Origin of the sequence: Mordavella massiliensis, assembly GCF_016902415.1 — a bacterium.
Taxonomy (GTDB): Bacteria; Bacillota; Clostridia; order Lachnospirales; family Lachnospiraceae; genus Merdimonas; species Merdimonas faecigallinarum.
The window spans coordinates 1-57,671 of sequence record NZ_JACJLV010000015.1; the positions used below are offsets into that span (position 1 = coordinate 1).

General features: G+C 50.7%; 47 protein-coding genes (1 of these 47 running past the window's edge). 6 read left to right on the forward strand and 41 right to left on the reverse strand.

The features are described 5' to 3' along the window. From H6A13_RS06045 to H6A13_RS06155, 24 genes are all read right to left on the reverse strand, one after another. The coding region (locus H6A13_RS06045) for a DUF1828 domain-containing protein (protein ID WP_204908719.1) at window positions 1-640 on the reverse strand (640 nt) is incomplete at its 3' end. Beyond that, on the reverse strand, window positions 637-897 hold the full coding sequence (locus H6A13_RS13545) for a DUF6978 family protein (protein WP_420827218.1): 261 nt from the start codon (window positions 895-897) through the stop codon (window positions 637-639). The genes H6A13_RS13545 and H6A13_RS06045, both read right to left, overlap by 4 nt. A 284-nt stretch (window positions 898-1,181) precedes the next feature. Then, complete coding sequence (locus H6A13_RS06050; RefSeq protein ID WP_204908720.1) at window positions 1,182-2,273, reverse strand: InlB B-repeat-containing protein; 1,092 nt, start codon at window positions 2,271-2,273, stop codon at window positions 1,182-1,184. A 164-nt stretch (window positions 2,274-2,437) separates the two neighbouring features. Then, on the reverse strand, window positions 2,438-5,449 hold the full coding sequence (locus tag H6A13_RS06055) for a glucosaminidase domain-containing protein (RefSeq protein WP_204908721.1): 3,012 nt from the start codon (window positions 5,447-5,449) through the stop codon (window positions 2,438-2,440). 214 nt (window positions 5,450-5,663) lie between these two features. Beyond that, the gene (locus H6A13_RS06060; protein ID WP_204908722.1) at window positions 5,664-5,927 is read right to left on the reverse strand and encodes an HPr family phosphocarrier protein; all 264 of its coding nucleotides are present in this window, start codon (window positions 5,925-5,927) and stop codon (window positions 5,664-5,666) included. 16 nt (window positions 5,928-5,943) lie between these two features. Next, on the reverse strand, window positions 5,944-7,239 hold the full coding sequence (locus tag H6A13_RS06065; protein ID WP_204908723.1) for a CdaR family protein: 1,296 nt from the start codon (window positions 7,237-7,239) through the stop codon (window positions 5,944-5,946). Continuing rightward, complete coding sequence (gene cdaA, locus H6A13_RS06070; RefSeq protein ID WP_204908724.1) at window positions 7,217-8,101, reverse strand: diadenylate cyclase CdaA; 885 nt, start codon at window positions 8,099-8,101, stop codon at window positions 7,217-7,219. The genes H6A13_RS06065 and cdaA overlap by 23 nt, the downstream gene beginning before the upstream one ends. 69 nt (window positions 8,102-8,170) lie before the next feature. Continuing rightward, on the reverse strand, window positions 8,171-9,220 hold the full coding sequence (locus H6A13_RS06075; RefSeq protein ID WP_204908725.1) for a hypothetical protein: 1,050 nt from the start codon (window positions 9,218-9,220) through the stop codon (window positions 8,171-8,173). 25 nt (window positions 9,221-9,245) lie between these two features. Next, the gene (locus H6A13_RS06080) at window positions 9,246-9,665 is read right to left on the reverse strand and encodes a hypothetical protein (RefSeq protein ID WP_204908726.1); all 420 of its coding nucleotides are present in this window, start codon (window positions 9,663-9,665) and stop codon (window positions 9,246-9,248) included. 58 nt (window positions 9,666-9,723) lie between these two features. Then, window positions 9,724-10,467 carry a ComF family protein gene (locus tag H6A13_RS06085; protein WP_204908727.1) on the reverse strand — a complete coding sequence of 248 codons (744 nt, stop codon included), beginning with the start codon at window positions 10,465-10,467 and terminating at the stop codon, window positions 9,724-9,726. Window positions 10,468-10,506: 39 nt separating this feature from the next. Further along, a complete protein-coding gene (recD2, locus tag H6A13_RS06090; RefSeq protein WP_204908728.1) occupies window positions 10,507-12,717 on the reverse strand; it encodes an SF1B family DNA helicase RecD2 in 2,211 nt (736 codons plus the stop codon). Next, window positions 12,717-13,706 carry a rod shape-determining protein gene (gene mreB / locus H6A13_RS06095; protein ID WP_204908729.1) on the reverse strand — a complete coding sequence of 330 codons (990 nt, stop codon included), beginning with the start codon at window positions 13,704-13,706 and terminating at the stop codon, window positions 12,717-12,719. The genes recD2 and mreB overlap by 1 nt, the downstream gene beginning before the upstream one ends. A gap of 126 nt (window positions 13,707-13,832) precedes the next feature. Then, window positions 13,833-16,673, reverse strand: a complete 2,841-nt coding sequence (gene uvrA, locus H6A13_RS06100) for an excinuclease ABC subunit UvrA (protein WP_204908730.1) — start codon at window positions 16,671-16,673, stop codon at window positions 13,833-13,835. A gap of 63 nt (window positions 16,674-16,736) precedes the next feature. Then, window positions 16,737-18,716, reverse strand: a complete 1,980-nt coding sequence (uvrB, locus tag H6A13_RS06105) for an excinuclease ABC subunit UvrB (RefSeq protein ID WP_207751852.1) — start codon at window positions 18,714-18,716, stop codon at window positions 16,737-16,739. Then, a complete protein-coding gene (locus H6A13_RS06110) occupies window positions 18,698-19,261 on the reverse strand; it encodes an NADAR family protein (RefSeq protein ID WP_338043020.1) in 564 nt (187 codons plus the stop codon). The genes uvrB and H6A13_RS06110 overlap by 19 nt, the downstream gene beginning before the upstream one ends. Before the next feature lie 174 nt (window positions 19,262-19,435). Next, window positions 19,436-20,431: a virulence RhuM family protein gene (locus H6A13_RS06115; RefSeq protein WP_204908731.1), complete on the reverse strand. Its 996-nt coding sequence runs from the start codon at window positions 20,429-20,431 to the stop codon at window positions 19,436-19,438. A 302-nt stretch (window positions 20,432-20,733) separates the two neighbouring features. Next, window positions 20,734-21,060 (reverse strand): alpha/beta fold hydrolase, encoded by a 327-nt coding sequence (locus H6A13_RS06120; protein WP_204908732.1) that lies wholly within the window; start codon window positions 21,058-21,060, stop codon window positions 20,734-20,736. 87 nt (window positions 21,061-21,147) lie between these two features. Then, window positions 21,148-22,296 carry a sporulation integral membrane protein YtvI gene (gene ytvI / locus H6A13_RS06125; RefSeq protein ID WP_204908733.1) on the reverse strand — a complete coding sequence of 383 codons (1,149 nt, stop codon included), beginning with the start codon at window positions 22,294-22,296 and terminating at the stop codon, window positions 21,148-21,150. 5 nt (window positions 22,297-22,301) lie between these two features. Continuing rightward, a complete protein-coding gene (yihA, locus tag H6A13_RS06130) occupies window positions 22,302-22,904 on the reverse strand; it encodes a ribosome biogenesis GTP-binding protein YihA/YsxC (protein WP_204908734.1) in 603 nt (200 codons plus the stop codon). Then, window positions 22,894-25,248 (reverse strand): endopeptidase La, encoded by a 2,355-nt coding sequence (gene lon / locus H6A13_RS06135; RefSeq protein ID WP_204908735.1) that lies wholly within the window; start codon window positions 25,246-25,248, stop codon window positions 22,894-22,896. The genes yihA and lon overlap by 11 nt, the downstream gene beginning before the upstream one ends. A gap of 109 nt (window positions 25,249-25,357) precedes the next feature. Continuing rightward, the gene (gene clpX / locus H6A13_RS06140; protein ID WP_204908736.1) at window positions 25,358-26,620 is read right to left on the reverse strand and encodes an ATP-dependent Clp protease ATP-binding subunit ClpX; all 1,263 of its coding nucleotides are present in this window, start codon (window positions 26,618-26,620) and stop codon (window positions 25,358-25,360) included. Window positions 26,621-26,648: 28 nt separating this feature from the next. Then, a complete protein-coding gene (clpP, locus tag H6A13_RS06145) occupies window positions 26,649-27,230 on the reverse strand; it encodes an ATP-dependent Clp endopeptidase proteolytic subunit ClpP (RefSeq protein WP_204908737.1) in 582 nt (193 codons plus the stop codon). 16 nt (window positions 27,231-27,246) lie between these two features. Next, window positions 27,247-28,533 (reverse strand): trigger factor, encoded by a 1,287-nt coding sequence (gene tig, locus H6A13_RS06150; RefSeq protein WP_204908738.1) that lies wholly within the window; start codon window positions 28,531-28,533, stop codon window positions 27,247-27,249. 99 nt (window positions 28,534-28,632) lie between these two features. Beyond that, on the reverse strand, window positions 28,633-29,181 hold the full coding sequence (locus tag H6A13_RS06155; RefSeq protein WP_204908739.1) for a DJ-1 family glyoxalase III: 549 nt from the start codon (window positions 29,179-29,181) through the stop codon (window positions 28,633-28,635). Window positions 29,182-29,274: 93 nt separating this feature from the next. On the opposite strand from H6A13_RS06155, the gene H6A13_RS06160 reads away from it, so the two are divergent. Beyond that, window positions 29,275-29,721 carry a CYTH domain-containing protein gene (locus tag H6A13_RS06160; RefSeq protein WP_204908740.1) on the forward strand — a complete coding sequence of 149 codons (447 nt, stop codon included), beginning with the start codon at window positions 29,275-29,277 and terminating at the stop codon, window positions 29,719-29,721. Between the two features lie 110 nt (window positions 29,722-29,831). Further along, entirely contained in the window at window positions 29,832-30,236 is a 405-nt protein-coding gene (locus H6A13_RS06165) for a helix-turn-helix domain-containing protein (protein WP_204908741.1), read from the forward strand. Here the strand turns inward: H6A13_RS06165 and H6A13_RS06170 are convergent. The 10 genes from H6A13_RS06170 to H6A13_RS06215 all read right to left on the reverse strand — a co-directional run bounded on the left by H6A13_RS06170 (window position 30,233) and on the right by H6A13_RS06215 (window position 42,933). Beyond that, window positions 30,233-31,441 (reverse strand): aspartate kinase, encoded by a 1,209-nt coding sequence (locus H6A13_RS06170; RefSeq protein WP_204908742.1) that lies wholly within the window; start codon window positions 31,439-31,441, stop codon window positions 30,233-30,235. The two genes, H6A13_RS06165 and H6A13_RS06170, sit on opposite strands and share 4 nt — an antisense overlap. After that, complete coding sequence (locus H6A13_RS06175) at window positions 31,435-32,661, reverse strand: cofactor-independent phosphoglycerate mutase (RefSeq protein WP_204908743.1); 1,227 nt, start codon at window positions 32,659-32,661, stop codon at window positions 31,435-31,437. The genes H6A13_RS06170 and H6A13_RS06175 overlap by 7 nt, the downstream gene beginning before the upstream one ends. Before the next feature lie 10 nt (window positions 32,662-32,671). After that, a complete protein-coding gene (locus H6A13_RS06180; protein ID WP_204908744.1) occupies window positions 32,672-33,904 on the reverse strand; it encodes a homoserine dehydrogenase in 1,233 nt (410 codons plus the stop codon). A 13-nt stretch (window positions 33,905-33,917) separates the two neighbouring features. Then, a protein-coding gene (gene prfB, locus H6A13_RS06185; RefSeq protein WP_420827219.1) for a peptide chain release factor 2 occupies window positions 33,918-35,025 on the reverse strand; the annotation gives its coding sequence in 2 pieces (ribosomal slippage) (window positions 33,918-34,961 and window positions 34,963-35,025; 1,107 coding nt in all). A gap of 33 nt (window positions 35,026-35,058) precedes the next feature. After that, the gene (gene secA, locus H6A13_RS06190) at window positions 35,059-37,626 is read right to left on the reverse strand and encodes a preprotein translocase subunit SecA (protein WP_204908746.1); all 2,568 of its coding nucleotides are present in this window, start codon (window positions 37,624-37,626) and stop codon (window positions 35,059-35,061) included. A 106-nt stretch (window positions 37,627-37,732) separates the two neighbouring features. After that, complete coding sequence (gene hisA, locus H6A13_RS06195; protein ID WP_204908747.1) at window positions 37,733-38,506, reverse strand: phosphoribosylformimino-5-aminoimidazole carboxamide ribotide isomerase; 774 nt, start codon at window positions 38,504-38,506, stop codon at window positions 37,733-37,735. A gap of 25 nt (window positions 38,507-38,531) precedes the next feature. Beyond that, the gene (locus tag H6A13_RS06200; RefSeq protein WP_204908748.1) at window positions 38,532-40,484 is read right to left on the reverse strand and encodes a fructose-1,6-bisphosphatase; all 1,953 of its coding nucleotides are present in this window, start codon (window positions 40,482-40,484) and stop codon (window positions 38,532-38,534) included. 24 nt (window positions 40,485-40,508) lie between these two features. Next, window positions 40,509-41,267, reverse strand: coding sequence for a 4-hydroxy-tetrahydrodipicolinate reductase (gene dapB, locus H6A13_RS06205; RefSeq protein ID WP_204908763.1), 759 nt, complete (start codon window positions 41,265-41,267; stop codon window positions 40,509-40,511). 21 nt (window positions 41,268-41,288) lie between these two features. Next, a complete protein-coding gene (dapA, locus tag H6A13_RS06210; protein WP_204908749.1) occupies window positions 41,289-42,179 on the reverse strand; it encodes a 4-hydroxy-tetrahydrodipicolinate synthase in 891 nt (296 codons plus the stop codon). Window positions 42,180-42,300: 121 nt separating this feature from the next. Then, window positions 42,301-42,933, reverse strand: coding sequence for a single-stranded DNA-binding protein (locus H6A13_RS06215; RefSeq protein WP_204908750.1), 633 nt, complete (start codon window positions 42,931-42,933; stop codon window positions 42,301-42,303). 161 nt (window positions 42,934-43,094) lie between these two features. On the opposite strand from H6A13_RS06215, the gene typA reads away from it, so the two are divergent. The 3 genes from typA to hpf all read left to right on the forward strand — a co-directional run bounded on the left by typA (window position 43,095) and on the right by hpf (window position 45,984). Further along, window positions 43,095-44,921, forward strand: a complete 1,827-nt coding sequence (gene typA, locus H6A13_RS06220) for a translational GTPase TypA (protein WP_204908751.1) — start codon at window positions 43,095-43,097, stop codon at window positions 44,919-44,921. Next, window positions 44,918-45,328, forward strand: a complete 411-nt coding sequence (locus H6A13_RS06225) for a hypothetical protein (protein WP_243416534.1) — start codon at window positions 44,918-44,920, stop codon at window positions 45,326-45,328. Before typA ends, H6A13_RS06225 begins: the two co-directional genes overlap by 4 nt. Window positions 45,329-45,450: 122 nt before the next feature. Beyond that, window positions 45,451-45,984 (forward strand): ribosome hibernation-promoting factor, HPF/YfiA family, encoded by a 534-nt coding sequence (gene hpf, locus H6A13_RS06230; protein WP_204908752.1) that lies wholly within the window; start codon window positions 45,451-45,453, stop codon window positions 45,982-45,984. A gap of 58 nt (window positions 45,985-46,042) precedes the next feature. Here hpf and H6A13_RS06235 read toward each other — a convergent pair whose 3' ends face one another. Further along, entirely contained in the window at window positions 46,043-46,708 is a 666-nt protein-coding gene (locus H6A13_RS06235) for a YigZ family protein (protein ID WP_204908753.1), read from the reverse strand. A gap of 163 nt (window positions 46,709-46,871) precedes the next feature. Between H6A13_RS06235 and H6A13_RS06240 the strand changes: the two genes are divergently transcribed. Next, window positions 46,872-49,448, forward strand: a complete 2,577-nt coding sequence (locus H6A13_RS06240; RefSeq protein WP_204908754.1) for a transglycosylase domain-containing protein — start codon at window positions 46,872-46,874, stop codon at window positions 49,446-49,448. Between the two features lie 139 nt (window positions 49,449-49,587). Here the strand turns inward: H6A13_RS06240 and H6A13_RS06245 are convergent, their stop codons facing one another. The 6 genes from H6A13_RS06245 to glf all read right to left on the reverse strand — a co-directional run. Then, entirely contained in the window at window positions 49,588-50,520 is a 933-nt protein-coding gene (locus H6A13_RS06245) for an ROK family glucokinase (RefSeq protein WP_338043021.1), read from the reverse strand. A gap of 23 nt (window positions 50,521-50,543) precedes the next feature. Next, window positions 50,544-51,470, reverse strand: a complete 927-nt coding sequence (gene hprK, locus H6A13_RS06250; RefSeq protein ID WP_204908756.1) for an HPr(Ser) kinase/phosphatase — start codon at window positions 51,468-51,470, stop codon at window positions 50,544-50,546. Between the two features lie 42 nt (window positions 51,471-51,512). After that, window positions 51,513-53,357 carry an excinuclease ABC subunit UvrC gene (gene uvrC, locus H6A13_RS06255; protein ID WP_204908757.1) on the reverse strand — a complete coding sequence of 615 codons (1,845 nt, stop codon included), beginning with the start codon at window positions 53,355-53,357 and terminating at the stop codon, window positions 51,513-51,515. A 65-nt stretch (window positions 53,358-53,422) separates the two neighbouring features. Then, a complete protein-coding gene (gene ftsH, locus H6A13_RS06260; protein WP_204908758.1) occupies window positions 53,423-55,324 on the reverse strand; it encodes an ATP-dependent zinc metalloprotease FtsH in 1,902 nt (633 codons plus the stop codon). Window positions 55,325-55,460: 136 nt separating this feature from the next. Further along, window positions 55,461-56,954, reverse strand: coding sequence for a DUF1846 domain-containing protein (locus H6A13_RS06265; RefSeq protein WP_204908759.1), 1,494 nt, complete (start codon window positions 56,952-56,954; stop codon window positions 55,461-55,463). 131 nt (window positions 56,955-57,085) lie between these two features. Next, window positions 57,086-57,671: the 3' portion of a UDP-galactopyranose mutase gene (gene glf, locus H6A13_RS06270; RefSeq protein ID WP_204908760.1), read on the reverse strand. It continues 551 nt past the right edge of the window; the window shows 586 of its 1,137 coding nt (coding positions 552-1,137); the start codon falls outside the window, past its right edge — the gene reads right to left on this strand; its stop codon occupies window positions 57,086-57,088.

Here is a 57,671-nt window from a genome sequence, read left to right on the forward strand (position 1 = left end):
GCCTCATATCTCTGGTGTCATTCCATGCAAATATAATATTCCGCGCCGCATTTAGATCCATATTATTTACAACCTTAATAAATCTTTCAGTTGACTTATGCGATCTGGCAATTGCAAAATCATAATGTGTTGTCAGTTTACTTTTCCCTGTAAGGCAGATATTGTCAATATACCGCACATCATGTAAATCAAAGAATTTTTGTACATCCTCTAAGAACACCGCCTGGATATTGCTTCTTGACAGATAAAACATATCACTGACTTTAATCATACATTGTGCCAGCATGTGTTTTTTTAACGGAAGATCACCATCAGTACAATTCACCGTCAGTTCACCATCATCTGTTTTTGTTACTCCATATGCTGATATAATAGACTCCAGAATCATTTTTCTTCTGGTACTGCCAGAAAAATCAAATCCGCCCAACTGCAGGTCTCCTATCGTTGCTCCATCATCGGTTATGGTATATGTCTCATTTCCGTTATTAATAATGTACATTTCTATATGATCGTTATTCCGATCCAAAAAAGGCAACGTCATGCGAGATGTTGTTTCATTCACTCTAAACTGATCAATATTTTGTTTTAACCACTCTACATATATTTTCCCAAAATCCATATCTGTCTTTGCTTTCATCATATCACACCCTGCACATTATCTATAGATATATTGCAATACTCACAGAACCTTAAAAAAACGGTCATAAAATCAATACCACCCTGGTCCAGCTTTACAGGCATAATTGTTTCCAGGTCATATGCCCATGGAAGATTTCCCGTATCATGATCCGTTTCCCGGTAAATATGTATATGATTTCTGGAAGTCATAGTTCCATCCGGATTACGATGTGGTGGTGAATCTATATCAACCCGGTCAAAGAATTTCGAATTCACCATTTCCCGGCAAATCAATATTGTCCTTTACAAATATTTTTGTCAATGCCATCAGTTTGTCAAAATCTGAGTTTGTCATATCCGCATCATCCTTTGAGCTTTTATCAATCATATCATATTCTGATTGAGTTGAATATTACTTTATCTGTATTTTTATATTGCCAACATAGATTTCATTAAAGTATGAAACTATTCCATTAAAATCGGGGAGCATTTCTGCGAATATAAATGCAGAAATGCTCCCCAAACACATCAGCTAAATCCACCCGTCACTCAGTGATATCTTCTTAAAACCACACCGGCGCTGCTACTACTTCTCCGCTCATGGTATACAGCACGCCGCCCACGCTGTAGTAATTCGGATTCCCCGGCGCAGCCTCGATATACATCAGACTTCCCAGTCCATCGAATGCACCCGGTCCAATGTAAGTGATGTTGGCCGGAATATAGACTTCCGTGATCAGACCGGCTACCGAACTCAGTGCTCCGGCTTCGATCCCGGTACAGGCCGCATCTGACGGCAGCGCAAAGATTCCGTCTATCACGCTTCCGCCGGCACAGGAAATGATATGTCCGGCATCATTACAGGCAAACCCGTCCAGTTCCCGCCAGCCGGCGTATACTTCCAGCACCGCAGCATCCGCACCTGCATAATCTTCCGGGTTCACTCCTGTAAATGGAACAGTACATCCCGCATCCAAATACCAGCCGTCAAACACCTTGCCAGGCCGGAACGGCACACTCCATCCCTCTGCCGAAACCGCATCCATGGATTCTGTCATAGTGGAAAGCGCCGGTTCGCCGCCGTTACCGTTCAAATGGATAGTCAACGTCTCCGGAATCACTGCAGCTCCCGGCGTATCTGTGGTTCCAGGCGTATCCGTAGCGTCCGGTACAACTGTGGTTCCAGGCGTGTCCGTAACGCCCGGTGTCGTAATATCTTCCGTTGGGGTTATCACATCCGGAACAACTGCATCTGGTGTTGTCACCGTTGGCGCTGTTGCCGTCGGCGCTGTTACTGCCGATATTGCCTCTGCAGATGATGTCTTCGCTGGCGCCGGCGTTACAGCCGGCTCCGCCGTCATTGATCCCGCCTCAACCAGCAGGTTTTCTTCCGGAAGATTCAGCGCTTTCGCCAGGTTGACAGCCGTCAGCACATCCTCGATCGCAAGACTGTTTCCCGCGACATCCGGAAGCACATCCGCTCTCTCCCGCACACTCCAGGAATCTTTCGTATCCACTGCCACTACATTCTCAAAACTTTCCGCCGTAAAGGCAAGACTAATGATAAGCAATACCGCCAGCAGGATATAGCAGATCCTTTTCCGTATCTCTTCAATATCAATCTCTGATCTCGATAATCCAAGCACCATTTCCATAACTTCCCACCTCGCTTTTCTTCTATTATAAGCGGAAGTTGCGACAAATAAAAGTGGCATATTGACACATTTTATTCTGTTGGGTACACCCTGATTGCCGATTTGGGACACCGTAAAACGCAATTTGGGACGTAGACCTTTGCAAAAGGTCTACGTCCCAAACGTTACCTCACAGACTTTCTTTTTTCATACACCCAATATCCAACACCGCTCACTGCCAGCAGCATCATTACGATCCAGAGTCCGATAGGGCTCTCGTCGCCTGTCTTTGGCGCTGCTTTTGTATCGGTGGTTTTTGTATCACCGGAAGGCGCCGCAGATGGTGTCTGTGAATCTTTTCCAGAATCTGTTGTCTGGCTGTTCTGGCCGTTATTCTGTATCAGATTTCCTGTCTGATTCTGATTGTTCTGTGTCGTGTTTCCAGATTGATTCTGATTATTCTGTGTTGTGTTTCCTGTCTGGTTTTGTCCGTTCTGGCTTGTATTTCCAGACTGGTTCTGATCATCCGAAGGGGAATTCGGCTGATTCGTATCGGTAACTGCAGAGTTACTATTTCCGCCAGCGCCGGTGCCGCCATTATTTACCGGCGGGTTGGGCTGGCTATTATCCGGTTCTTCTGCCGGTGGATTTGGCTGGCTATTATCCGGTTCTTCTGCCGGCGGGTTGGGCTCACTGTTATCCGGCTCTTCTGCCGGTGGATCGTTCAGCGCCACCACGTACGGTGAAAATCCTGTCGTCTCGATAACCGCCTGTCCGTCTTTTACGTCCGGATCATAGGTCTCCATGAAAGCCTCCCCGTCTTTTTCTGTATAATGAAGGACGATAATTTTCTGTCCCTCATATGCTTTATCTATCGGGAAGGCGAGTTCTACGCTCTGGCCTTCTTCCAGTTCCTGGCTGATAGTAATATCATATACGCCAAGAATGGTATGGCCTTTCACCGGCTCTGTATAAACGGCATACTGTTCGGATTCCTCCGCCACCTGATTTACGGCTACTGTTGTGCCCTGATCCAGTTCGCCTTTAACCGAAATGCCAGTCGTCTCATCCTTTACTGTTTCTATGACAGGTTCTGATACCTCTGGTGTCTCCGGTTCTGTCGGCTCGCCAGGCTCTGTCGGCTCAACAGGTTCTGTCGGCTCAACGGGTTCTGTCGGCTCTTCCACCGGAACTACGGTAACGACTGCCTCGGCTTTCTTTGCCGGATCTGCAGCTGATGTTACGGTAACCGTCAATGTCTGTGCCGTCTCATCTGCTCCGATTTCCAGTTTTCCGTTTTCGTCAATTTTGGTGTCTGCGCTTACGGCTCCGGCAACGCTCCAGGTCACTTCTTTAGAGAAATCTCCGGTACCGGTCACAGCCACGCCAAAGGTCAGGCCTTCTCCCGGCTGCAGTTTTGCTTCGGCCGGATTTACAGCAACGGATTCCACGGTTGCCGGTTCTGTTACGGTGACAGCCTGCTCTGCTGTTTTGGTAACATTTTCTGCTGTGTAGCTGACCGTAACACTGGTCATGCCGGTCTGCATGGTTCCCGCACTGTAGGTGACGTCTTTCGTTACGTCTGTTTCCGACCCATCGCTCCATTTTGCAGCTACGGAAATACCGGCGGGATCAAAATTTTCTCCTGCGGTGTAGGATGTTTTTGCCGGCGCCTGTTTGATCTCGATGGAAGATAATTCTTTCTTTACTTCGACATTGGCGCCCTGGCTCACTACAGATACATAATCTGCAGATATGTAAGCATACATCTGGTCATAATTATAATTGCCCTGTTTTTCGACTACGCTGCTGCGGTCTCCATTTAACACAGCGTCACTCTGGATCCGGTAAAATCCGTTCTCTGCTATGGTGTTCTGGATCAACACTGCGTAATTTGCCCATCCTCCGGTCTTATAAAGCAATGTTCCGGATGCACTGGCAGCATTTCGAACATTTACATTGTTATGACTGGTATTAACCGTGTCTTTGATTCCCAGGGAATATTTGTAAGCATCTCTCATGCCTGCGTTACGGTCCAGGGACCAGAGCAGATTCGCGTTTCTTTCACCCCAGTATGGATCCGAGGCATAGCTTACATTGATACCGCTGCCCTTATTCCCGAGAAAACCGCCTTTGTATCTCCAGTCGTTGGGGAACAGATATCCTCTGGACATCCATCCGTCCGCATACTGGCGGATACATTCCTGCGGACTTGCATAGGTAGAAGCACTGGTACCCGGTGAAGTATCAACCGCATTCAGGCCGAATAGATTGTTCTTTTCCATAGCAATAGAACTCTTTCCCCAGCCGCTTTCGTTTGCTCCGATACATGCCATAATCATGGCGTTGACACCAGAAGTGTTCTGCCCGGAAATCAGGAAGTCACCGACATTATACATCTTCGAAGATGATCCGGCTCTGGGATTAATCATCCCGTTCAGATCTGCCGCACTATAGCTGGTTTCGCTTCGCAGCGGCAAATACTGAAAATAATTATAGTAGGGACTGTCTGGATTCACCGAATGGGAGCGTGTTTCACTCCGGTAATCATCCAGCATCACTGCATAATCTGTATAAAAATAATGCCCGTCATAACTGTAATAAGTGGTTCCACTCGACAGATATGATGGAGCATTTCCGTTGTCAAGAGTCGTCGCATGTCCCGGTGTGGTCATGTCCTGAGTAACATAATGCAGAAGCTTTCCATTTGATACTTTATAACAGCTGTAAGACTTCGCATCAGACAGGTTGATGACCTGTACCTCACTTGCCGCCACCTCGCCTACAACGCCGGAAAGCATGAATCTGACTTTCCCGTCATAGGTTCCCAGGTATGCCGCATCCGCACCATATGCGCCGTTGGTATATCCGGCGACGCCGGTGTGGTATTCTTTGTAACTGGTGGTTGCATTTCCCTTTGTCCGGAAATTTACAACCTGAATACTCGACGTTCTTGAGAATAATCGCATTTTCGGCTGCTGTACCGTACCCTCTGAATCATCCACCTCGTAGATATTACCGTTCTCGTCCATTCCGGTAACTTCTTCGAGACGCTGAGGGTTCTCATCCTGTAATGCTGATCCTGCAGACGCCTGCTCCCCTTGCGTTTCTTCTGCATGGCTCTCGAACACTGCCGCACCTGAAATGGTCAGGCAGAAGAAAAGAGCCGGTATCAGCAATTTTCGTATCTTATTCACTCACTCCTCCTTTTCTTTCCCCTTATTGAATAATAAAGATACCGATACAGCTTAAACATAACATAGATTGACAGAATATGCAATTATTGTATGAAAATTTCCAACAACTTCCTGTAACGGGTACACCCTGATTGCCGATTTGGGACACCGTAAAATGCAATTGGGGACGTAGACCTTTGCAAAAGGTCTACGTCCCCTGTTAGCAACTTAACAATCATTCCCCGAGCCCGTCTCTGACGGCTTCCAGCATGGCCGCCATGGCTTCTTCTTCGTCTTCGCCTTCGCACACCAGGGTGATCTCGTCCCCCATCTTGATGCACGCGCCGAGCACGCTCAGCACGCTTTTGGCGTTGGCGGACACGTCATCGTACTCAAAGGTTACGCGGCATTTGTATCTGCTGGCCACATTGCAGAAGATTCCTGCAGGGCGCAGATGCAGTCCGGTTGGATTTGTGATGGTCACTGTTTGCCGAAGCATGATCGAACCTCCTGTATTATTCTGTCTGTTTCTGAACGGCGTTGTTCCTGCCGTTCTCGTCTTCTGTGCTGTTTGACTTCTGCCGCAGGATGATCTCTACATCGGCTTCGCTTGCCAGTGTACAGTCTTCCGGCAGATCTACGTTCAGCGGCACGGTATAGGTGCCTGTGCTGGTGTAGTTTTTCAGGTCTATGGACACCTTCTTTGCCAGTGTCAGGCTCTGAAGGGTTTCTTCCGGTCCCCGGATCTGCAGTTCCAGATCTACGGTGGTCCCGTAGCTTACTTCCAGGTTGCTGGCCAGGTTGCTGACTACGATGGAGTTGGTGGACACTTCGAATACCTGGGCTCCCGGCTGGTTGACCGGGATCGTCACTACGACGTTGTTGGCGTTTGGATCTACCAGTGTCACGCCGTCCGGAAGGTATTTCGTGATATCTACGGTGCGTTCTGTTCTTTCGGTCAGCCCTGCCAGTTCCAGTTCGCTCTCCGGGATCTGGATCTCGTCCAGTTCTTTCATGGCGTCTTCATCGCCGGACAGCAGCACCTCCTGCGGCTCGCAGCTGATCTCGCCGATGCTGTATCCTTCTGCCGCCGAGATGCCGGATGTATCGATGTCGATCGGCACATTTTTGGTCTGATAGAGTTCTACTTCTACGGATACTCCTTCGTCTCCCAGATTGTTTACCAGAAGTGTCTGGTCGATCACGTTATTATTTACATCGTATAAGATCAGGTTTGCTTCCAGCTCTGCATTTTCTGACAGTCCGGATACGTCTACTTCCGCGCAGACTCTGTTGATGCTGTTGAGCACGCTCTTTGGTCCGCGGATGGTCACGCCCTCCGGATCCGCCCGCAGGTTGCCGATCACATAGCCTTCCCGCACGGTTCCGATGGTGGTCGGAGTGATCGGGAAGTTATTTCTGGCCTCTTCCTCGATCTTCACCTGAAGATTCCGTGGAGTCGAATAAGCTTCCTCGTAGCTGTGTCCTTCTATGGTCACCTTGATCGGCACCTGGGTGCCGAGGGTCAGTTCCCGCATATCTGCCACAGCATGGATATCATCCGCTGTGATCCGGCTCAGCTCCTGCCTTGTGGCGGTAACCGTCACGTTCACCTGCTGGGTTCCGTCCAGGATCTGGTACGTGCGGTTGCTGGCCGTCACGATATCATCGTTTACCACCGTTACCGGGATATCTGTAAATGTGCGGTCTGTGACCGGATTATCGATATTCACCACCAGGAACCACAGGGTAACTGCGGCCAGGAAGGCTAATATCTTAAGGCCGAGATTATTCATCAGTTCTTTTCTCATTCTTGCGCCTTCCTTTCCAAAACTTATGCAGTTTTCCTTCTTCTTTTTTCGGTGCCTGGATCTCCGTCAGCATCTTCCGCAGCTCGTCTTCTTTGATGTCACGGTAAAGTTTCCCGCCAAGGGCCGCAGAAACGGCGCCGGTTTCCTCTGACACCACGATGACCAGCGCGTCGCTGACCTCACTCATGCCAAGAGCCGCCCGGTGTCTGGTTCCCAGATCCTTGCTGATACTCATGTTATCCGAAAGGGGCAGATAGCAGGTAGCGGACACGATCCTGTCTCCGCGCACGATAATGGCTCCGTCATGCAGCGGAGTATTATGCTCAAAAATGTTGATCAGCACCTGGCTGGACACCAGACAGTCCAGCTGGATGCCGGTACTTTCATATTCTGTCAGCCGGATGGCCTGTTCCACCACGATCAGCGCGCCCGTCTTCACTCTGCCCATGGCATAGGAGGCGCGGATCATGCCTTCCCTGGTCTCCTCGCTGAAATTCGCCTTCTCTTTATTTCCCTCAAAGGGCACCACAGATACCAGGAATTTCCGTTCTCCCAGTTTCTCCAGACCTCTCCTAAGTTCCGGCTGGAAAACCACGATGGCCGCCGTTGCCATGACGGTCACCAGATTCTCGGCAATAAACAGAATGGTATGCATATTAAAAATAACCGCAAGAAGGATGAACACTGCAAGAACGAGGATTCCCCGCAGCAGCATCCAGGCTTTGGTATTTTTAATCCAGACGATGATCTGGTAGATCAGAAAAGTCAGAATGAGCACTTCGATAACATCTGTCACCTGTATGCTGGGAAAATAGAAATCCAGCGCATACCGGTCCAGAATTCCCCTGATCATGTGTCCCATCTTTTCACCCCTCTTTCTGCTGATCGTTCCTGTTTATTGAACTTACTGACTGATCTTGATGAATCTTGCTTATTTATCTTTCTTAAATTCCTCTTTCAGGCTCCGGGTCAGAAGCATATTGTCTACGTCCTGATCCTTCATGTGCCGTCTCTTCTTTGCCTGTCTGCGGACCTCTTCCGCATCAATGATCTCGGTCTCCTGCCGTTCGTTGATGCGTTTCACCGTTTTCTCAGGAGCAGCAACGGAGATCTTTGGAACTGCTTTCACATAATAATAGTATTCGTCATCTTCGTACTGAAGATTCTCGCTTCTTGCATAATCTACGGTAAAGAAGAAAAGTTCCAGAACCAGTCCGATCACGACTGCCGCGATACTTCCGGCGATCATCGGGCCGTAGGAAGTATGTACGCCAAAGGCAATGTCGCCCACGGCGATCACGATGATATTGGCTACCGCGCCTGCTACGATCGCGATCTTCCATGCATGGTCCATCGCCTGGCGGCGCAGGGTATATACGACAAAGCAGCAGATGATAAATGCGGCGATCACGATCCACATTTCTTTATTCTGGAACACCTGCTTGAGGCAGCCGGGGATCTGTGTCATCAGATCTGCGCTCCCTTCCAGCGAGGAAACATTTTCCCGCACATATTCCAGCAGGTAAAATACGATCGTTCCGCAGGTCATGGCGATAACGCTGACCGGAGAAAGCACCAGGCCGCAGGCAACCGGGATCACGTAGGGGATCTTCAGGAAAAATGCCAGCGGGGTCAGAAGGACCAGAAGCGCCATCTTCGGCGTGAGCCTGAGATAAAAGATATACAGTACCAGAAATACTAGCGCTGTTACTATCAGAATTCCCAGAGATACGGCAAACATGTGGGCCAGGATCAGCACCGTTGCCGCCAGTACGGTAAACCCAAGCGGCAGGAAGGTACAGATAATCGCCAGTCCCAGCGCAGCTACCGGCGAAGCCAGCGCGTCCATGAATCCCACATTGTGATTGATGAGGGCAAACGCCGCCAGCGCCAGAATGAACTGTCCCGTTTTATTGATGATCCTGGAATGCCGGGCGTACAGCTCCTGTATTTTTTCACGATATACATAGATTGTATCCATTTGTCTATCTCCTTTTTCTCTTCATCTATTCCTGTAAATCCTGTGAATCCTGCGAATCATTTCTGCCGTACATCTTCAGAAGACGGGTCAGGTCATGATTGTACTTCTTCACTCTTTGTCTGGAGTTTTTATGCTTCTTATTGTAAATATGACTGGCGATCATCAGGTAAATGATCACCACAGCCAGCCAGCCTACGACCGCCATGCCGCCCATGAGTACCATAACCGCCATGGACATATGGCCCAGAAGACTGTCAAGACCTGCCAGCACTGCCATGGCCACCACACAGATGTAGCCGATGGTCACCCAGATAAAGGCGCACAGCATGTGAAGGCTGACATAATCCTTGCGGTAGTACGCGCTGATCTTAAAATCTTCCTTCCCTTCTGTCTCCTCATATAAGGCCAGCCGGGTCATCAGTTTCACTTTTCTCTCATCTAACATAATACACCTCAAATGTCTTACTGACTTCTAAACATCATTTTCAGTATAACAAATATCCTTATCCTTGTCCAATACTTATCGTTAAAAAGTAGACTTTTTGAACGCCTGCCGCCCTGAGTGCTTTTGCGGCCGCATCCATGGTATTTCCGGTGGTGTAGATATCGTCGACGAGGAGTACGGTCCGGACCGGCCGGAAGTTTTTTGAAACGGTAAATGCACCTGTGATATTTCTTCTCCGGTCCTGCCTTCCCAGCCGTTTCTGGGCGGTCGTATCCCGGGTTCTTACAAGGGCCTCTTTGTCCGCAGAGATCCCCAGGCGCCGGCTCAGATCCTCTGCCAGGAGGGCAGCCTGATTAAAGCCTCTCTTTCGGAGACGCTTTTTATGAAGGGGGACGGGAACGAGCAGATCCGGCCTCCACCTGGCAATCTGCTGCCCGAATCCTTTGCTCATTTCTTCTGCATAAAAATGGGAAAATCTACGCTGATTGTGATACTTGAACTGATAGACAGACCAGGGCACCGGCTTTTTGTGAAGCCAGAGACTTACTCCCTGATCAAAAGAACGGCGGACCTCCATGCAGTCCCGGCAGTATTCCTGTTCCGGAGAACGGACCGGCCTGCCGCACTGCATACACCGGGGCTCCCGGATGACCAGCCGGTCCACGGCTTTGCGGCATGCCGGGCAGATGCCCTGCCGGCTGGCTTTTCCGCAGAACGGGCAGATTTCCGGCCACAGAAGCTCAGCAAGAAAGGCAGCCGCCTTTCCGGAGATCTCCGCCACGTGATTCCATATTTTTTTCATATTTTACATCTTTCCAAATGAATGGCGCGGATCTTCGGATTACTGGAATTCCCGGATCCGCTCGGCAAGGCTGGTGTTGCGTTTCTGATCCTGGTTGTTCTGGATCATTTCCTGAAAAACAGCCTCGCTTCCTACAAGAGTGACACATTTTTTTGCCCGGGTCACAGCGGTATAAAGAAGGTTCCGGTGATACAACTGTCTGGGACCTTTCAGCAGCGGGATCACCACAGCCGGATATTCGCTTCCCTGGGCCTTATGTACGGTGATGGCGTAGGCCAGTTCCAGTTCGTCGGCCAGACTGTAGGGGTAAGTCACCTGCCGGTGTTCGTCGTATTCTACGGTAATGGTTTCCTGATAGGGGTTGATCTCCCGGATCACTCCCATGTCCCCATTGAAAATCCCCTGCCCTTTGTCAATGGTCAGGCCGTATCTGGTCCGGATCTCCCACTCCAGCTGGTAATTATTTTTGATCTGCATCACCTTATCCCCCTCCCGGAACAGGTGCTCGCCCCATTCTCTCTCCTGTTTTTCCGGAGCGGGCGGGTTCAGGTACTGCTGCAGGATCTTGTTCAGACGCTCCACGCCCAGAAGGCCTTTACGCATGGGGGTGAGCACCTGAATATCATAGGTGTCTGCCTCCACGTATGAAGGCAGTTTTTTCTGGATCAGGGTCAGGATGACGCTGATGATCACGTCTGCCTCCTGCCGTTTCAGGAAAAAGAAATCCCGGCTCTGATTGTCCAGAACCACCGGTTCTCCCCGGTTGATCTTGTGGGCGTTTACCACGATGTCACTTTCGCCTGCCTGCCGGAAGATCTTGGTCAGCATCACCACAGGGAAGCAGCCGGATTCAATGATATCCTTAAGGACGCTTCCGGGTCCCACGCTGGGCAGCTGGTTCTGGTCTCCCACCAGGATCAGCCGGGTGCCGGGCAGCACGGCTTTGAGAAGCGCGTTCATCAGGGGCAGATCCACCATGGACACCTCGTCAATGATGAGGACGTCTGTATCCAGGGGATTTTCTTCATTTCTCTGGAACCCGCCTTCTCCTTCGCCCTCCGGGCCTCCGCTTACTTCCAGAAGCCGGTGGATGGTGGACGCCTCATATCCGGTGGCCTCTGTCATCCGTTTGGCCGCTCTTCCGGTAGGCGCGGCCAGAAGGATCGTCATGCCCTCGCTTTCAAAGAAACGGATCATGGCATTGATGGTGGTGGTCTTTCCGGTTCCCGGTCCTCCGGTCAGCACCAGGATCCCCCGTTTTACCGCTTCAGTCACTGCCTTTTTTTGCATCTCGTCCAGGCACAGTCCGGTGTGATCTTCGATTTTTTCCAGACGCTCCAGAAGCAGGTCTTCAGGAACCGTCTGAGACACATTCAGGTCATGGAGCATTTTTGCAGTCTGCAGCTCCATGTAATAAAAATGGGATGCATAGACCCGGACGCCGTCTTCTGCCTCTTTTACCACGATCTTTCTTTCCATGGCCAGGTCCATCAGGTAATTTTCAATATGGCTGATCTCTACTTCCAGAAGCCTGCCGGCCCGCCATAAAAGGGCGTCCTGCAGTAAATAGATGTGCCCCTCTGCAATGCTCTGCATCAGGGTATAAAAGATACCGCTGCGGATCCGGTAATCCGAATCGGTGTGGATCCCTACTTTGGCCGCGATCTCATCGGCGGTCTTAAAACCGACGCCCGCCACATCATCAGCCAGCCGGTAGGGGTTTTCCTCGATCACCCGGTAGATGTTCCGCCCGTAATGCTGATAGATCTTTGCCGCAAGGGTGGCGGAAATACCATATTTCTGCAGGTACAGCATGGCCTGGCGCATATCCTTTTTTTCCTCCGCCTGTACGGCGATCTCCCGTGCCTTCCGTTCGCTGATCCCTTTGATCTCCGCCAGACGCTCCGGCTCTTCTTCGATGATGCGGAACGTGTCTTCTTTGAACTTTTTAACGATCCGACCGGCCAGGGCCGCCCCCACGCCTTTGATGGCGCCGGAGCCCAGATACCGCTCGATCGAAACCAGATCCTCCGGTTCGCACACCTGAGAGGTCTTCACAGAAAACTGAAGACCATAAAGTTTATGCGTGGTATACTCCCCCTCCATCTCCAGCAGCTCGCCTTCCTCGATGAAGTGGAAATTTCCCACGCAGGTCACTTCTCCATCGTCGTTATTCAGATGAAATACTGTATATCCGTTATCGTCATTGCGGAATACAATGTGTTCTACATATCCTTTGATCTTATCCATCAGTACTCTTTCCGCCCGCCTGAAAATTCTACAAACTGCCCGGTGCCGATGGCAACCACCTGCATCGGTTCTTCTGCCGTCATGGTATTAATGCCTGTCCGTTCTTCGATCAATTCTTCCAGTCCCCGAAGCATGGAGCCTCCTCCGGTGAGCATGATCCCCCGGTCCAGGATATCCGCGGACAATTCCGGCGGCGTGCGTTCCAGAACACTGATGACCGCCTCCACGATCTGTCCGGTAGGCTCTCTTAAGGCTTCCTCTGTCTCGGATGAGGTAACGGTCACGGTCTTGGGAAGGCCGGTAACCAGATTTCTTCCCCGGACTTCCATGGACTCCTCATCGATCAGCGGATAGGTGGTGCCGATCTTGATCTTAATGTCTTCTGCGGTCCTCTCCCCGATCAGCAGGTTGTGTTTTTTCCGCATAAACCGGACGATGGCCTCGTCAAAATCGTCTCCAGCCAGCTTCAGGGAGGTGTTCACCACCGTGCCGCCAAGGGAGATCACTGCAATATCCGACGTGCCGCCGCCGATGTCTACGATCATATTGCCGCAGGGCTTGGAGATATCGATCCCTGCTCCAATGGCCGCAGCCACCGGTTCCTCGATCAGATTCACTTCTCTGGCCCCGGCTGCGTACGCTGCTTCCTCCACCGCTTTTCTCTCTACCTCGGTGACGCCGCTTGGCACGCAGATGCTGATGCGGGGCTTCTTAAAGGTACGTTTCCCCAGAGCCTTCTGGACGAAATATTTGATCATCTTTTCCGTAACGGTATAATCCGAAATGACACCCTGGCGCAGAGGACGCACCGCGATGATATTTCCCGGCGTCCTTCCCAGCATCAGCCGGGCCTCCTCCCCGATCGCCTTGATCGCGTTCGAATCCCGGTCGTAGGCAACCACGGAAGGTTCTTTTAAGATCACGCCTTTTCCTTTGACATAAACCAGGACGCTGGCAGTTCCCAGATCGATCCCTATATCTGCTGACATCCTTATTCCCCTTTCGTCATCATACTGTCTCGCTCTCTTTTGTGCACGTACCATTATAATCAAATTTCCGAAAAATGGAAAGACTTATTTCCTTAATTCTTTGGAAAGCATCGGCCGGATCCGACACTATTTTTTCAGAGCAGCGTCGATATACCTGCCGGTATAGGACACCGGATTTGCCGCCACTTCTTCGGGCGTTCCCTGGGCGATCACGGTTCCGCCCTTCTCTCCGCCTTCCGGCCCGATGTCTATGATATAGTCGGCGGTTTTGATCACATCCAGGTTGTGCTCGATCACGATCACGGTGTTGCCGTCCGCGGACAGGCGGTGCAGGATCTCGGTCAGCTTGTGCACATCTGCGAAATGAAGGCCCGTGGTGGGCTCATCCAGGATATAAATGGTCCTGCCGGTGCTTCGTTTGCTAAGCTCCGCCGCCAGCTTGATCCTTTGCGCCTCTCCGCCTGACAGGGTGGTAGACGGCTGCCCCAGACGGATATAGGACAGTCCTACGTCATATAAGGTCTCCATTTTTCTCCGGATGCTCGGCACATGTTCGAAGAAATGCAGAGCCTCTTCCACTGTCATATTTAACACATCATAAATGCTTTTTCCTTTGTATTTGACTTCCAGTGTTTCCCGGTTATAACGCTTCCCTTTACACACCTCGCAGGGCACGTAAACATCCGGCAGGAAATGCATTTCAATCTTCAGGATCCCGTCTCCGCTGCAGGCTTCGCATCGTCCGCCTTTGACATTGAAACTGAACCGGCCTTTCTGATAGCCTCTTGCTTTGGCGTCCGGCGTGGCAGCGAACAGTTCCCGGATCAGATCAAAGACTCCGGTATAGGTGGCCGGATTGGATCTGGGCGTCCGCCCGATGGGGGACTGGTCAATATTGATAACCTTGTCCAGCTTTTCCAGCCCCTGGATGTCCTTATGTTTTCCGGGGATCACTCTGGCCCGGTTCAGGTCTCTTGCCAGGCGTTTGTAAAGAATTTCGTTTACAAGTGAAGATTTTCCTGACCCGGACACGCCGGTCACACAGGTCATAACCCCCAGAGGAAATTTAACGTCAATATTTTTCAGATTGTTTTCCCTTGCCCCTGTCACCTTCAGCCAGCCGGTGGGTTTTGCCCGGTGGTCCGGCACCGGAATTTTAATCCTTCCACTTAGGTATGCGCCGGTAATGGAATTTTTATTCGCCATAATTTCTTTTGCCGTGCCTTCTGCCACCACTTCTCCGCCGTGTTCGCCGGCGCCCGGGCCGATATCCACGATATGGTCCGCCTCCAGCATGGTGTCCTCGTCATGCTCTACCACGATCACGGAGTTGCCCAGATCCCGCAGATGCTTCAGGGTGGCAAGGAGCTTATCGTTGTCCCGCTGGTGAAGACCGATGCTTGGCTCGTCCAGAATATACGCCACGCCCACCAGACCGGAGCCGATCTGGGTGGCCAGTCGGATCCTCTGTGCCTCTCCGCCTGAGAGGGTGCCGGTGGCACGGGCCAGGGTCAGATAATCCAGGCCCACATCCATGAGAAACTGAATCCTTGCCTTGATTTCTTTCAGAATCTGGCCGCCGATCATCATCTGGTGCTTATTCAGCTTCAGCTTATCCAGGAATTTCTGCAGACGTTCCACAGAAAGAGCCGTTACTTCCGCAATATTCTTACCGCCCACCGTTACCGCCAGGGCGCCCGGCTTCAGCCTCTGCCCTTTGCAGGCGTGGCAGGGCGTGATCCGCATGAATTCTTCGTATTCTGCCTTCATGGTCTCGGACGCTGTCTCACGGTAGCGCCGCTCCACATTTTTCAGCAGGCCTTCAAAAGCCACGTCATAGACGCCTTCTCCCCGCTGTCCCCGGTAGTAAACCTTGACTTCTTTCCCGCCGGTGCCGTGTATGATCACATCCTGGATCTTTTTCGGGTATTTGCCAAAGGGCGTGTCCAGGGAAAATTTGTATTCTTTGCTCAAAGCGTCCAGGATTGCATAGGTAAAACTCTTGGGATCCGTACAGGACTGCCAGCCCATTACCGTAATGGCGCCCTCCCGGATACTTAATGATTTATCCGGAATGATCAGGTCGATGTCAAATTCCATCTTATATCCCAGGCCGAAGCACTCTGGACATGCGCCAAAGGGGTTATTAAAGGAAAAGCTTCTGGGCTCAATCTCTTCAATGCTGATGCCGCAGTCCGGACAGGAAAAACTCTGACTGAACTGGATCGGCTCTCCATCGATCACATCCACGATCAGTAGGCCTTCCGCCAGTCCCAGCACCGTCTCAATGGAATCGGTAAGCCGCTGTTCGATGCCTTCTTTTACCACCAGACGGTCTACAATGATCTCAATGTTGTGCTTGATATTTTTGTCCAGCTGGATCTCCTCGGACAGTTCATAGAGATTGCCGTCCACCCGCACCCGGACATAGCCGCTCTTCTTGGCCCGGTCCAGAAGCTTGGCGTGGGTCCCTTTCCGTCCCCGGACCACAGGCGCCAGCAGCTGGATCCTGGTCCGCTCCGGCAGTTCCATGATCTGATCCACCATCTGATCTACCGTCTGCTTCTTGATCTCTTTACCGCACTTTGGGCAGTGCGGGATTCCCACTCTGGCATAGAGAAGACGGAAATAATCATAGATTTCCGTTACGGTTCCCACCGTAGACCTGGGATTGCGGTTGGTGGATTTCTGATCAATGGAAATCGCCGGAGGCAGTCCTTCAATGCTCTCTACATCCGGTTTTTCCATCTGCCCCAGGAACTGTCTCGCATAGGAGGACAGAGATTCCATATACCGCCTCTGTCCTTCTGCGTAAATGGTATCGAACGCCAGAGAGGATTTACCGGAGCCGGACAGTCCGGTCAGCACCACCAGTTCCTCTCTGGGAATATCCAGATCTATGTTTTTCAGATTGTGCTCGTTGGCGCCTCTGATCTTGATAAAATGCTTTTTCTCTGTATCTTGCATGTGTAATCCTTTCTGTTCTGACATTCTCATTTCTGCATGATTTGTCTGTGTATCCTGTCTGTATTATTCTGCCATCTTTTTCTTGATTTCAACCATCTTGTCACGCAACTCGGCTGCTGCCTCGAAGTTCAGCTCCGCGGCAGCCTTCTTCATCTGCTTTTCCAGATCTTTTGCCAGTTTTTCCAGCTCTTTTTTGCTCATAGATTCCGGATCTTTCTCCATCCGCAGCTCTTCTGCCGCCACTTTTTTGGAGATAGAGATCAGATCCCGGACGCTCTTCTGGATAGTGGTGGGCGTAATGCCGTGTTCTTCATTGTAGGCCATCTGTACAGTGCGCCGGCGCTCCGTCTCCTGAATAGCCAAACGCATGGAATCCGTCATAGTGTCCGCATACATAATGACATGGCCTTCTGAGTTTCGGGCTGCACGTCCGATGGTCTGGATCAGAGAGGTCTCTGAACGCAGGAATCCTTCCTTGTCCGCGTCCAGGATCGCCACCAGGGTGATTTCCGGAATGTCCAGTCCTTCCCGCAGAAGATTGATGCCCACCAGTACGTCGAATACATCCAGACGCATGTCCCGCACGATCTGTGTCCGTTCCAGGGTATCAATATCCGAGTGGAGATATTTCACCCGGATGCCGACTTCACGCATATAATCGGTCAGGTCTTCTGCCATCCGCTTGGTAAGCGTGGTGACCAGAACCTTATGTTTCTTCGCAGTCTCCCGGTTGATCTCTCCGATCAGGTCGTCGATCTGGCCCTCCACCGGACGCACTTCCACCTTCGGATCCAGAAGGCCGGTGGGTCGGATCACCTGCTCCGCCCGCAGAAGTTCATGCTCTTCTTCATAGGGGCCCGGCGTAGCGGATACGAACAGAATCTGATCGATCCGCTGTTCAAATTCATCAAAACTTAAGGGCCGGTTGTCCAGAGCAGAAGGCAGCCGGAAACCATAATCCACCAGTGTCCGCTTTCTGGACTGGTCCCCGTGATACATGCCGCCGATCTGCGGGATCGTCTTATGGGACTCGTCAATGATGATCAGAAAATCATCGGGAAAATAGTCCATCAGGGTGTGGGGCGGCTGCCCCGGCTGTAACCCGGACAGGTGTCTGGAATAGTTCTCAATGCCGGAACAAAATCCGGTCTCTTTTAACATTTCAATATCAAAATGGGTCCGCTCCGCGATCCGCTGGGCCTCCAGCAGTTTGTCTTCGCTTTTAAAATACTGAACCCTTTCTTCCAGCTCTTCTTCAATGGCATCCGCCGCCCGGCGGATCTGCTCTGCCGGCACGACGTAGTGGGAAGCCGGGAAGATGGCCACATGCTCCAGCTCGCCCTTGATCTCGCCGGTGAGCACATCGATCTGGGTGATCCGGTCGATCTCGTCTCCGAAAAACTCCACCCGCACGGCAGTCTCCGCCTCATTGGCCGGGATAATCTCCAACACGTCTCCCCTCACCCGGAAGGTGCCACGCTTAAAGTCCATCTCATTGCGGTCGTACTGAATGTCGATCAGCTGACGCACCACCTCATCCCGGTCTTTTTGCATACCCGGGCGCAAGGAAACCATCATCTTTTCGAAGTTTTCCGGTTCACCCAGACCATAGATGCAGGACACGCTGGATACGATGATCACGTCCCGCCGCTCGATCAGAGAGGCCGTGGCAGACAACCGAAGCTTGTCGATCTCCTCGTTGATGGAAGAATCCTTGGCAATGTAAGTGTCCGAGGAGGGGACGTAAGCCTCCGGCTGGTAGTAATCATAGTAAGAGACAAAATACTCCACGGCATTGTTTGGAAAAAATTCCTTAAACTCACCGTAGAGCTGGGCCGCCAGGGTCTTGTTGTGGGCGATGATCAACGTCGGTTTATTCAGTTGCTGGATGACATTTGCCATCGTGAAAGTTTTACCCGAACCGGTGACGCCAAGGAGGGTCTCACACTGGTTACCTTCCTTGAAGCCTTTGACCAGGTCGGCGATGGCCTGGGGCTGGTCGCCGGTGGGGGCGTATTCTGATACTAATTCAAAATGATCCATGATCTATTTTCTCCTTCTCCTGATGGAAATATCTGGTTCCCTTTATTTTGATGCCTGATATCTTCTCTCACTCGCATCAAAATTCTGTCCAGCAGATTCTGTCCTCTCCATTTATCAATGCTGAGTCTGTCATCATCTTTCATGGAAAGTCCAATCCCCCAGATCCGGTCTTTCACAGCGCACTCTGCAATAATTTCTTCCCCTGTCTTTTCCAGTTTTTCGGCAAGCTCAGGATTCTGGCGGAATTTCTCTAACACACCATTGTAGACAATACCTTCTCTTTCTTTTGTCCAGATTTTGTCATCAAAATTTTGCACAGTCCTTCCCAAAGCTTTTATTTCCGCCACATCATCCGTCTGCAATATCTTTTCTGCAGTTGTCTGAGCTTTGAACAAAATCGCCTTTTCATACATCATATATTGCTCCATAGAAGAAAATGTAATACCGCAAACTGTGAATTCAGATAGAAACCAATTGCTCAAATAGCCATTTTCTTCGTCCGGGTTGTGAAAGCACATCATAGCCGCACCTTCTTCCTGTAGCACTCCAAACTCATTTTCTTAATCCTCTTCACCAGTTATCCTGATTTTTCGAATATCTAAAAAAATCCGTGATCAAATTTACTTTTTTATCTCCATTGTACCAAAAAGTTTCCCCTATTCCAGTTCCAATAACTCTGATATTTTTGAACTGCTGAGTTTTCCTCGGCAGTTTAAATCTTATTTTATATCTTCTTCTAGCCCCTCTAACTCATTTATACTATCAAGGAAATGTTGTTCTACTGAGGATAGCGTATTTTCCTCACTTTTCTTATATTTCTCGTATTCTACATGAGCTTTTTCAAGCGCCTGCTTATGCGTTACACTTCCTTTAGTCTTAAGTATATCTCTTCTTGTCATTTTCAAGTAATCATCTATGGTTTCCAGCCAGTCTTTCATATACATCGGCTCATGATTTAGTGCATGTACCTCCGCAATATCCAGATAAGCAGTAACAATTTTATTTAATGCATCCAATTCGTTTTTATTCAAATAATTTTTTGCAACTTCTACATCTGTTCTTTTTATGGATTTTCCCTGCCAGGAAGTTAATCCCATATGTTCTTTCTCGGCATCCGCTCTTTGATATATCACTTCTGCCGCTGTATGCTTATGTGCCGCCCAATGCATCTTGTTCTGTACCTGCTTAAAGAAAAGAATAGAACTTTCAGCTCTTGGATCATAATCAATACTCGTTGCATAAATCTCCAACACTTTCCGCCAGAAAACCTTTTCTGATGACCGGATATCACGAATACGTTCTAATAATTCGTCAAAATAATTTCCACCACCTAAGCGTTTTAAGCGATCATCATCTAAAGCAAAACCTTTTTGCATATATTCTTTCAAAATATTCGTTGCCCATATTCTAAACTGGGTACCACGCAAAGATTTTACTCTATATCCCACAGATATAATCACGTCTAGATTATAGTAATCCACTTGGTAGGTTTTTCCATCATCGGCAGTATGGGCAAATTTTGCCCATACTGATTCCTTTTTCAATTCTCCCTCTTTAAAAATGTTCCGTATATGCTTTCCTATAACACTTCTGTCTCTTTGAAACAACTCTGCCATCTGCTCTAGAGAAAGCCATACCGTATCGTTTACAAAAGTCGCCTCAATTTTTGTTAAGCCATCTTCTGTAGTATACATTAACAAATTCGATTCCTGCATTCATACTCACCTCTTATTTAGCTGTGCAATGACATTTGCCATCGTAAATTCCCCATGCTTACAAACAAATGTTCTTCTCTCATTTTATCTTATATACTTCATGCCGTCAATCCAATAAAAATCATATTTTGACGGCTGGAATTTCACTTTCTTAAATCCTATCCGTATTTTTATCGGCCGAAACACGGATGCAGAGCCGTTTTTAGCCGCAGAGCGGTATTTCCGGCAAAATTGCACAGCTGAAAAGATTTCCTTCAAACGAAAAAGGCGATCAATCATAATGATAATTAACCGCCTTATAGCTATTCAAAAAAACTATCTAATTTCTCACCTAATTTAGAAGGACAATCTATATTTACTTCATGCCCGGCTCCTAATATAGTTATAAATTCTGCATCAGGTATCAATTCTGCCAATTGCAGGGAAGCAGACCTGTTTACTCTGTCTTTTTCTCCACATACGACTAAAACTTTACAGCGAATATCTCTTAATTGATGTGAAAAATCTAAATCCATCATTGATTTGCATAGACTGATAAAATCTGATTTTTGAAATCCCATCTTTGAAAATTCAGAGTCAGGCATGAGATGAAATAGTACATTTTGCAATTTCAACAATCTTCTGGGCATTTTGTATTGTGTTCCTATCAGCACTAAGGATTTCACTTTTGAAGTAATATATAGTTCAATGCTTTTGCTCCTGTACTTTTTTCGTATTTATTCTTTTCTCCGCAGGCTTATGACGCCGTCCGCCAGGATCTTTACATCGTCCAGGATGTAGTCAAAGGCGCCTGCTTTGTACAGGTTGATCACGATCATTCCCACGGGAACGGCGAAGATCATGCCAAGCACGCTGCCGATCCTGTAACCTACATACAGAAGCACCAGGGTCAGCAGAGGATTCAGTCCCATGCTGTCTCCCACCAGTTTTGGCTGGATCAGCTGGCGTACCAGCTGGGTCACCCCGTACAGGATCAACAGTCCGATCAGCATCCGGTAGTCACCGGTCACCAGCTGGTAGACCGCCCAGGGGATCAGCGCGGTTCCTGTGCCAAAGAAGGGCAGGAAATCCAGGAATGCGATCAGAAGCGCCAGTAAAAAGGAAAAGTGCACATCCAGGATGGCGAACCCGATCACCAGAAGGATGTAGACCACGAACATGATCTTAAACTGGGCTTTGAAGTAGCCGCCCACTGCATATTTCAGGTTGGACATCACCATGCTCATCCGATGCACCAAAGGATCCGGGGATACCTTTTTGGCCAGGACGATCAGATCTTCTCTCTCGGCTATGAAAAAGTACGCAGAGATGATCATGACAATGGCGCTGATCAGCCAGGAGGGAATCCTTTTTGCTACATTGCCGGCTGCAGTCACCGTCGGTTCGCTTAAAGATGCCATGAGATTTCCCACGGATTTGTCCAGGTCTCCCATGATATCCCGCCATCCGTTCTGGATGCCTTCCGGCAGCATCTGGAAAATGCCCGCCAGGTTTTTCCCTACCATATCCAGTTCTTTTTCCAGTTCCGCATACATATCCGGCATATTCTGGATGAGAGAGGCCACTTCCCGCCAGATCCTGCTGCCCACAAAATAGATCAGAAAGATCACCAGCGCAAGCACCAGGATGATGATCAGCGCTGATCCCAGTTTTTTCACGATCTTCAATCGTTTCTCCAGCCAGTTGACCAGTGGGCTTGCGATATAGGCGATGAACCATCCCACCACAAACGGCATGAAAAATCCCAGAAGCCGTACTCCCACATAGATAAATAAAATCGTCCCGATCAGACTGATGGCCAGGCTGATGATGACTTTCCAGTATGGCCGGTTATCCCGAAGCTGTTCCCTGAAATTTGTTTCCATTTAAGCTACTCCACCTCTTTTTTCCCCAAGTACTCCGTTTCTACTAATTCCCAGATCTCATCCCTGCCCTGCTTTGTCATGGCAGAAAACGGGATGATCCTGGTTCCCGGCACCAGGCCAAGTCCCGTCCGGAGCATTTTCAGATGTTTATCGATCTGGCTTCTTTTGATCTTGTCAAGCTTTGTGGCAATGATGATGGGCTGATACCCCTGCGCCACTACCCAGTCGTACATCATCTTATCGTTCGCGGAAGGATCGTGGCGGATATCGATCAGCAAAAATACTGCTTTGAGCTGGCTGGAGCCGTGCAGATATTTTTCGATCAGCTGTCCCCACTTCTGCTTCTCTTCCTCCGATACTTTCGCATAGCCGTATCCGGGAAGATCCACCAGATACATTTCCTCATTGATATTATAAAAATTGATCGTCTGCGTTTTTCCCGGCGTGGCGGATATCCGCGCGTAGGATTTCCGGTTCATCAGCGCATTGATGAGGGAAGATTTTCCTACATTCGATTTCCCTGCAAATGCGATCTCAGGCTTGGTATTCTGAGGCAGCACACTGGTGATGCCGCAGACAGTTTCCAGATTGACAGATTTAATGATCATGCGAACCCCTCCTTTTTACCAGCGCCAGTTTCAGGACTTCTTCCATCTGAGAAACGAACACGATCTCCAGGCCTCTGGTGATCTCAGAGGAAATCTCCTCTACGTCCGGCTCATTTTCCTTTGGCACCAGCACGGTTTTGATTCCTGCGCTCTTGGCGGCAAGCAGTTTTTCTTTCAGTCCTCCAATGGGAAGCACTCTTCCACGCAGGGTGATCTCGCCGGTCATAGCCACGTCTGAGCGTACTTTCCTTCCTGTAATGGCAGAGAACATGGCTGTGGCCATGGTAATTCCTGCGGACGGGCCGTCTTTGGGGACCGCGCCTTCCGGAATGTGGATATGTACGTCATGCTCTTTAAAGAAGTCTTCCGCAATCCGGTGTTTTTTACTCACAGAACGGATATAACTGATACCGGTTCTTGCAGATTCTTTCATCACGTCGCCCATCTGCCCGGTCAGAAGGATCTCTCCCTCACCCGGCATCACATTGACTTCGATCTGAAGCGTATCGCCGCCCACGCTGGTCCAGGCCAGTCCGCGGACGATCCCCACCTCGTCAGATTCATTTGCCATCTGGTAGATGAACAGTTCTTTGCCAAGGTAAGAAGCCAGATTTCTCTCTGTGATATGCACCGCCTTTTTCTTTCCTTCCAGGATCTCTTTGGCGGTCTTGCGGCAGATATCGCCGATCTTGCGCTCCAGCTGGCGCACGCCTGCTTCTTTGGTATAATTTCTTGCCATCTTCCACAGCGCCTTTTTGCTGATGGTCAGCTGATCCGCTGTCAGGCCGTGCTTATCAAGCTGCTTGGGAATCAGATGTTCCATGGCAATGTGCATTTTCTCATTTTCCGTATAACTGCTGACTTCGATCACTTCCATCCGGTCCAGAAGGGGTCTTGGGATGGTCTGCAGGGTATTGGCCGTAGTGATGAACAGCACTTCCGACAGATCGATGGGCACTTCCAGATAATGATCCCGGAACTTACAGTTCTGCTCACTGTCCAGAACCTCCAGAAGAGCCGAGAAGGTATCTCCTTTATAATCATTGCTCACTTTGTCAATCTCATCCAGCAGCATCAGTGGATTCTTCACACCTGCAGCTTTCAGTCCGTTTGCGATCCGGCCCGGCATGGCTCCCACATAGGTTCTTCTGTGACCGCGGATCTCTGCCTCGTCCCGGACGCCTCCCAGGGAAATCCGTACATAGGGTTTTTTCAGGGCCCTGGCAAGAGACCTGGCGATGGAAGTCTTTCCGGTTCCCGGCGGTCCCACCAGACACAGGATAGGCGTATCGCCTTTTTTTGTCAACGCACGCACAGCCAGAAATTCCAGGACCCGCTCTTTTACCTTTTCCAGTCCATAGTGATCCTCTTCCAGTACCTGGCTGGCATAGGCGATATCCTTATGCTCTTCGCACATTTTATCCCAGGGCATCTCTAATAACGTCTCGATATATGTGCGGATCACACCTGTTTCTGCAGGGCTGTTCACGGTGTTTCGAAATCTTTTTATTTCTTTATTTAGTTTTTCCTTTACTTCCTCAGGGGCTTCCAGCGCATCTGCGGCCTGCTGGAACTCATCCGCGTCGCTGAGCATGGTGTCATCGCCCAACTCTTCCCGGATCAGTTTGAGTTCTTCCCGCAGAATGTATTCCCGCTGGTTTTTATCCACCCGCTCTTTTACCTTGATCTGGATCTCTTCCTTCACATTCAGGATCTGGATCTCTTTGACCAGCTTGTAGATCAGAAGTTCATAGCGGCTGGTCAGATCTTCCTCTTCCAGAAGTTCCTGGGCATCCTCCCAGGAAAACGGTACATTTGCCGCTACCAGGTCTACCAGCTCCCGCAGATCTTCCATGCCTTCGATCTGGGAGCCGATCTCCTTGGACACCTTAGGTTCCTTTGCCGCATACTCGCGGAAAACATCCCGCAGCCCGCGCAGCATGGCCTCTTTTCCCAGTCCCTGGTCTGCGCCCGCAGTTTCCTCCTGGCGGTCGGTATCCGGGATTACCGTTACATTGGCCCGCAGATAGGGCTCCTCAAATTCTATGCAGTTGATGGCCGCCCGTTCCTCACCGCTGATCAGCACCCGGCTGATCTTTTTCGGCAGCTTTACGATCTGACGGATAGTAGCGATACAGCCCACCTGGTACACATCTGCTCCGGAAGGATCTGCGACTTCAATATCTCTCTGGGCAGTCAGGAAGATCTTCTGGTCTCCCTCCACCGCTTCGTTGATCGCTGCCAGGGACTTCTCCCGGCTGACGTCAAAATGCCGGACCATCCCGGGCAGTACCGTAAGTCCACGTAATGCTACCATGGGCAGACTTTTTGTCTCTTTGCTCATGTAAATCTCCTTCTTATCTCTTTTATCTCAATCGGGCCGGTCCCCGGCCGTTCGTTATCTTCAATATCAGAAAAGGGCAGGCGCAACCTCTCTTGCACCCGCCCCGGTTCTATGCACTCTCGCTTCTGACAGTCTCGTCATGTTCCAGCAGGGGCGCTCCCCCGCTTTTGACTGTATCTTCTGTGATCCGGCATGCCTTGAGCGTTTCGTCAGATGGCGCCTGATACATAATATCCATCATGACGTTTTCCATAATGGCCCGCAGGCCTCTGGCGCCGGTCTTTCTCTTAAGAGAAGTCTCGGCGATCGCTTCCAGGGCTTCCCTGTCAAAGGTCAGCTCCACGCCGTCCAGTTCCAGCATCTTCTGATACTGCTTTGTGATCGCATTCCTTGGTTCTGTCAGGATTCGGATCAACGCATCTTTATCCAGCATTTCCAGCGATACGATGACCGGCACACGTCCCACCAGTTCGGGGATCAGTCCGTATTTTACAAGGTCCTGGGGCAGAACCTGCTCCAGAAGTTTATCGATATCGTTTTCATGCTTGTCGGCAATCTCCACATTGAATCCAATGGATTTCTGATCGATCCGCTTTTCAATGATCTTATCGATGCCTTCAAATGCTCCGCCGCAGATGAACAGGATATTGGTCGTATCGATCTGTATCAGCTCCTGATGCGGATGCTTGCGTCCTCCCTGAGGAGGCACATTGGCAACGGTGCCTTCAATGATCTTCAGAAGAGCCTGCTGTACGCCCTCTCCTGACACATCTCTGGTGATAGACGGATTCTCGGATTTTCTTGTGATCTTGTCGATCTCATCAATATAAATGATGCCATATTCTGCCCGCTCAATATCTCCGTCAGCAGCCTGGATGATCTTCAGCAGGATATTTTCCACATCCTCGCCTACATATCCGGCCTCTGTCAGGGCAGTTGCGTCTGCAATAGCAAAGGGCACATTCAGGATCTTAGCCAGAGACTGGGCCAGCAGCGTCTTCCCGCAGCCGGTAGGCCCCAGCATCAGGATATTGCTTTTACTCAGCTCCACGCCCGCATCTTTCTGGGCCATGATCCGCTTATAATGGTTATATACGGATACAGCCAGGACTTTTTTTGCCTCGTCCTGTCCGATCACATACTGATCCAGGAATTCTTTGATCTCCTCGGGCTTTAACAGATTGATATCGGAAAATGGATTCCAGGATCTGCCGTCCTCGTACTCAAACTCCTCTTCCAGGATCTCATTGCATACGTCGATACATTCATCACAGATATAAGTCCCGTTAGGTCCGGCAATTAATTTGCGCACCTGGTTCTGGGTCTTATTACAGAAGGAACACCTGATCTGATCGTCGTTCTTTCCTATCATACTCTCACCTCATAAAAACTACCTGCATTTAACGGCGTGAGATCACTTCATCGATCAGGCCGTATGCCTTTGCCTCTTCAGCCGTCATAAAGTTATCTCTTTCTGTGTCCGCCTGGATGACTTCCAGCGGCTGTCCGGTATTCTCGGAAAGGATCCGGTTCAGGTTCTTCTTGGTCCGCAGGATATGTTCCGCGGCGATCTGGATCTCCGTCGCCTGTCCCTGGGCTCCGCCGGAAGGCTGGTGGATCATGATCTCCGCATTGGGAAGTGCCAGACGTTTTCCTTTGGTTCCGCCTGCCAGCAGGAAGGCTCCCATGCTGGCCGCCATTCCCATACAGATCGTCTCCACATCACATTTGATATACTGCATGGTATCATAGATCGCCATGCCGGCAGTCACGGAACCGCCGGGGCTGTTGATGTAAAGATGGATATCTTTCTCCGGGTCTTCTGCCTCCAGGAAAAGAAGCTGTGCCATCACAATGTTCGCGGACACATCTGTCACTTCTTCTCCCAGAAAGATGATCCTGTCCTTCAGTAATCTTGAATAAATATCGTAGGAGCGCTCTCCCCTGCTTGTCTGCTCAATGACATAAGGTACTAAACTCATGTACAAACGCCTCCAGTTATTTCTCTACGGCATTGTCTACCAGGAAGGTGATCGCTTCCTGAACAGCCATATCTTCTTTCATCTGCTTCTTCTCGTTTTCACCCATAAATTCTTTGATCTTCTCAACTTCCATCTTATAGGTGTCTGCCATCTTCTGAAGCTCTTCGTCCAGTTTCTCTTCGCTGATCTCGATGTTCTCAGCCTTTACAATTGCTTCCAGTACAAGGCGTGTCTCGATCTGCTTAACAGCCTGCGGCCTGAATTCATCCATCATCTTCTCTGCGGTCATTCCGGTGAACTGGAAGTACTGCTCCAGAGTCAGTCCCTGAGACTGCAGACGCTGTGCGAAATTATCAGCCATCTGGCCGGCCTGGGTATCGATCATGGCATCCGGGATCTCATAGGAAGCGTTCTTTACCGCCTGCTCTACTACCTGATCCTCCTGTTTTCTCTTGCCCTCGGAAGCCTTCTCTTCTTTGATCTTAGCCTTGATGTCAGCCTTGTATTCTTCTAAGGTATCGAATTCGGATACCTCTGCTGCAAATTCATCATCGATCTCCGGCAGTTCTTTTGCCTTGATCTCATGAACGGTACATTTGAAGACTGCGTCTTTTCCCTTCAGGTCTTCTGCGTGATAATCCTCCGGGAAGGTTACCTTTACTTCTACTTCTTTCTCAGCCTCAGCGCCGATCAGCTGATCCTCAAATCCCGGGATAAAGGAACCGGAACCGATGGTCAGCGGATAGTTCTCGCCCTTGCCGCCTTCAAAAGCCTCGCCGTCTACGAAACCTTCAAAGTCAAGGATGATCTCGTCGCCGTCCTGTACACCGCGGTCTGTCACAGTCACAGTTCTTGCGTTCTTCTCCGCTTCTTCCTGTACTCTTGCGTCTACTTCTTTCTGTGTCACGCGGGTAGAAACCTTGTCCACCTCAAGTCCTTTGTACTCTCCAAGCGTTACTTCCGGCTTGGTAGCTACTTCTGCAGTGAAGATGAACGGCTTGCCTTTTTCGATCTGTACCACCTGGATATCCGGTCTGGATACGATCTCCAGTCCGCTCTCGTCATATGCGTCTGCATATGCCTTCGGGATCAGCTCGTTGGCAGCATCATCATAGAAGATCTCTGCACCGTACATTTTCTCGATCATCTGACGCGGAACTTTTCCCTTGCGGAATCCCGGAAGGGCGATTCTGTTTTTCTGCTTCATATATGCGTTCTGCAACGCTTTTTCCAAATCGTCAGCAGAAACCTCAATGGTAAGTTTCGCCATGTTTTTTTCTAATTTTTCCACCTGTAAACTCATTGTCTTATTTCCTCCTGTTTCTATCCTGCCTGCCGACAGAGCGCAGACAGGCATGCTACATTAAAAAAGTATAACACAAACCCTCTCAAATATCCAGCACTATTCGTATAAAATCCCGTCCTGGATCTCTTTTGCTTTTTCCGGTCCTGCCAGCACTTCGATCAGCTTTAACGCAAAGTCTATTGCGGTTCCCGCTCCCCGTCCGGTGATGATATTTCCGTCCACCTGGGCCGGCAGTCTTGTGATAACCGCTCCCTGGATCTGGTTTTCCACGGTGGGGTAGCAGGTGATCCGCTTCCCTTTCAGGATCCCGAGATTTCCAAGTACCGTAGGCGCGGCGCAGATAGCCGCCACATATTTTCCTTCTTCATAGAAATCCTTGACTACCCGGCGCACGCCTGCGTGCTCGTTCAGGTGTGTGGTTCCCGGCATGCCGCCTGGAAGCACGATCATGTCGGACTCCACAAAATTGACCTCGTCAAACAGGTCTTCTGTCTGCACGTTGATGCCATGGGCCCCGTGCACCGTATATTCTTCTGTCGCAGATACTGTATCTACAAAGATCTGGGCTCTCCTTAACAGATCTACGACAGTCAGAGCTTCAATTTCTTCAAATCCGTCGGCCAGTATTACGCTTACTTTTTTCATTCCATCATTCCTCCTTGTTTTTTCCATATTATCACCGTTTACACGGAAAGTAAAATATATTATGATGTTACCAGAATTAAGGAGGTACCTGCCATGGAGATTGAACGCAAATACCTGATCCCTCATCTTCCGGATCATCTGGAACAGTATCCCTGCAGGATCATCGAGCAGGGGTATCTGAATGTTTCTCCCGTCATCCGCATCCGGCGGGACAATGACCACTATGAACTCACTTATAAATCCGGCGGCCTGATGGCGCGGGAAGAATACAATCTTCCGCTCACCGGACAGGCTTACGAGCATCTCCTGTCCAAGATCGACGGACGGCTGATCCGCAAGAAGCGGTATATGATCCCGCTTGCCGGCGGTCTGACGGCAGAGCTGGATCTTTTTGAAGGAGACCTGGCTCCCCTGGCCCTTGCGGAAGTGGAATTCTCCTCCGAAGAAGAAGCACTTTCCTTTATCCCGCCTTCCTGGTTCGGAGAAGACGTCACCTTTTCCGGCGCCTATCATAACAGTTATTTAAGCCAGATAAAATAGCAACATTTTGTTGCTATTTTTGTTTTTGAAACAATTCGATGCATATTCTCCCTTTGTCTGGACAACTTGCTATACTACAAGAAAAACGACCAGCAGGAGCTTGATACATCATGGCAAACATCCAACTCGCATCGAATTTAAGAACGCTTCGGAAACAGCGCGGCCTGACACAGACGGATCTTGGCAGTCTTCTCAATGTGTCCAGGCAGGCCTATTCCAACTATGAAACGGGGAAACGCACCCCGGATCTGGACTGTCTGGTCTTTCTCTCCAGATTTTACCAGGTGGACTTAACTCTCCTGGTACTGGGTTCTGTCAAAGAGACCGATCTGCCTTCCGGCAGGATCATGGAAGATACGGTCCCTTATCTTTGCTCCCTGGAACAAAAAACCGGCCATACCATCTATCTCAGCGAGGAGGAACTGGATCTGGTCCTTCACTTCCGCTCGCTGTCCCGGGAGAACAGACAGATCGTTGCCGGTTTTATAAAATCTGCCGCAGACTCTGCGGATTAATCACCCATTGCAAATGCGTCGTGGACAGCGTTCATGGCTTTTTCAATATCATCCTTTGCAACCAGGACTGTGATACGAATCTCAGAGGTGGAGATCATCTGGATGTTGACTCTGCAGTTATAGAGTCCTTCAAACATTCTTGCCGCCACACCCGGATTGCTCATCATGCCCGCACCTACAACGGACAGTTTTGCCACATCTTCATTCCAGGTTACTTTCTGGATCGTCAGACGTGTCTTGTTTTCTTCCAGGATGCGGATCGCCTCCTCCATGTCATCAGAAGCCACGGTAAAGGAAATATCCTTGGTCCCGTCGCGTCCTACGGACTGAAGGATGATGTCTACATTGATATTATTCTTTGCCAGCGTATCAAAGATCTGGAATGCGATTCCTGGTTTGTCTTCTACGCCGATCACTGAGATCCGGGCGGTATTCTTGTCGGCAGCCACGCCTGTTACTAACAATTTTTCCATATTCGAAGCCTCCTTGACTACGGTTCCCTCTGAACGGTTCAGACTGGACCGCACCACTAATTCTACATTGTATTTTTTTGCCATTTCCACGGACCGGTTGTGAAGCACTTTTGCGCCGAGGCTGGCAAGCTCCAGCATCTCGTCGTAGGTGATCACATCGATCTTTTTCGCATTTTTTACCACCCGGGGGTCTGCGGTGAACACACCGTCCACATCTGTGAAGATCTCGCAACGGTCTGCATGCAGGGCCGCCGCCAGGGCAACTGCTGTCGTATCAGATCCTCCTCTTCCCAAGGTTGTGATATCGTCGTATTTATTCACTCCCTGGAATCCTGTAACGATCACGATCTTCCTGGAATCCAGCTCGTGCATGATCCGCTCGGTATCTACCCGCTTAAACCGGGCGTTCCCATAGCGGGATGTAGAGTGCATCATCACCTGGAAGGCATTTAAGGACACAGCCGGCACATCCAGAGACTGCATAGCCATGGCCATCAGCGCCACAGAGACCTGTTCACCGGTCGTCAGAAGCATATCCATCTCTCTTTGCTTGGCCTTCGGGTTGATATCCTTTGCCTTTGCGATCAGTTCATCGGTCGTGTCTCCCATAGCGGAAAGCACCACCACCACGTCGTTTCCTTCTTTATATTCTTCAATACAGCGCCTGGCCACATTAAAGATCCGTTCTTTATTGGCCACGGAGCTGCCGCCAAATTTTTTAACTATTAACATAATTCCTCCTGCAGTAAGTGTCCGATCAGCCGGTATCCTTCCTTCCATTCCCGTCCGGTCCCGGCGGCGGTCTTTTCACAATATACGCTCTCTCCCTGTTCTTCCCTGGTGCTGTCATACAAAAGATACGGCACCGGTTCCCCGGTGTGCGTCCGCACCTCTATGGGTGTGGGGTGATCCGGCAAAAGCAGCAGCCGGAAATCCTCTCCGGCATCTTTAAGTCCCGTGATGAGAGGCCGAAGCAGTCTGCTGTCAATCCACTCTATGGACTGGATCTTATCCCGGATGCTTCCCTGGTGTCCCATCTCGTCCGGAGCCTCCACATGGATGTATGCAAAATCATACCCGTCCTTTGTCAGTGCCTGCACCGCGGCACGGGCCTTCCCTTCATAATTGGTATGAAGGCCGCCGTTTGCACCTTCTACCCGGGCGCACGCAAGTCCTGCGCCTGCGGCGATCCCCTTTAAAAGGTCCACCGCAGAGATCATGATCCCCTTCTTCCCGGTCCGTTCCTCAAAGGACGGAAGGCACGGTCTGGTGCCGGCTCCCCAGAACCAGACAGAGTTGGCGGGATGCAGACCCTGTTTTCTTCGTTCTTCATTCAGCGGATGATGCGAAAGGATCTCATAGCTTTTCTCCATCATCCTTCGAAGCGAAGGATCCGTCGGAAGATACGGCCCGATCCGCCGGGTCAGGACATCGTGGGGAGGGGTAAGCTCCGTCACGGTCCCGTGGTTTTGCACCAGCAGATGCCGGTAGCTGGTTCCCGGATAAAATGCATATCCGGCCCTGTCTAACGCTTCTTTCCCAAGCCCTTCTTCCAGGGCTTTCAGAAGGGCCGCCCCGTCCCGGCTGCTGATCTCATCCGCACTGTGGTCCAGGATCACCCGGTCCTCATACGCCCCTTCCTCTTCGGAAAGGGTCACCAGATTGCAGCGGAACGATACGTCCGTATCTTTTAAGTCCACTCCGATACTCAAGGCCTCCAGAGGAGACCGTCCGCTGTAATAAAGCCGTGGATCGTATCCCAGAACAGACAGATTTGCCGTGTCGCTTCCCGGCGCCATCCCCTCCGGCACCATGGAAGCCATTCCTGTTTCCGACACTTTTGAGAGCGCATCCATCACCGGCGTTCCTGCCGCCTCCAGCGTCGTGCGCATCCCAAGTTCCCCAAGAGCTCTCCCTGCCATACCATCGCCTAACACAATGATATATTTCATTTTGACACTCCTATTTTTTATGCTCCTCGATCCGGATCATATGTAAGATCTGGTCCTGATACAGACCGGCCCTGGTCTCATAGTCCCCTTCCATCATCACCGGGGTGATGAAACCAAACTCGCCGTCCAGTCCCGGAACCTTCACCACTTCTACTTCTCCAAAGGAATCCAGGATCTGGGGCAGAAGCTCCTCTTCGCTGCCCTTCATGCGCACGAAAAACTTTCTCCTGGATCCTGCCTTATCTTCAATCTTAAGCTTTTCCTGCTTCCACATGGTCATGATATTGCGGTTCAGATGCTTTGCCGCATCCACCACGTCTGCCACCACAGCGCTGGCTGTGGGGAGTTTTCCGGCCCCGCTTCCATAGAACATGGCGTCTCCCAGCACATTTCCGTGTACGAAAATGGAGTTGAATACGCCGTTGACATTGTAGAGCGGATGATCCGGATACAGCAGGCAGGGGGCCACAATGGCATGCAGCCGGTTGCCCGAATACCGCTTGCTGGAAGCCAGAAGCTTAATGGCCGCTCCCATGGCCTTTGCATACTTCATATCCTCGACTGTGATCTCTGTGATCCCTTCACAGTAAATGTCCTCAAAATCCACCTGCTGCCCGGAAATCAGCGAGGACAGGATCGCGATCTTGCGGCAGGCATCGTAGCCTTCCACATCCGCTTCCGGGTTGCGCTCCGCAAATCCGTTGGCCTGTGCCTCTTTTAAGACGGAATCATAATCCGCCCCCTCGTAAAACATCTTGGTCAGCATGTAGTTTGTCGTTCCATTTAAGATCCCGGTGATCTCCTCGATCTCATCTGCAGTCAGAGAGGAGTTCAAAGGACGGATGATCGGGATCCCGCCGCCTACGCTGGCTTCAAACAGGAAGTTGATATTATGATCTTTCGCAATGGATAACAGCTCCGCGCCGTGCTTTGCCACCAGCGCTTTGTTGGAGGTAGCCACGCTCTTTCCGGCCAGAAGACATCTTTTTACAAAGGTATATGCAGGCTCGATGCCGCCCATTACTTCTACCACGATCTTTACATCATCGTCCTGGATGATGGTCTCAAAATCATGCACGATCTTTTCCTGCACCGGATTGCCCGGAAAATCCTTCAGATCCAGAACATATTTGATATTCAGTTCTTCTCCGATCCGCTGGTTGATACGCGCGCCGTTTGTGTTTACCACTTCCACCACGCCGGAACCAACGGTTCCATATCCCATTACCGCTATGTTGATCATAAGCTTCCTCCCTTTAGTTGTTTGCTGTTTCCTTTAGATACGCATTGATAAACGGATCCAGATTGCCGTCCAGCACTCCGGTCACATTGCTGATCTCCGTATTGGTCCGGTGATCCTTAACCAGTGTGTAGGGCTGCATGACGTAGGAACGGATCTGATTGCCAAATCCGATCTCCTTTACCTCTCCTCTGATATCCGATACCTTTTCCGCCTGCTCCTGTTCTTTCAGAAGCTTTAACTTGACCTTCAGCATCTGCATGGCCTTTTCCTTGTTGTGATGCTGGGATCTTTCATTCTGGCACTGCACCACGATCCCTGTAGGCAGATGGGTGATCCGGATGGCGGAAGACGTCTTGTTGACGTGCTGGCCTCCGGCCCCGCTGGCCCGGTAGGTATCGATCTTCAGATCATCGTCCGAGATCTCGATGTCAATATCATCCTCAATATCCGGCACCACATCGCAGGATGCGAAGGATGTCTGCCGTTTGCCCGCAGAGTTGAACGGAGAGATCCGCACCAGCCGGTGCACGCCTTTTTCGGATTTCAGATATCCGTAGGCGTTCTCGCCGGACACCTCAAAGGTAATGGCCTTGATCCCGGCGATATCCCCGTCCAGAAAGTCCAGCACCTGGATCTGAAATCCTTTCCGCTCCGCCCATCTTGTGTACATCCGATACAGCATGCCGGCCCAGTCGCAGGACTCGGTCCCGCCTGCGCCCGCGTGGATCGTTACGATGGCATTGCAGGTGTCGTATTCTCCAGACAGCAGGGTCTGGATCCGAAGCTCTTCATAGGCTTCTTCAAACTTCTCCATATCCGCCTGCGCCTCCCGGGCGATCTCCGGGTCATTTTCTTCATATCCCATTTCAATCAGAGTCTGGATGTCCTCGTAGGCGTGATAAAGGCTCTTGATCTTCTTTACCATTTCCTGCAGATATTTCAGTTCCTTCATCAGCCTCTGGGACTCCTCCGGATGATCCCAGAAACCAGGCTCCTCTACTTTGCGTTCCAATTCCTCTGTCCTGCGCTCTTTTCCAGCCAGGTCAAAGTGAATCCCTCATTTCGGCAAGAGGTTCTTCGTATGCGTTCAGATTACTTTTTAACTGATCTAACTCGACCACTTTCCCACCTCTTTTCAATGATACTGTCTGCGACTAGGCTTTTCTGCCGCAGCACTGCTTATATTTTTTCCCGCTTCCACAGGGGCACGGATCGTTGGGGTAAACCTTCTTTTCGGTCCGCTTCTTCGGAGCCCGCGCAGCACTTTCGTCCTTGTTGGTTCCGGTCACCTTGGCCACCTGCTCTCTTTCCACCTTCTGTTCCAGTCTTACGCGGAACAGGGTGCGTACGGTATCTTCCGAAATACTCTTTGTCATGGCGTCAAACATATCGTAGCCAAGCATCTTGTATTCCACCTTCGGATCTCTCTGTCCGTAAGCCTGGATACCGATTCCCTGACGGAGCTGATCCATATCGTCGATGTGGTCCATCCATTTGGCGTCGATCACCTTCAGAAGCACCACCCGCTCAATCTCACGGATATGCTCCGGCTCCGGAAATTCTGCCTCTTTCGCCTCATAAGCCTTGGCGGCCCGCTCTTTGAGCATATGCTTGAGTTCCTTCTGGCTCATGTCTTTTACGTCTTCTTCCGTGATAACGGCCATGGGGACGGTTCCCCGGATGGAGACGTTCAGTTCTTTCAGATCCCATTCATCGTAATCCTGATCGGCTCCGATCACCTTATCCACAACATTTTCGATATAATCGTTCATCATGTGGAAGATGGAATCCCGCATGTTCTCGCCGTCCAGCACTTTGCGGCGCTCTTCGTACACGATCTCTCGCTGCTCGTTCATGACCTGGTCATATTCCAGCAGGTTCTTACGGATTCCGAAGTTATTGCTCTCAATCTTCTGCTGTGCTTTTTCAATGGCGCTGGAAAGCATCTTATGCTCGATCTGCTCGCCTTCCTCCACGCCCAGGGCATTGAATACATTCATCAGCCGCTCGGAACCAAAGAGACGCATCAGGTCGTCTTCCAGGGAAATGTAGAATCTGGACTCTCCCGGGTCTCCCTGCCGTCCGGAACGTCCGCGGAGCTGATTGTCGATTCGTCTGGACTCGTGGCGTTCGGTACCGATGATCTTCAGACCGCCGGCTTCTCTTGCCTCGTCATCCAGCTTGATGTCCGTACCACGGCCCGCCATATTGGTGGCAATGGTAACTGCGTCATGAACGCCGGCCTGGGCAACGATCTCCGCCTCCAGTTCGTGGTACTTGGCGTTCAGTACATTATGCTTAATGCCGCGGCGTTTCAGCATGCCGCTCAGCAGCTCGGAATTTTCAATGGTAATGGTACCCACCAGCACAGGCTGATGTTTTGCGTGGGCCTCTTCGATCGCGTCGCACACTGCCCGGAATTTCTCTTTCTGGGTCTTATAAACCGCGTCGTTTAAATCTACTCTCTGTACCGGCTTATTGGTCGGGATCTCGATAACGTCCATACCGTAGATCTCGCGGAACTCTTTTTCCTCTGTGAGAGCCGTACCGGTCATACCCGCCTTTTTCTGGTATTTATTAAACAGGTTCTGGAAGGTGATCGTAGCAAGCGTCTTGCTCTCCCGTTTTACCTTCACATGCTCTTTGGCTTCAATTGCCTGATGAAGTCCGTCGGAATAACGGCGTCCCGGCATGATACGTCCGGTAAATTCATCCACGATCAGGACCTCGTCGTCCTTCACCACGTAATCCTGGTCGCGGAACATCAGATTGTGGGCTCTCAGAGCCAGGATGATATTGTGCTGGATCTCCAGATTTTCCGGATCCGCCAGGTTGTCAATATGGAAGAAATTCTCTACCTTCTTCACACCATCCTCTGTCAGGTTGATGCTCTTTTCCTTTTCATTGACGATAAAGTCTCCGGTCTCCTCGATCTCCTCGCCCATGATCGCGTTCATCTTGCTGAATTCTCCGCTGGCCTCGCCCCTCTGGAGCTGTCTTGCCAGGATGTCGCAGGCGTCATAGAGATGGGTGGATTTGCCGCTCTGTCCGGAAATGATCAGAGGCGTTCTGGCCTCGTCGATCAGAACAGAGTCCACCTCGTCGATGATGCAGTATTTCATGCCTCTTTGTACCAGCTGCTCTTTATAAATGACCATGTTGTCACGCAGGTAATCGAATCCCAGCTCATTGTTGGTTACATAAGTAATGTCGCAGTTGTAGGCGGCTCTTCTCTCATCACTGTTCATGCTGTTTAAGACAACGCCTACCGTCAGGCCGAGGAATTCATGGATCTGTCCCATCCACTCCGCGTCACGCTTTGCCAGATAATCATTGACCGTTACGATCTGTACGCCTTCGCCTGTCAGGGCGTTTAAGTAAGCCGGCAGTGTGGATACCAGCGTCTTACCTTCACCGGTCTTCATCTCGGCGATCCGTCCCTGATGGAGAATGATACCGCCGATCAGCTGTACGCGGAAATGACGCATTCCCAGGGTACGGACAGCCGCCTCTCTTACAACAGCAAACGCTTCCGGAAGAAGGTCGTCCAGCGTCTCGCCTTCTGCCAGCCTCTGCTTAAATTCCCTGGTCTTATCCTTTAACTCCGCATCCGAAAGTTTCTGGATCTCCGGCTCCAGCGCCTCGATGGCGTCCACGACGGGGTAAACTCTCTTCAGCTCATTTTCACTGTGTGTTCCGAATATTTTCGTAATCAAACCCATATATCTAAATGCTCCTTGTCATGAATTTGGCATAAAATGACCAATCTATACCCCATTCTAGCACTATCTAAAATTCAATTCAACCAATTTATAAATCGTTCATAAACTAGTCACAAAACATTCGCATTTTCTCATAGGGGATCTTCCCGCCAAAGAGATCCAGGGCGCTTCCGATCGTAAAATCTATATGCCCGCCGGTCAGGCGTTCAAACCGTTCCAGGTCATCAAGGCTTCCGATGCCCCCTGCATAGGTGACAGGCCGTCTCCTGTGAGAGGCAAGAAGGGGGGCAAGCTCTTCATCCACGCCGGAAGCTTTCCCTTCCACATCCACACCGTGGACCAGAAATTCATCGCAGTAATCCGCTATCTCATCCATCAGTCCTTCCGTCAGCCGGACGTCTGTAAAGGTCTGCCAGCGGTTGGTCACGATATAATAGCCGTCCTCTTTTTTCCGGCAGCTTAAGTCGATCACCACCCGCTCCCGGCCCACGGCTTTTGCAAGACGCTCAAGCGCATCCCAGCGGATCTGCCCATCCCGGAACACATAAGAGGTTACGATCACATGGCTTGCGCCTGCATCCAGATACTCCCGGGCATTCTCATCCGTGATCCCTCCCCCGATCTGCAGGCCGCCGGGATATGCCAGGAGGGCCTCAAGCGCCTGCCGCTTCGTTTCCGCATAATACTCCGAAGAAGGGGGATTGAGAAGGATCACATGTCCTCCTTTCAGGCCGTCCCGTTTGTAGAGCCCGGCATAATACCGGGCCTCCTGATCGGATATATAGTTTTCTCTGGCCTGATCGCCGGCGTCATGAAGGCTTCCGCCTACGATCTGTTTCACCTTGCCATTATGGATGTCAATACAGGGTCTGAATTTCATGCTTTTCTCCTTACTGTTTCTCGTTCTACAAACGTTCGGCGATCCGGCCGCTCCGGTATGCCTCCAGCAGCGTCTCCAGATCTCTGATCTGCTCCTTTAACTCCCGGCCGATATCGGTATCGCCTACCATCTTTCTTTGTACCACCCGCTTCACCACAATACTGTCTGAATGGATGTCGCTTTCCTTTTCAATGGCCGCCTCCGTGGACTCAAAGGGTTCATGGGCCGCCAGGATCAATCCGTAGGAATTGTAGATCAGCGTATATCCTGCGATCCCCGTTTCCTTCTGGTAGGCCTTGCTGAATCCGCCGTCTATGACCATCACCTTGCCGCCGCATTTGATGGGGTTCTCTCCATTTTTCGACTTGACCGGCACATGGCCGTTGATGATGTGCGTCCCTTCCGGCGGCAGTCCGAATTCCGCCAGGATCCGGTTGACCACGGTCTCATTTTCCAGCATCGAATAATAGGGATTCTTCTTTTCTTTGTGGGTTTCTTTGTCTTCCAGGAAATACCGTTCAAAGGTAGCCATCTTATCCTTTCCAAACAAAGGCGAACCTTCGCCCAGCCAGATATACCACATCATATCCCGTCCCCGCTCCTTCTCCTTTTCATCCAGGGCATAGAATCCTTTCCGCACATAACTTTCCAGTTCTTCGTAAAGACCCCGGCCTTTGTAAGAGCGGCCGTAGATCCGCACAGGCATCAGTTCTCCCTCCGCGGTCAGGGGCACGCACCCGTGATACAGCAGGTTGTTGTTATAAACTTTATATAGCCCGCCTTTATTCAGCAGGAACCGCATGTGGCGCTGCAGCCTCTCGCAGTGGAGGAACGCTTTTTCCAGACGCTCCATAATGTCCTCTTCTTCCGCGGACAGCGCATAGGGCTTTCTGGGATCCACGGTAGGAAAGTTCCTGTCCAGCATGGGATATTCTTTTCCGTCTATCTCCACCATGCCGGTCTCAAAATTGATCTTGTGGAGAAGATTTCTGTCATTCATCTGAAATCCCGGATTCTTTTTGATGATCTGTCCTTCCACCTTAAACTGGATCACGGAAATAGCTTTGTGCATCTTCACGTCCAGCTTCATTTCATCGGGACTGTAATCCGGCTCTCCCCGCAGTTTAAAGCAGGTGCAGGGGTCGTCTCCGTAAGTATTCATGGCAAAGTTTGCCAGCGGCAGAAGATTGATGCCGTACCCGTCCTCCAGAATGTCCAGATTGCCGTATCTGGCGCAGATGCGGATCACATTGGCGATGCAGCCTCTCTGCCCCGCGGCGGCGCCCATCCACAGCACGTCATGGTTGCCCCACTGGATGTCCACGGAGTGGTACTGGATCAGCTGATCCATGATGATATGAGGTCCCGGCCCCCTGTCGTAGATATCGCCCACAATGTGCAGATGATCCACTGTCAGCCTCTGGATCAGTTCACTTAAGGCTATGATAAACTTCTCCGCTCTTCCGATGCGGATGATGGTATTTACAATGGAATTATAATACGATTCCTTGTCCGTGATCTCTGATTTTTCCGTAATCAGCTCCTCAATGACATAGGCAAAATCCGGCGGCAGCGCTTTTCGCACCTTGGATCTGGTGTACTTGCTGGCCGTCCGTTTGCACACCTCGATCAGACGGTACAAGGTGATCTTGTACCAGTCCTCCATATTTTCTTCTTCTTTTTTGATCCGCTCCATCTTTTCCTTCGGATAATAAATAAGAGTAGCCAGAGACTGTTTGTCTCTGCTACTCATAGTATTCCCGAAGACATCATCAATCTTGCGGCGCACGGAACCAGAGCCGTTCTTTAAGACATGGGAAAACGCCTCGTGTTCTCCGTGGATATCCGTCAGAAAATGCTCGGTGCCTTTGGGCAGGTTCAGGATCGCCTGCAGATTGATGATCTCCGTTGATGCCTTTGCGATGGTCGGATACAGTTGTGAAAGTCTCTCCAGATATCTTGCTTCTAATTCTTTCATAACCTTCCTCCATACATGGTACCTTTACAGTTGTATCACATCCGACATGTCGTATCTTCCGGCCGGTTTTCCCGCCAGGAATTTGGCCGCCTCCACGGCGCCTTTTCCGAAAACGCTCTTGGAGTATGCCGTATGTCTGAATTCGATCACTTCGTCTGTGCCGGCAAAGATCACTTCATGGTCTCCCACAATGGTCCCGCCCCGCACAGCAGAAATACCGATCTCTTTTTTGTCTCTCTTCTGTCTGACCTGCGACCGGTCATAGACATAGGTATACTGGTGATCCAGCGCCTCGTTGACAGAATCTGCCAGCGCGATGGCAGTGCCGCTGGGCGCGTCTACCTTCTGGTTGTGGTGGCGCTCCACCAGCTCGATATCATATCCTGCCGGGCCCAGCACCTTTGCCGCATCCTGCAGAAGCTTCAAAAGCAGATTGATGCCAAGAGACATGTTGGCGGATTTGAGTACTGCCGTCTCCTTTGCCGCATCCTCCACTTCGGCAAGCTGTGCTTCTGATAATCCCGTGGTACACAGCACCACAGGCAGTTTTCTGGCCCTGCAGTAGCTAAGCAGACCGTCCACAGCGGAAGCATTGGAAAAATCAATCACCACGTCTGCTTCCACGTCACATTTTTCAATACTGTCAAAAACCGGATACTCATTGGGCACGGCTGTATAAGTATCCACGCCTGCCACGATCCGGATCCCTTCATCTTCGGAGATCAGCCCGGTGATCACCCGGCCCATCTTTCCGTTGCATCCATGCATGATCGCACGTACCATTTTCTCCACCTGTCCTTCCCGTTATGCCAGTGTAATCCCAAAGTCCTTCATCGCCTGAGCCAGTGTCTTTTCATGCTCTGGCGTCAGTTCGGTCATAGGCATACGCAGAGGTCCGCAGTCCTTGCCCATCAGCTTCATGGCCTTCTTGACCGGGATCGGGTTCACCTCGCAGAACAGCTGGTCGATCAGCGGGATCGCCTTTAACTGAAGTTCACGGCTTCCTTCGATGTCTCCTGCAAAGAACTTCTCACAGATTTCATGGGTCTCTCTTGGAGCCACATTGGAAAGCACGGAGATCACGCCCTTTGCCCCGAGAGACAAAAGGGGTACGATCTGGTCGTCATTTCCGGAGTAAAGATCAATCTCGCCGTCTGTCAGCGCCATGATCTTTGCTACCTGTGAGATATTTCCGGAGGCCTCTTTTACGCCCACGATATTTTCCACATTCTTTACCAGATAAGCGACGGTCGCCGGCTCGATGTTGCATCCGGTGCGGCTGGCCACGCTGTACATAATGATGGGCGCCTTCGCCTCTTTTGCGATCGCACTGTAATGTGCGATCAGTCCCGCCTGGGTCGCCTTGTTATAATAAGGCGTTACCAGCAGAAGTCCGTCCGCGCCGTAGTCTGCTGCCTCTTTCGATAACTCGATCGCCGTCCGGGTACAGTTGGAGCCTGTGCCTGCGATCACCGGGATCCTTCCCTTTGCACGGTCGATCGCGAATTTCACGCACTCCACATGTTCTTGTTCTGTCATCGTCGCTGACTCTCCTGTGGTCCCGCAGATGATAATACTGTCGGTCCCGTTCTCACAGTGAAAATCGATCAGCTCATCCAGTCTATCATAATGAATGCTCCCGTCTTCATGGAACGGTGTGACGATTGCCACGCCTGCGCCTGTAAATATAGCCATATCCATCCTCCTGACTTTCATGAATCTTTTTCTTCTATAAATCTATAGAAATATTACCATCAAACCAGGGGGATGTCAACGACCGCCTGCGCGCAGACGGCTTCGCCGGGCCGTCTGTGTTTTACTGGCCGTCCAGGCATTCCAGCTTGCTGACCGACACCTCATAGGCCGTTCTTTTTTCCGCCTCTGTCTCCGACAGCTTCTTGATGTATTCCCGGCTCTGGATCCGCCCGATCACCTGCACATGCTCTCCCACCTCAAAAGACGCGGCAAACCGGGCGTTTCTTCCCCAGCAGATGCAGGGTATGTAGTCGGATTTCCCATAGGGGCGGTTCACTGCCAGGAGAAGGTCCGCGATCTCCCGGCCAAGAGGAGTCTTCCGGTACACCGGCAGCTTGCAGATGTAGCCGTCCAGAAAGATCTGGTTGGTCTTGGCGCCGTCCAGTTCCTCTTCAATGAACGCCACCTCCCGGACAAACAAAGAGAGCACCAGCCGGTTCTTATGCTCTTCATGCCGGTTGTAAGACCGGAACTGTCCGCTGGCCATGATAAATTCCCCGGTGTAATCCTGCGAAACATCGATCAGCCGCTCTGAGATCATCAGAGGGATCCGGTCCATAGAGTTGCTTAAGCGGCGGACATTGACGCTTACCATGTAAAATCCTTCTCCGAACACTTCGTGGCTGAAGGTAAACGGCGTCGCCACTTCTCCCATAATCGTTACCTGGTTGTTTTCAATCATCTTATCTGACATAGTCTAACAATCTCCCTTTCTTCTGAATCGTATATTACATAGTTTATGAACGCCGTTTTGGATTTAGAACTAATACTTGTAAATATTTCAGAAAATGTGATACACTATTAAAGTTGCAGAAAAGAAAGCATTTATATAGGAAAAGAAAAGGAAGCGTTATCATGAAGACAAAACGTGAAGATATCCGTAATATTGCCATCATCGCCCATGTAGACCACGGGAAGACCACTCTGGTCGACGAACTGTTAAAACAAAGCGGTGTATTCCGTGAGAACCAGGAGGTTGCCGAGCGTGTCATGGACTCCAATGACATCGAAAGAGAACGGGGCATCACCATTCTCTCCAAAAATACCGCCGTCTATTATAAAGGTACCAAGATCAATATCATCGATACCCCCGGCCACGCTGATTTCGGCGGGGAAGTGGAACGAGTCCTGAAAATGGTCAACGGCGTCATCCTGGTGGTGGACGCCTTTGAAGGCGCCATGCCGCAGACCAAGTTTGTGTTAAGAAAAGCCCTGGAACTGGATCTTCCGGTTATCGTCTGCATCAACAAGATCGACCGGCCGGAAGCCCGTCCGGATGAGGTGATCGACGAGGTGCTGGAGTTGTTCATGGACTTAAATGCCTCTGACGAACAGCTGGACTGCCCCTTTGTCTACGCATCCGCCAAGACCGGCGTTGCCTCCATGGATCCGGAAGAAGAAGGCACGGACATGAAGCCTCTCTTTGAGACCATCTTAAACTACATCCCGGCTCCGGAAGGAGACCCGGACGCCCATACACAGGTGCTGATCAGTACCATTGACTACAACGAATACGTGGGACGCATCGGCATCGGCAAGGTGGACAACGGTACCATCCGTGTGGGCATGGACGCTGTCGTGGTAAACAAACACGACCCGGACCGGATGGAAAAGGTGCGGATCAGCAAGCTCTATGAATTTGACGGCCTGAACAAGGTGGACGTAAAAGAAGCCTCCATCGGCTCCATTGTCGCCATCTCCGGTATCGCGGACCTGTCCATCGGCGACACCATCTGCTCTCCGGAAGACCCGCAGGCCATCCCCTTCCAGAAGATTTCCGAGCCGACCATTGCCATGCAGTTTATTGTTAATGACAGTCCTTTTGCAGGACAGGAAGGAAAATACGTCACCTCCCGCCATCTCAGAGACCGTCTGTTCCGGGAGTTGAATACAGACGTAAGCCTTCGGGTGGAGGAGTCCGAAAGCACCGACAGCTTCAAGGTGTCAGGACGCGGCGAACTCCATCTGTCCGTGCTGATCGAAAATATGCGAAGAGAAGGCTATGAATTTGCAGTCAGCAAGGCAGAAGTCCTCTATAAAAAGGATGAAAAGGGCAAGCTGCTGGAACCGATGGAACTGGCCTACATCGACGTCCCGGAAGAATTTACCGGCACGGTCATCGATAAACTGAGCCAGCGAAAGGGCGAGCTTCAGAACATGGGCGCCGCCACAGGCGGATATACCCGTCTGGAATTCCGGATCCCGTCCAGAGGCCTGATCGGCTACCGGGGAGAATTCCTGACCGACACCAAGGGCAACGGCATCATGAACACCGCCTTTGACGGCTATGCGCCCTATAAAGGCGATATCCAGTACCGCAAACAGGGTTCTCTCATTGCCTTTGAAACCGGAGAATCTGTTACCTACGGCCTGTACAGTGCCCAGGAAAGAGGCGTCCTGTTTATCGGGCCCGGCGAAAGGGTTTACTCCGGCATGGTGGTCGGTGAAAACGCAAAGACCGACGACATTGAAGTTAATGTGTGCAAGACCAAACACCTGACCAATACCCGCTCCTCCGGTTCCGACGAAGCCCTGCGGCTTACGCCTCCCAAGGTATTAAGCCTGGAGCAGGCTCTTGATTTTATCGATACCGACGAGCTTTTGGAAGTCACCCCTGAAAACTTAAGGATCCGCAAAAAGATCCTGGATCCGAAAATGCGTAAACGAGGAAACCGCTCATGAAAAAATACATCACCATTTTTTTCAGATATCTGACACTGGCGCTGGAATATTTTATCGCTTTTATGCTGGCCGCGGGCATCATCCTTTTATGCCTGCGGATGGCCTCTTCCCTGGGGAACATCCCCAACCTGGAAGTCTGGCCCAATTATGACGACCTTTTAGAGACCTGCTTCAACCTGATCATCGGCGTGGAACTGATCCGCATGATGTATTACCACACAGCAGATTCTGTCTTTGAGGTGCTTTTGTTTGCCATCGCAAGACAGATCATCATCGATCACTCTTCCATCTGGGTGACCTTTGTGGGCGTATGCTCCATCGCGGTCCTCTATGCCACCAGGAAATATCTGTTCTGCCGGTTCCAGGCCGCAGAAGAAGACCGGGGTGAAAATAATTCCGAAGATTAACACAATACATGCTATACATTACCCTTTAAACATGCTATACTACATATATCAGATAGATTTATGTCACAATGGTTAATTATCAGACATTTTATCTGAAATCATGTCGCAAAGGAGTGGACAGCATGAAATTTATCATTATCGGAAAAAACATCGACGTAACACAGGGCCTGAAAGAGGCTGTGGAAAGCAAACTGGGAAAGCTGGAAAGGTACTTTACTCCTGATACGGAAATTCACGTAACCTTAAGCGTTCAGAGAGAACGCCAGAAAATCGAAGTTACCATCCCTGTAAAGGGCGGGATCATCCGCTCGGAAGAAGAATGTAACGACATGTATGTATCCATTGACCTGGTAGAAGAGATCATCGAACGCCAGCTCAGGAAATATAAGAATAAACTGATCGCCAAACACCAGGAGGGCGGCAATTTCAAACAGGAATTCTTCGCTGATGAAGAAGCGGCCGCCGATGACGGAGAGATCCGGATCGTCCGGACCAAAAAGTTCGGCTTCAAGCCGATGTATCCGGAAGATGCCTGCGTACAGATGGATCTTCTCGGACATGATTTCTTTGTATTCCGCAATGCAGAGACCGATGAAGTGAATGTGGTTTACCGCAGGAAGAACGGCACGTTCGGACTGATCGAGCCAGAATGCTAAATGAAAAAGAGAGGGAAACATCCCTCTCTTTTTGATTGTCCTTTTCTCTTTTTGGATCTTACGTCTCTTTTTTCTCCAGGATCACCGGTTCTGCGCCGATCAGCGCAAAGACGCAGGTTTCTTTCACTTTCAGCTTTGCCGCGCCGCTGGTGGCTTCCGTGATCTCCTGCTCCACGGCCGCAAGTTCTTCGTCCGGGATCAGCACATCCAGTTCCACGGCGTCTGTATACCTGGAATCCAGAATCTTTACCCCCCTTTGTCCCAGCAGATACTGGATCTTTCCAAGACCCGTATAGTCGGTGCCGACCTGGAGTTTTACGCCTTTTTGCCTGGTAATCAGCACCGAGGCTTCCAGGCCCGCCCGGACCGCCCCGGAATAGGCTCTTACCAGTCCCCCGGTCCCCAGAAGCGTACCGCCGAAATACCGGGTGACCACGACGCACACGTCGCGAAGCGCCTCTCCCTCCAGCACATCCAGCATGGGCCGGCCGGCAGTGCCCGAGGGCTCGCCGTCATCGCTGCAGCGCTTCAGGGGCGTCCCTTCTCCAATGATATAGGCAAAACAGTTGTGCGTGGCGTCCCAGTATTTTTTCTTTAATGTTTCTATCAACTCCAGGGCTTCTTCTTCTGTTTTTACCGGTTTTACTGTGGCGATAAACCGGGATTTCTTCTCAATGATCTCTCCTTGTCCGCCTTCGTAGACGGTGCGGTCTTCTCTCTCCATGGTCGTTCTCTCCTGCATTTTCCTTCTGTAGTCAGATCGGTTCCTTCTATAACTATAACGAATTTCTTAAGAATTTCCTACTGAAATATGAACTTTTTATTTTTTTCTTTATAAAACAGCGTATCTTTGCTATAATGACTTGGTATGAAGGAGGTTTAAATTCATGAACTATGGCAGGAAAAAAGCTTCTCAAAAACAGAAGAAGATAACATCCAAGTCCACCATGCAGGGGAAACGTGTGGGCGTGCGGCTGTTCAAGGCCTTTCTCTTATGCCTTGTCGTGATCGCAGTGGCCGGAGCCGCAGGCGTCGGTGTATTTGCCCTGCGGATCATCAAGAACGCCCCGGAAGTAACCCCCGATGATGTAAAACCAAAGGGGTACGCTACCACCGTCTATGCGGATGACGGCTCCACACAGATCGAAGAACTGGTGACTTCCGGATCCAACCGTGTATATAAAACCATAGATGAGATCCCCAAGGATCTGCAGCACGCTTTTGTCGCGATCGAGGACGAGCGTTTCTATGACCATAACGGTATCGACCTTCAGGGAATCGCCCGTGCCGCTGTAGTCGGCCTTACATCCGGTGATTTCTCAGAAGGAGCCAGTACCCTGACGCAGCAGCTGATCAAAAATAACGTATTCCCGGAATTCGTCCATGAGAATACCTTCTATGACCGGCTGGAACGAAAGCTTCAGGAACAGTATCTTGCTCTTAAGATTGAAAAACAGATGAACAAGAACGAGATCCTGGAAGCTTATCTGAACACGATCAACTTAGGCCAGAGCACTCTGGGCGTGCAGGCGGCTTCCGAGCGTTACTTTGGAAAAGACTGCTCCGAGCTGACCCTTTCCGAATGCGCGGTCATTGCCGGCATCACACAGAACCCGACCCGCTATGACCCGGTGACCAATCCCGAGGAAAACAGCAAGCGGCGGGAAAAAGTGCTGGGCAATATGCTGGACCAGGGCTACATCGAGCAGGCGGCTTATGACGAAGCCATGGCCGATGATGTTTACTCCCGGATCCAGTCTGTCAATACCACCCAGGCAGCAGATACTTCCTACAGCTATTTTGTAGACGCCCTGATCGAACAGATCATGGAAAACCTGGAGACACAGCTTGGCTATACTGAATCCCAGGCATACAACGCCGTATACAGCGGCGGATTGAGCATCTACTCCACCCAGAATCTTGCCATACAGCAGATCTGCGATGAAGAGATGAATAACGATTCCAACTATCCCGGTCTCAAAGAATACGGCCTGGATTATGCACTGACCGTTACAAGAGCGGACGGAACCGTAGAAAATTATGGCTCCGGACACATCAAGCAATACGTACAGAATACACACGGCAACAGCCAGGGGCTTCTGTACTCCAGCGAAGAAGCGGCCCGGGCCATGGTAGAAGAATGGAAGGCCACCATCGCTCAGGAAGGGGATACTTATGACGAAGTCATCAACATTACGCCCCAGCCCCAGGCATCAGCCACCATTATCGATCAGGCGACCGGACAGATCAAGGCTATGGTGGGCGGACGAGGCGCAAAGAACACCAGCCTGAGTCTGAACCGCGCATACACCGGTTCCAAGAGACAGCCCGGATCCACCTTTAAGATCGTGACCGCCTACGCGCCGGCCATTGATACCGGAGCAGCTTCTCTTGCAACCCTGATCAAGGACGAGCCTTACACCTTAAAAGGCGGACAGGTCCTCCGGAATGCCAACGGCCGATATACCGGCAACCGGACTATGCGGGAGGCCATTGAATGGTCCATCAACGTCTGCGCTGTTAAGATGAGCGACCAGGTTACCCAGCAGGTGGGACTGGACTATGCAAAGAAACTGGGCATCAGTACGTTGATCGAAAGCAAAGAGATCAACGGCAAGATCTACAGCGACCTGACCCAGACACTGGCTCTTGGCGGTCTGACGGAAGGTGTCTATAACTACGAACTCTGCTCTGCCTTTGCCACGATCGCAAACGGCGGTGTTTACAACGAGCCCATGCTCTATACCAAGGTATTAGACCATGAAGGCAACGTACTTCTGGACGGCAGCGGGGAAACCCACACTGCCATCAAAGAAAGCACAGCGGCCTGTCTGACCAGCGCTATGCAGGGCGTTGTCACCAGCGGTACCGGTACCGCCTGCCAGCTTGGCAATATGCCGGTAGCAGGAAAAACCGGTACAACCACGGACGATATTGACCTGTGGTTCTGCGGCTACACACCGTACTACACCTGTGCGGTATGGGGCGGATATGATGAAAACAAGCCGTGCAGCTACGATACCAACTTCCGTTTCCGTCTGTGGCGAAGCATTATGAGCCGGGTCCACAGCAATCTGCAGCCAAAAGACTTTAACATGCCGTCCACGGCACAGAGACAGTCTGTCTGCAGTGTGACCGGACTCCTTCCGGGACCCGGATGCCCGACCACAACAGAACTGATCGGTGTAGATGTGACAACCACCAAGTGTGACGGAAAACACGGAGGCTTAAGTTCAGGAACCGGCACAGGCACCGGAGACGGCGCTGTTACAGATGACGGCACCGGCAATACCACAACGACTCCGGACGCCAATACCGGAAACGGCGGCGGTGGACAGACCGGTGGCGGACAGACCGGCGGCGGTGGCGGACAGACCGGCGGCGGTGGACAGACCGGCGGCGGCGGTGAGACCGGCGGCGGTGGTACTGATCCCGGCGGCGGCACCACACCTCCCGCTCAATAAAAATGAGCCTGTCATGAATTTTAGATAGAACCCAAAAAGAGGAATCCTTACACAGGATTCCTCTTTTTTCGTCTCTTTTATGCTTTTACATGTATCTGCTTTTTTTGAACCTCGCTTTAGGATCCAGTCTGCTTCCCTGTTACAGGATCAGCTTTGCTGCGCCGCAGATGCCGGCGTCATTTCCAAGCTGTGCCAGGACAAACCGGGTATCCTGGTTTGCGAAGAATGCTTTTTCATGGAAATATTTTTCCACATATTCCAGCAGGATCTCTCCTGCTTTTGAAACACCCCCGCCGATCACGATCACCGACGGATCTGTGATCACAGCAATGGCTGCCAGGGCGTGCCCCAGATAAGAGCCAAATTCTTCAACGATCTCTTTTGCGACTGCATCGCCCTCTTTTAAAGCGTCAAAAACCGCTTTCGCGCTTATTTCAGATCCTCTTAAGGGAGAAGGGCTGTCGTCTCTCTCCAACCGTCTTCTGGCCAGGCGGCTGATACCGGTAGCAGATGCGTACTGCTCCAGACAGCCTGTGTTTCCACAGCCGCATGTCTCTGTTTCTTCTTCATTGACACAGAAGTGGCCAATCTCTCCGCCGGCTCCGTGAGAACCTGCCAGCGGCTTTCCATTCACAATGATCCCGCCGCCTACACCGGTTCCCAGTGTGACCATGATCATATTTTTCTGGCCTTTTCCGGCGCCCAGCCACATTTCCCCAAGAGCAGCCATATTTGCGTCATTTCCGGCTGCTACGGGAAGGCCTGTCAATTCTTTCATTTCACGGGTAACTTCTTTGTATCCCCAACCAAGATTTGCCGTCTTTTGTACCACGCCGTCTTCCATGACAGGAGCCGGGATCCCGATCCCGATGCCATCCACTTCTGATTTCCGGATATTTTTTTCCTGCATCTTATTCTGCAGAGATTCTGCCACATCCGGCAGGATAGCCTCTCCGTGATTTTCCGTGCGGGTCTTGATCTCCCATTTTTCCAGGAGTTCCCCCTCCGTGGTAAACAGGCCGATCTTTACAGTCGTTCCTCCGATGTCGACGCCAAAACAATACTTCATGATTTCTTTCCTCTCTTTATCTCTTTTTATCTTCTCGCCAGATTCTGCTGCACTCTCTTATACAGCTCCTGCGCAGCATTGTAGCCCATCTTCTTCTGCCTGTAGTTGATGGAAGCTGTTTCCACGATCACGGCCAGGTTTCTGCCCGGACGGATCGGAAGCTGATGGCAGACCACCTTGTTGCCCAGAAATTCGGTATACTGCTCTTCCAGGCCGAGACGGTCGTATTCTTTTTCCTTGTCCCACTCTTCCAGAGTGATGACCAGATCGATATTCTGGGTCTCGCGGACACTTAACACACCAAACAGCGTTTTAACATCCACGATCCCGATGCCTCGCAGCTCAATAAAATGTCTGGTAATGTCCGGCGCGGATCCTACCAGAGTCTCGTCGCTGACCTTGCGGATCTCTACCACGTCGTCGCTGACCAGACGATGTCCACGTTTCACAAGCTCCAGCGCAGCCTCGCTCTTTCCGATGCCGCTTTCCCCCATGATCAGCACGCCGACGCCGTATACGTCTACCAGCACGCCGTGGATGGAGATGCAGGGAGCAAGCTGTACATTCAGCCAGCGGATGATCTCCGCCGTGAAGGCAGACGTCTTTTTCTCCGTGATAAAGATCGGCACATCCGCCTCTACCGCCATGTCAAGAAGCATCTGCTCCGGCGAAAGATTGCGGCAGAAAATAATGCAGGGAATTTTATAAGACAGAAGGGTTTTGTAAACTTCCCTTTTCTTTTCCTCGTCCATCTTCTCCAGGAATGTATATTCCACATAGCCGATGATCTGAACACGCTCGGAATCAAAATGTTCAAAGAACCCGGTCAGCTGCAGAGCCGGGCGGTTGATATCCGGAACTTCCACCTTTTTATCGTTCAGCTCAACATCCGGAGTCAGGTTTTTCAGATTCATTTTTTCTACAATTTTCTTTAATTCCACTGTCTTTGCCATAATAATCTCCTTCTTCCGTTCTATTAGGGATATTGTACCACATCAGTGAAAAAATTTATATACATCCTGCGCCGCTTTTTCATTCATAGAGGGCAGTCCCTTCAATTCCTCCACCGTAGCGTTTCTGATGGCCTCAATATTCTCAAAATGCCGCATCAGGTCTTTTCTCCTTGCAGGGCCTACTCCGGGAATGTCATCCAGGATCGAGTGGACCTGGCTCTGGCTTCTGAGTTTCCGGTGGAAGGTGATCGCAAAGCGGTGGGCTTCATCCTGGATCCGGGTGATCAGTTTGAAGCATTCGGAATTCCGGTCAATGGGCAGTTCCTCGTTTTGATAGTAGAGCCCACGGGTCCGGTGATTGTCGTCCTTGACCATGCCGCAGACCGGAATGGCAAGTCCCAGATTCTCAAGCACCTGCAGAGCGATATTTACCTGTCCTTTGCCGCCGTCCATCAGGATCAGGTCCGGAAATGCCGTAAATCCGCCCAGTTCCTTCCCTTCTTCCTGTTCTTTCAGGCCATGGGTGAACCGCCTGGTCAGAACTTCTTCCATGCTGGCATAATCGTCCGCTCCCTGCACGCCTTTGATCTTAAACTTCCGGTAATCATTGCGTTTGGGCTTTCCTTTTTCATAGACCACCATGGATCCTACAGACGCAAATCCGCTGGTATTGGAAATGTCGTAGGCCTCCATCCTCACGATGCCGGAAATGCCCAGCAGTTTTTCCAGTTCCCTGACCGCCCCGATAGTTCGTCCTTCTTCCCGCTTTAATCGCTCTTTATCCGTGCTTAATACCATCTTCGCATTTCGTGCCGCCAGTTCCACCAGCTTTTCTTTCGTGCCTTTTTTCGGCACCTTGATATGCACCCTGCGGCCCCGTTTTTTGGTCAGCCATTCTTCGATCAGTTCCTGGTCGTCGATCTCTTCCGGCAGCATCAGCTCCGCGGGGATGTAGGGCGTGCCTGCGTAAAACTGTTTGATGAAACTGGACAAGGTTTCCTTTGCCGACTCCTCTTTTGCAATCTTCAGGTAAAAATGATCCCGCCCGATCAGCCGGCCGCCCCGGATAAAGAAGACCTGAACGACCGCGTCTTCGCCTTCCACTGCCATGGCCAGAATATCCCGGTCGTCTCCTGCGCCTGCGGCATCGGTGATCTTCTGTTTCTGGGCGATCTTCTGAACGCTAGCAATCAGTTCCCGGTATTCGATCGCTTTTTCGAATTCCAGCATTTCCGAAGCCTTCTCCATTTTTTCTTTTAGCTGCTCCACAATCCCCTCATAATTTCCATTCAGAAATTTCAGAACCTCCTGAACCGATTCCTGGTATTCTTCCGCCGAAACATATCCCTGGCAGGGAGCATTGCACTGATGAATGTGATAATTCAGGCACGGGCGCTCCTTTCCCACATCTCTGGGAAGTTTTCGATTACAGCTTCGGATATGATAAAGTTTCCTAATCAACTCAATCGTATCTTTCACAGCCCCGGCACTGGTGTAAGGCCCAAAATATTTCGCCTTATCCTTCACCATACGCCTGGTCATCATAATCCTGGGAAACGGCTCTTCCACCGTCACCTTGATAAACGGATAGGTCTTGTCATCCATCAGCATGGTATTGTATTTCGGCCGGTGCTCTTTGATCAGGTTACATTCCAGAACCAGAGCCTCCAGCTCCGAATCCGTCACAATATACTCAAACCGGCTGATATGCGTCACCATCTGCTCGATCTTGATCCCCTTGTTGCGGCTGCTCTGAAAATACTGCCGCACACGGTTCTTTAAACTGACCGCCTTGCCCACGTAAATGATCTCATCCTTCTCATCATGCATCAGGTAGACACCCGGCTTTCCCGGAAGCTTTTTCAATTCTTCCTGAATGTCAAACATACAAAACGCTCCTTACATAAAATGGGGACGGGGGATTTCCAGAAATCCCCCGTCCCCAGAAACATTTATATTTCTTCTACTGGATTCATCGTGATCCGTTCTTCTTTCTTTTTCTCTTTTGTCTCTGGATCGATGCCTTCTACTTCATAGAAGATATCCATAAATTCTTTTCCGGTGATGGTTTCTTTTTCGATCAGGAAGTCTGCGATCTTGTCCAGAGAACTCCTGTGTTCTGCCAGCAGACGTTTTGCTTCCTCGTATGCGTTTTTCAGCATCTTCATTACTTCGTGGTCGATCTCGGAAGCGGTTTCTTCTCCACAGTTGGCAACGGGACGTCCGTCCAGATAACGGTGCTGGATGGATTCCAGCCCGATCAGGCCGAATTTTTCGCTCATACCGTACTGCGTGATCATGGCTCTTGCGATACTGGTGGCTTTCTCAATGTCGTTGGACGCTCCGGTGGTCACGGTGTCGAAGACGATCTCTTCTGCGGCCCGGCCTCCCAGCATGCCTACCAGCATAGCTTCCAGTTCTTTTTTGGTATTCAGGAATTTCTCTTCTTCCGGCGTCTGCATGACATACCCCAGCGCCCCCATGGTCCGGGGAACGATGGTGATCTTCTGGACCGGTTCGGAGTCTTTCTGCAGCGCGCTGATCAGTGCATGTCCTACCTCATGATAGGATACGATCCGCCGTTCTTCCTGGCTCATGATGCGGTCCTTCTTTTCTTTTCCTACCAGCACCACTTCCACAGCTTCGAAAAGATCCTGCTGACACACAGCATTTCTGCCATGCTTTACTGCGTTGATGGCCGCCTCATTGATCATGTTGGCAAGGTCCGATCCTACGGCGCCGGAAGTGGCCAGAGCTATGGCTTCCAGATCCACCGTCTCGTCCATCCGCACATCCTTGGAATGTACCTTCAGCACGTCGATCCGGCCTTTCAGATCCGGTTTTTCCACAATGATCCGCCGGTCAAAACGTCCGGGACGAAGAAGCGCCGGATCCAGGATCTCCGGACGGTTGGTTGCCGCCAGGAGCACCAGTCCCTTATTGCTCTCGAATCCGTCCATCTCAGCCAGCAGCTGGTTCAGAGTCTGCTCTCTTTCATCATTGCTTCCCAGCTGGTTGTCACGGCTTTTTCCGATCGCGTCAATCTCGTCAATAAAAATGATACAGGGCGCCATCTGCTGTGCCTGCTTGAAGAGATCCCGCACACGGGACGCACCCACGCCTACATACATTTCTACAAATGCCGAACCGCTTAAAGAGAAGAACGGTACGTTGGCTTCTCCTGCCACCGCCTTCGCAAGAAGGGTCTTACCGGTTCCCGGAGGTCCCACCAGGAGCGCTCCTTTGGGAAGTTTGGCTCCCACGCTGGTGTATTTTCCCGGATTATGCAGAAAGTCTACGACTTCCTGGAGTGATTCCTTGGCCTCATCCTGGCCCGCCACATCCCGGAAGGTGACTCCGGTCTGCTTCTCCACATACATCTTGGCATTGCTCTTTCCAATGCCCATCACGCCTCCGCCTTTGCTCATCTTTCTTGTCATCCACACGATCATGCCCACTAAAAGCGCGATCGGCAGGAAGGTCGCAAGAAGCTGAATCGCGATCGCCGATGTGGTGTCCGGGATCTCCTGCTCATACTCTACCCCGGCCTCATACAGCCGTTCGGAAAGAGTGTCATCCTGCACCAGTCCGGTATAGTATTCTTTCGCTATCCGCTCTCCCTTTTCTTTCTTGGCAGTGATCACAATCTGGTTGCTCTGGATCAGCACCTTGTCTACTTCGCCATCATCTACCATTTTCAGGAATTCATCGTAGCTGATCTCCTGCTCATTTCCATTTCCCTGGAACTGATAAAGCATCATCACGAGCATGGCTGTGATCAGCGTCACGATCAAGATAAAAGACAGGCCCTGCCTGTTATTTCTGTTATTTGGGTTGTTGTTTTGGTTGTCCACTTTTGTTCCTCCTAATATTCCTCTTACATTATACGGACAGCCTTTCTGGAAATCAATAAAAACCTGTTTTCTTCACCGTTTTTTCATGGTTTCCCAACCTTTTTCTTCCTTTTTTTATAAAAATTTTATACTTCGATTACACGCCGGACTCTTTGAAAAATATGGGGCTGTTTTCATATTTTGCTTCAAATGTTGCCTGAATAGACAACTTTTTAAACTGCTTCTTATCTACAGAACCGACCATGACAGAAGTATGGGCCTGGCATCCTGCCAGCCTGGGAAGCTGGTCCAGGGCAAGCTGTGCATTTTTATCGGTGGCCGCGCTGACAGACAGGGCGATCAGAACCTCATCGGTGTGAAGTCTGGGATTGCGGCTGCCCAGATACTTGGTCTTCAGGATCTGGATCGGTTCGATCGCTTCCGGGGAAATCACGTGGCAGGCGTGATCAATGCCGGCCAGTTCCTTCAATGCATTAAGCAGAAGGGCCGCGCAGGCTCCCAGAAGATTAGACGTCTTGCCTGTGATCATCCGTCCGTCGGCAAGCTGAAGAGCGGCAGCCGGAGCACCGGTCTCTTCGGCGCGCTTTAATGCCGCATCCACCACAGGACGGTCATGAACCGTGATCCCTGCCTGGTTCATCAACATTTCTATCTTATATACTTCATCCTCTGCGCAGGCTCCGGCCAGGAACCGGCCAAGGGAGTCATAGTAGCGCCGGATGATCTCCTGCCTGGAAGCTTCCTGGCAGGCCTCGTCATCACAGATACAGTTGCCCGCCATGTTGACGCCCATATCGGTAGGCGACTTGTACGGGCTTTCTCCGTAAATCTGCTGGAACATGGCATTTAACACCGGGAAGATCTCCACATCCCGGTTATAATTTACGGTGGATTTTCCGTAGGCTTCCAGGTGGAAGGGGTCGATCATATTGATATCGTTAAGATCCGCCGTGGCTGCTTCATAAGCCAGATTGACCGGATGCTTCAGCGGAAGATTCCAGATGGGGAAGGTCTCGAACTTGGCATAGCCCGCCCGGATGCCTCTTTTATGCTCCTGATACAGCTGGGAAAGGCAGACCGCCATCTTGCCGCTTCCCGGTCCCGGGGCCGTCACCACCACCAGAGGCCTGGAGGTTTTGATATATTCATTTTTCCCGTAACCCTCATCGCTGACGATCAGCGGCACATTGGCCGGATATCCGGGGATCACATAATGCCGGTACACCTGGATGCCCATTTTCTTCAGGCGGTTCCTGAACAGGTGGGCGCTCTCCTGCCCGGCGTATTTTGTGATGACAACGCTGCCTACAAAGAGACCGTTCTGACGGTAAACACTGATCAGACGCATCACGTCCTTATCGTAAGTGATGCCCAGATCTCCGCGGACCTTATTCTTCTCAATGTCTTCAGCGCTGATCACGATGACGATCTCGGCCTGATCGGCAAGCTGCTTTAACATGCGAAGCTTACTGTCCGGCTGAAACCCCGGAAGCACGCGGGAAGCATGGTAATCATCGAACAGCTTTCCGCCAAATTCCAGATACAGTTTGTTGTCAAAGTGGCTGATGCGTTCCCGAATATGAGAAGACTGCATTTGTAAGTATTTGTCATTGTCAAATCCTAATTTCATATATCTCTCGTTCCTCCGTTTTTTTTATATCGTCATGGCCGGCGCGCGCCGGCCTTAACATCAACATATCAAGTATACTACAAGACGCCGGGATTTTACAGACTTTTCTCAGGTTTTTGCGATTGCACGCTTTATCCCAGTGCCTTTTCCGCAGCTTTCAGCGCTTCTCTCACTACCTGATGCATGTCAAAATACCGGTACATCCCCAGGCGTCCGCCGAAAATCACATGCTCTTCTTTGTCTGCCAGCGCCCTGTATTTTTCATATAAGGCGTTATTTTTCTCATCATTCATGGGATAGTAAGGCTCTTTCCCTCTGCTCCAGGCAGCAGGATATTCCCTGGTGATCACGGTTTTATCAGAAATTCCCGATCTGCTTTCCCCGTATCCGCCCTGGCAGCCATATTCAAAGTGCTTGTGTTCAATGATCCTGGTATAAGGGATCTCATACTCCGTGTAGTTAACCACCGCATTCCCCTGGTAATTCTCCATCTCCAGCACCTCTGTCTCAAACCGGAGGCTCCGGTACTCCAGTTCCCCGTAACAATAATCATAGTATTCATCGATCATGCCGGTAAATACCAGATTTTCCGCCTCATTCATCAATTCCTCTCTGCAGGTGAAGAAATCCGTGTTCAGCCGGACACAGGCCCCCTCCAGCATTTTTTCAATGATCTGCGTATAACCGCCCACAGGGATCCCCTGGTATTTGTCATTA

What these genes read in the sequence shown, in the direction of transcription:
- yihA (WP_204908734.1), bottom strand. Translation starts at nt 22,904, where the DNA reads ATGATCATTAAATCTGTCAATCTGGAAACTGTCTGCGGCATCACCAGT.
- H6A13_RS06265 (WP_204908759.1), bottom strand. Translation starts at nt 56,954, where the DNA reads ATGAAATTAGGATTTGACAATGACAAATACTTACAAATGCAGTCTTCT.
- H6A13_RS06225 (WP_243416534.1), top strand. Translation starts at nt 44,918, where the DNA reads ATGAAAAAATACATCACCATTTTTTTCAGATATCTGACACTGGCGCTG.
- tig (WP_204908738.1), bottom strand. Translation starts at nt 28,533, where the DNA reads ATGAGTTTACAGGTGGAAAAATTAGAAAAAAACATGGCGAAACTTACC.
- H6A13_RS06240 (WP_204908754.1), top strand. Translation starts at nt 46,872, where the DNA reads ATGAACTATGGCAGGAAAAAAGCTTCTCAAAAACAGAAGAAGATAACA.
- H6A13_RS06060 (WP_204908722.1), bottom strand. Translation starts at nt 5,927, where the DNA reads ATGCTTCGGCAAACAGTGACCATCACAAATCCAACCGGACTGCATCTG.
- recD2 (WP_204908728.1), bottom strand. Translation starts at nt 12,717, where the DNA reads ATGGATAAGATCAAAGGATATGTAGAACACATTGTATTCCGCAATGAC.
- ytvI (WP_204908733.1), bottom strand. Translation starts at nt 22,296, where the DNA reads ATGGAAACAAATTTCAGGGAACAGCTTCGGGATAACCGGCCATACTGG.
- dapB (WP_204908763.1), bottom strand. Translation starts at nt 41,267, where the DNA reads ATGGTACGTGCGATCATGCATGGATGCAACGGAAAGATGGGCCGGGTG.
- typA (WP_204908751.1), top strand. Translation starts at nt 43,095, where the DNA reads ATGAAGACAAAACGTGAAGATATCCGTAATATTGCCATCATCGCCCAT.
- lon (WP_204908735.1), bottom strand. Translation starts at nt 25,248, where the DNA reads ATGAGCAAAGAGACAAAAAGTCTGCCCATGGTAGCATTACGTGGACTT.
- clpX (WP_204908736.1), bottom strand. Translation starts at nt 26,620, where the DNA reads ATGATAGGAAAGAACGACGATCAGATCAGGTGTTCCTTCTGTAATAAG.
- H6A13_RS06155 (WP_204908739.1), bottom strand. Translation starts at nt 29,181, where the DNA reads ATGAAAAAAGTAAGCGTAATACTGGCCGACGGATTTGAAGAAATTGAA.
- H6A13_RS06215 (WP_204908750.1), bottom strand. Translation starts at nt 42,933, where the DNA reads ATGTCAGATAAGATGATTGAAAACAACCAGGTAACGATTATGGGAGAA.
- secA (WP_204908746.1), bottom strand. Translation starts at nt 37,626, where the DNA reads ATGGGTTTGATTACGAAAATATTCGGAACACACAGTGAAAATGAGCTG.
- dapA (WP_204908749.1), bottom strand. Translation starts at nt 42,179, where the DNA reads ATGGCTATATTTACAGGCGCAGGCGTGGCAATCGTCACACCGTTCCAT.
- H6A13_RS06080 (WP_204908726.1), bottom strand. Translation starts at nt 9,665, where the DNA reads ATGTTAGATGAGAGAAAAGTGAAACTGATGACCCGGCTGGCCTTATAT.
- H6A13_RS13545 (WP_420827218.1), bottom strand. Translation starts at nt 897, where the DNA reads ATGGTGAATTCGAAATTCTTTGACCGGGTTGATATAGATTCACCACCA.
- H6A13_RS06065 (WP_204908723.1), bottom strand. Translation starts at nt 7,239, where the DNA reads ATGAGAAAAGAACTGATGAATAATCTCGGCCTTAAGATATTAGCCTTC.
- H6A13_RS06115 (WP_204908731.1), bottom strand. Translation starts at nt 20,431, where the DNA reads ATGCAGGAATCGAATTTGTTAATGTATACTACAGAAGATGGCTTAACA.
- H6A13_RS06160 (WP_204908740.1), top strand. Translation starts at nt 29,275, where the DNA reads ATGGAGATTGAACGCAAATACCTGATCCCTCATCTTCCGGATCATCTG.
- clpP (WP_204908737.1), bottom strand. Translation starts at nt 27,230, where the DNA reads ATGAGTTTAGTACCTTATGTCATTGAGCAGACAAGCAGGGGAGAGCGC.
- hisA (WP_204908747.1), bottom strand. Translation starts at nt 38,506, where the DNA reads ATGAAATTCAGACCCTGTATTGACATCCATAATGGCAAGGTGAAACAG.
- uvrB (WP_207751852.1), bottom strand. Translation starts at nt 18,716, where the DNA reads ATGGATCATTTTGAATTAGTATCAGAATACGCCCCCACCGGCGACCAG.
- hpf (WP_204908752.1), top strand. Translation starts at nt 45,451, where the DNA reads ATGAAATTTATCATTATCGGAAAAAACATCGACGTAACACAGGGCCTG.
- H6A13_RS06075 (WP_204908725.1), bottom strand. Translation starts at nt 9,220, where the DNA reads ATGGATACAATCTATGTATATCGTGAAAAAATACAGGAGCTGTACGCC.
- cdaA (WP_204908724.1), bottom strand. Translation starts at nt 8,101, where the DNA reads ATGGGACACATGATCAGGGGAATTCTGGACCGGTATGCGCTGGATTTC.
- H6A13_RS06200 (WP_204908748.1), bottom strand. Translation starts at nt 40,484, where the DNA reads ATGAAAGAATTAGAAGCAAGATATCTGGAGAGACTTTCACAACTGTAT.
- uvrC (WP_204908757.1), bottom strand. Translation starts at nt 53,357, where the DNA reads ATGTTTGACATTCAGGAAGAATTGAAAAAGCTTCCGGGAAAGCCGGGT.
- H6A13_RS06165 (WP_204908741.1), top strand. Translation starts at nt 29,832, where the DNA reads ATGGCAAACATCCAACTCGCATCGAATTTAAGAACGCTTCGGAAACAG.
- H6A13_RS06235 (WP_204908753.1), bottom strand. Translation starts at nt 46,708, where the DNA reads ATGGAGAGAGAAGACCGCACCGTCTACGAAGGCGGACAAGGAGAGATC.
- H6A13_RS06170 (WP_204908742.1), bottom strand. Translation starts at nt 31,441, where the DNA reads ATGTTAATAGTTAAAAAATTTGGCGGCAGCTCCGTGGCCAATAAAGAA.
- hprK (WP_204908756.1), bottom strand. Translation starts at nt 51,470, where the DNA reads ATGGCAAAGACAGTGGAATTAAAGAAAATTGTAGAAAAAATGAATCTG.
- H6A13_RS06120 (WP_204908732.1), bottom strand. Translation starts at nt 21,060, where the DNA reads ATGCCCAGAAGATTGTTGAAATTGCAAAATGTACTATTTCATCTCATG.
- H6A13_RS06050 (WP_204908720.1), bottom strand. Translation starts at nt 2,273, where the DNA reads ATGGAAATGGTGCTTGGATTATCGAGATCAGAGATTGATATTGAAGAG.
- H6A13_RS06085 (WP_204908727.1), bottom strand. Translation starts at nt 10,467, where the DNA reads ATGAAAAAAATATGGAATCACGTGGCGGAGATCTCCGGAAAGGCGGCT.
- uvrA (WP_204908730.1), bottom strand. Translation starts at nt 16,673, where the DNA reads ATGCAAGATACAGAGAAAAAGCATTTTATCAAGATCAGAGGCGCCAAC.
- H6A13_RS06175 (WP_204908743.1), bottom strand. Translation starts at nt 32,661, where the DNA reads ATGAAATATATCATTGTGTTAGGCGATGGTATGGCAGGGAGAGCTCTT.
- H6A13_RS06180 (WP_204908744.1), bottom strand. Translation starts at nt 33,904, where the DNA reads ATGATCAACATAGCGGTAATGGGATATGGAACCGTTGGTTCCGGCGTG.
- mreB (WP_204908729.1), bottom strand. Translation starts at nt 13,706, where the DNA reads ATGTCAGCAGATATAGGGATCGATCTGGGAACTGCCAGCGTCCTGGTT.